The sequence below is a fragment of the Neomegalonema sp. genome, assembly GCF_028688855.1.
In the GTDB taxonomy this organism is placed as follows: domain Bacteria; phylum Pseudomonadota; class Alphaproteobacteria; order Rhodobacterales; family Rhodobacteraceae; genus Neomegalonema.
Genome location: NZ_JAQTXI010000005.1, coordinates 55361 through 112671 on the forward strand (window position 1 = coordinate 55361; position 57311 = coordinate 112671).

The 57311-nt window shown below is 70.4% G+C and carries 46 protein-coding genes (2 of these 46 running past the window's edge); 15 read left to right on the plus strand and 31 right to left on the minus strand.

Annotated elements, in window-relative coordinates; translation table 11 throughout:
• On the minus strand, positions 1-371 hold the 5' end (the start) of the coding sequence (locus PHN62_RS05105; protein WP_300147229.1) for a TIGR01620 family protein. 940 nt of this gene lie to the left of the window's left edge; only the first 371 of its 1311 coding nucleotides appear in the window; its start codon is at positions 369-371; its stop codon lies beyond the left edge, outside the window.
• A gap of 165 nt (positions 372-536) precedes the next feature.
• Between PHN62_RS05105 and PHN62_RS05110 the strand changes: the two genes are divergently transcribed.
• The 3 genes from PHN62_RS05110 to msrA all read left to right on the plus strand — a co-directional run bounded on the left by PHN62_RS05110 (position 537) and on the right by msrA (position 3132).
• Positions 537-1493 carry a sulfite exporter TauE/SafE family protein gene (locus PHN62_RS05110; RefSeq protein WP_300147232.1) on the plus strand — a complete coding sequence of 319 codons (957 nt, stop codon included), beginning with the start codon at positions 537-539 and terminating at the stop codon, positions 1491-1493.
• Positions 1472-2308 carry a TIGR02186 family protein gene (locus tag PHN62_RS05115; RefSeq protein ID WP_300147235.1) on the plus strand — a complete coding sequence of 279 codons (837 nt, stop codon included), beginning with the start codon at positions 1472-1474 and terminating at the stop codon, positions 2306-2308. Before PHN62_RS05110 ends, PHN62_RS05115 begins: the two co-directional genes overlap by 22 nt.
• Before the next feature lie 167 nt (positions 2309-2475).
• Complete coding sequence (gene msrA, locus PHN62_RS05120; protein WP_300147237.1) at positions 2476-3132, plus strand: peptide-methionine (S)-S-oxide reductase MsrA; 657 nt, start codon at positions 2476-2478, stop codon at positions 3130-3132.
• 103 nt (positions 3133-3235) lie between these two features.
• Here msrA and lexA read toward each other — a convergent pair whose 3' ends face one another.
• The 4 genes from lexA to rsmD form a co-directional block, all read right to left on the minus strand.
• On the minus strand, positions 3236-3976 hold the full coding sequence (lexA, locus tag PHN62_RS05125) for a transcriptional repressor LexA (protein WP_300147240.1): 741 nt from the start codon (positions 3974-3976) through the stop codon (positions 3236-3238).
• Between the two features lie 254 nt (positions 3977-4230).
• A complete protein-coding gene (glp, locus tag PHN62_RS05130) occupies positions 4231-5439 on the minus strand; it encodes a gephyrin-like molybdotransferase Glp (RefSeq protein ID WP_300147243.1) in 1209 nt (402 codons plus the stop codon).
• A gap of 7 nt (positions 5440-5446) precedes the next feature.
• Complete coding sequence (locus PHN62_RS05135; protein ID WP_300147246.1) at positions 5447-6202, minus strand: SIMPL domain-containing protein; 756 nt, start codon at positions 6200-6202, stop codon at positions 5447-5449.
• Between the two features lie 15 nt (positions 6203-6217).
• Complete coding sequence (gene rsmD / locus PHN62_RS05140) at positions 6218-6811, minus strand: 16S rRNA (guanine(966)-N(2))-methyltransferase RsmD (protein ID WP_300147249.1); 594 nt, start codon at positions 6809-6811, stop codon at positions 6218-6220.
• 120 nt (positions 6812-6931) lie between these two features.
• Here rsmD and PHN62_RS05145 point away from each other — a divergent pair, with 120 nt between their 5' ends.
• Positions 6932-8224 (plus strand): aminotransferase class I/II-fold pyridoxal phosphate-dependent enzyme, encoded by a 1293-nt coding sequence (locus PHN62_RS05145; protein ID WP_300147254.1) that lies wholly within the window; start codon positions 6932-6934, stop codon positions 8222-8224.
• Between the two features lie 2 nt (positions 8225-8226).
• Positions 8227-9255 carry a CorA family divalent cation transporter gene (locus PHN62_RS05150; RefSeq protein WP_300147257.1) on the plus strand — a complete coding sequence of 343 codons (1029 nt, stop codon included), beginning with the start codon at positions 8227-8229 and terminating at the stop codon, positions 9253-9255.
• Between the two features lie 102 nt (positions 9256-9357).
• Here the strand turns inward: PHN62_RS05150 and PHN62_RS05155 are convergent, their stop codons facing one another.
• Complete coding sequence (locus PHN62_RS05155; RefSeq protein WP_300147260.1) at positions 9358-9804, minus strand: Lrp/AsnC family transcriptional regulator; 447 nt, start codon at positions 9802-9804, stop codon at positions 9358-9360.
• 160 nt (positions 9805-9964) lie between these two features.
• Here PHN62_RS05155 and PHN62_RS05160 point away from each other — a divergent pair, with 160 nt between their 5' ends.
• Positions 9965-11119 (plus strand): type III PLP-dependent enzyme, encoded by a 1155-nt coding sequence (locus tag PHN62_RS05160; protein ID WP_300147262.1) that lies wholly within the window; start codon positions 9965-9967, stop codon positions 11117-11119.
• A gap of 55 nt (positions 11120-11174) precedes the next feature.
• On the opposite strand, the gene PHN62_RS05165 is transcribed toward PHN62_RS05160, so the two are convergent.
• Positions 11175-11612: a hypothetical protein gene (locus PHN62_RS05165; RefSeq protein WP_300147265.1), complete on the minus strand. Its 438-nt coding sequence runs from the start codon at positions 11610-11612 to the stop codon at positions 11175-11177.
• 101 nt (positions 11613-11713) lie between these two features.
• Here PHN62_RS05165 and PHN62_RS05170 point away from each other — a divergent pair, with 101 nt between their 5' ends.
• A complete protein-coding gene (locus PHN62_RS05170) occupies positions 11714-12391 on the plus strand; it encodes a TetR/AcrR family transcriptional regulator (protein WP_300147267.1) in 678 nt (225 codons plus the stop codon).
• Between the two features lie 9 nt (positions 12392-12400).
• Here the strand turns inward: PHN62_RS05170 and PHN62_RS05175 are convergent, their stop codons facing one another.
• From PHN62_RS05175 to serS, 8 genes are all read right to left on the minus strand, one after another.
• Entirely contained in the window at positions 12401-13801 is a 1401-nt protein-coding gene (locus PHN62_RS05175) for a S41 family peptidase (protein WP_300147270.1), read from the minus strand.
• Between the two features lie 103 nt (positions 13802-13904).
• Entirely contained in the window at positions 13905-15281 is a 1377-nt protein-coding gene (locus tag PHN62_RS05180) for a S41 family peptidase (RefSeq protein ID WP_300147272.1), read from the minus strand.
• 8 nt (positions 15282-15289) lie between these two features.
• Positions 15290-16771: a peptidoglycan DD-metalloendopeptidase family protein gene (locus PHN62_RS05185; protein WP_300147274.1), complete on the minus strand. Its 1482-nt coding sequence runs from the start codon at positions 16769-16771 to the stop codon at positions 15290-15292.
• A complete protein-coding gene (gene gpmI, locus PHN62_RS05190; protein WP_300147276.1) occupies positions 16768-18366 on the minus strand; it encodes a 2,3-bisphosphoglycerate-independent phosphoglycerate mutase in 1599 nt (532 codons plus the stop codon). Before gpmI ends, PHN62_RS05185 begins: the two co-directional genes overlap by 4 nt.
• Positions 18367-18541: 175 nt before the next feature.
• Positions 18542-21805, minus strand: coding sequence for an efflux RND transporter permease subunit (locus PHN62_RS05195; RefSeq protein ID WP_300147279.1), 3264 nt, complete (start codon positions 21803-21805; stop codon positions 18542-18544).
• Positions 21802-23397 (minus strand): HlyD family efflux transporter periplasmic adaptor subunit, encoded by a 1596-nt coding sequence (locus PHN62_RS05200; RefSeq protein WP_300147281.1) that lies wholly within the window; start codon positions 23395-23397, stop codon positions 21802-21804. Before PHN62_RS05200 ends, PHN62_RS05195 begins: the two co-directional genes overlap by 4 nt.
• A gap of 114 nt (positions 23398-23511) precedes the next feature.
• Complete coding sequence (locus PHN62_RS05205; protein ID WP_300147284.1) at positions 23512-24246, minus strand: pyrimidine 5'-nucleotidase; 735 nt, start codon at positions 24244-24246, stop codon at positions 23512-23514.
• A gap of 127 nt (positions 24247-24373) precedes the next feature.
• Positions 24374-25663 carry a serine--tRNA ligase gene (gene serS / locus PHN62_RS05210; protein ID WP_300147287.1) on the minus strand — a complete coding sequence of 430 codons (1290 nt, stop codon included), beginning with the start codon at positions 25661-25663 and terminating at the stop codon, positions 24374-24376.
• 250 nt (positions 25664-25913) lie between these two features.
• Here serS and PHN62_RS05215 point away from each other — a divergent pair, with 250 nt between their 5' ends.
• Positions 25914-27014 carry an AI-2E family transporter gene (locus tag PHN62_RS05215; protein WP_300147290.1) on the plus strand — a complete coding sequence of 367 codons (1101 nt, stop codon included), beginning with the start codon at positions 25914-25916 and terminating at the stop codon, positions 27012-27014.
• 72 nt (positions 27015-27086) lie between these two features.
• Here PHN62_RS05215 and PHN62_RS05220 read toward each other — a convergent pair whose 3' ends face one another.
• The 3 genes from PHN62_RS05220 to PHN62_RS05230 form a co-directional block, all read right to left on the minus strand.
• Positions 27087-28085 (minus strand): DUF1521 domain-containing protein, encoded by a 999-nt coding sequence (locus PHN62_RS05220; RefSeq protein ID WP_300147295.1) that lies wholly within the window; start codon positions 28083-28085, stop codon positions 27087-27089.
• A 334-nt stretch (positions 28086-28419) separates the two neighbouring features.
• On the minus strand, positions 28420-29355 hold the full coding sequence (locus PHN62_RS05225) for a DUF4114 domain-containing protein (RefSeq protein WP_300147298.1): 936 nt from the start codon (positions 29353-29355) through the stop codon (positions 28420-28422).
• Between the two features lie 226 nt (positions 29356-29581).
• Complete coding sequence (locus tag PHN62_RS05230; protein WP_300147301.1) at positions 29582-30592, minus strand: MDR family oxidoreductase; 1011 nt, start codon at positions 30590-30592, stop codon at positions 29582-29584.
• Positions 30593-30844: 252 nt separating this feature from the next.
• Here PHN62_RS05230 and PHN62_RS05235 point away from each other — a divergent pair, with 252 nt between their 5' ends.
• The 4 genes from PHN62_RS05235 (at position 30845) to PHN62_RS05250 (ending at position 34995) form a co-directional block, all read left to right on the plus strand.
• Complete coding sequence (locus PHN62_RS05235) at positions 30845-32854, plus strand: acetyl/propionyl/methylcrotonyl-CoA carboxylase subunit alpha (RefSeq protein WP_300147303.1); 2010 nt, start codon at positions 30845-30847, stop codon at positions 32852-32854.
• A 246-nt stretch (positions 32855-33100) separates the two neighbouring features.
• Entirely contained in the window at positions 33101-34060 is a 960-nt protein-coding gene (trxA, locus tag PHN62_RS05240) for a thioredoxin (RefSeq protein WP_300147306.1), read from the plus strand.
• 13 nt (positions 34061-34073) lie between these two features.
• The gene (locus PHN62_RS05245) at positions 34074-34754 is read left to right on the plus strand and encodes an LON peptidase substrate-binding domain-containing protein (protein ID WP_300147309.1); all 681 of its coding nucleotides are present in this window, start codon (positions 34074-34076) and stop codon (positions 34752-34754) included.
• 22 nt (positions 34755-34776) lie between these two features.
• A complete protein-coding gene (locus PHN62_RS05250) occupies positions 34777-34995 on the plus strand; it encodes a Trm112 family protein (protein ID WP_300147312.1) in 219 nt (72 codons plus the stop codon).
• 48 nt (positions 34996-35043) lie between these two features.
• Here PHN62_RS05250 and PHN62_RS05255 read toward each other — a convergent pair whose 3' ends face one another.
• From PHN62_RS05255 to PHN62_RS05265, 3 genes are all read right to left on the minus strand, one after another.
• The gene (locus PHN62_RS05255) at positions 35044-36915 is read right to left on the minus strand and encodes an ABC transporter ATP-binding protein (protein ID WP_300147316.1); all 1872 of its coding nucleotides are present in this window, start codon (positions 36913-36915) and stop codon (positions 35044-35046) included.
• A gap of 73 nt (positions 36916-36988) precedes the next feature.
• Positions 36989-38677 carry a hypothetical protein gene (locus PHN62_RS05260; RefSeq protein ID WP_300147319.1) on the minus strand — a complete coding sequence of 563 codons (1689 nt, stop codon included), beginning with the start codon at positions 38675-38677 and terminating at the stop codon, positions 36989-36991.
• A 75-nt stretch (positions 38678-38752) separates the two neighbouring features.
• Positions 38753-39463 carry a hypothetical protein gene (locus tag PHN62_RS05265; RefSeq protein ID WP_300147322.1) on the minus strand — a complete coding sequence of 237 codons (711 nt, stop codon included), beginning with the start codon at positions 39461-39463 and terminating at the stop codon, positions 38753-38755.
• Between the two features lie 144 nt (positions 39464-39607).
• Between PHN62_RS05265 and mutM the strand changes: the two genes are divergently transcribed.
• Positions 39608-40465, plus strand: a complete 858-nt coding sequence (mutM, locus tag PHN62_RS05270; RefSeq protein ID WP_300147324.1) for a bifunctional DNA-formamidopyrimidine glycosylase/DNA-(apurinic or apyrimidinic site) lyase — start codon at positions 39608-39610, stop codon at positions 40463-40465.
• 7 nt (positions 40466-40472) lie between these two features.
• Here the strand turns inward: mutM and PHN62_RS05275 are convergent, their stop codons facing one another.
• The 5 genes from PHN62_RS05275 to PHN62_RS05295 all read right to left on the minus strand — a co-directional run bounded on the left by PHN62_RS05275 (position 40473) and on the right by PHN62_RS05295 (position 45357).
• Positions 40473-41774 (minus strand): 3-deoxy-D-manno-octulosonic acid transferase, encoded by a 1302-nt coding sequence (locus PHN62_RS05275; RefSeq protein ID WP_300147327.1) that lies wholly within the window; start codon positions 41772-41774, stop codon positions 40473-40475.
• Positions 41771-42487, minus strand: coding sequence for a DUF374 domain-containing protein (locus PHN62_RS05280; RefSeq protein ID WP_300147329.1), 717 nt, complete (start codon positions 42485-42487; stop codon positions 41771-41773). The genes PHN62_RS05275 and PHN62_RS05280 overlap by 4 nt, the downstream gene beginning before the upstream one ends.
• Positions 42488-42559: 72 nt before the next feature.
• Positions 42560-42790, minus strand: a complete 231-nt coding sequence (locus tag PHN62_RS05285) for a DUF4170 domain-containing protein (protein ID WP_300147331.1) — start codon at positions 42788-42790, stop codon at positions 42560-42562.
• Positions 42791-42902: 112 nt separating this feature from the next.
• A complete protein-coding gene (gene der, locus PHN62_RS05290; protein ID WP_300147334.1) occupies positions 42903-44360 on the minus strand; it encodes a ribosome biogenesis GTPase Der in 1458 nt (485 codons plus the stop codon).
• Positions 44361-44454: 94 nt separating this feature from the next.
• Complete coding sequence (locus tag PHN62_RS05295; protein WP_300147337.1) at positions 44455-45357, minus strand: hypothetical protein; 903 nt, start codon at positions 45355-45357, stop codon at positions 44455-44457.
• 177 nt (positions 45358-45534) lie between these two features.
• On the opposite strand from PHN62_RS05295, the gene PHN62_RS05300 reads away from it, so the two are divergent.
• Together PHN62_RS05300 and PHN62_RS05305 are read left to right on the plus strand one after the other, a co-directional pair.
• Positions 45535-46434, plus strand: coding sequence for a LysR family transcriptional regulator (locus tag PHN62_RS05300; protein ID WP_300147340.1), 900 nt, complete (start codon positions 45535-45537; stop codon positions 46432-46434).
• 158 nt (positions 46435-46592) lie between these two features.
• A complete protein-coding gene (locus tag PHN62_RS05305; RefSeq protein ID WP_300147343.1) occupies positions 46593-48725 on the plus strand; it encodes a PEP-CTERM sorting domain-containing protein in 2133 nt (710 codons plus the stop codon).
• A 71-nt stretch (positions 48726-48796) separates the two neighbouring features.
• On the opposite strand, the gene fmt is transcribed toward PHN62_RS05305, so the two are convergent.
• The 5 genes from fmt to PHN62_RS05330 form a co-directional block, all read right to left on the minus strand.
• Complete coding sequence (gene fmt / locus PHN62_RS05310; RefSeq protein ID WP_300147346.1) at positions 48797-49732, minus strand: methionyl-tRNA formyltransferase; 936 nt, start codon at positions 49730-49732, stop codon at positions 48797-48799.
• A gap of 64 nt (positions 49733-49796) precedes the next feature.
• Positions 49797-51464, minus strand: coding sequence for an acyl-CoA dehydrogenase family protein (locus PHN62_RS05315; protein ID WP_300147348.1), 1668 nt, complete (start codon positions 51462-51464; stop codon positions 49797-49799).
• A gap of 166 nt (positions 51465-51630) precedes the next feature.
• Positions 51631-52791, minus strand: coding sequence for a hypothetical protein (locus PHN62_RS05320; protein WP_300147351.1), 1161 nt, complete (start codon positions 52789-52791; stop codon positions 51631-51633).
• Positions 52788-54797, minus strand: a complete 2010-nt coding sequence (locus PHN62_RS05325) for a hypothetical protein (RefSeq protein ID WP_300147354.1) — start codon at positions 54795-54797, stop codon at positions 52788-52790. The genes PHN62_RS05320 and PHN62_RS05325 overlap by 4 nt, the downstream gene beginning before the upstream one ends.
• A 13-nt stretch (positions 54798-54810) precedes the next feature.
• Positions 54811-57311 carry the 3' portion of an acyltransferase domain-containing protein gene (locus tag PHN62_RS05330; protein ID WP_300147357.1) on the minus strand. 2638 nt of this gene lie beyond the right edge of the window, so only the last 2501 of its 5139 coding nucleotides appear in the window; its start codon lies off the right edge, out of view — the gene reads right to left on this strand; the stop codon is at positions 54811-54813.

Sequence of the window (57311 nt, forward strand, 5' to 3'; positions counted from 1 at the left end):
TCGGGCTGGGGGGCGTCCTGCGCCGAGAGGACCGGCGCCGGAGGAACCTCGTCGCCCTTGAGCAGGAAGGGCGCGGGCTTGCCCGCCGCGCCGCCGCGCGGAGAGGCCACGTCGCGGAAGACCTCGGCGGCGGGCTCGAAGCGGGGGCGCGGCTCGACCACCGGAGCCGCAGGCGCGGCGGGCTCGGGCGGCGCGACCCGCGCGGCGGCCCGCTCCATGAGCGGCGGAGGCGGAGGCGCAGGGGGCGGCTCGGGGGGAGGCGGAGGGGGAGGGGGCGCCTCCGTCCGGGGCGGATCGACGGGGAAGATCTCCGGACGCCTGGAGCTGCGGTCGGAAGGGCCGTTCTGGTCGGAAGGGGGGGGAGGAGTCATGAACTTCGGCCTTGCTGCATGTCCGGAATGCGGGATATGCCCCTCGGAGCCGCAGGGCGCAAGACAGGGCGCAAGACGGAGCCGTCGACCCTGCTCCGGCCCGGCTCCCGGCTCCGGAGACCGGGGCGCGCCCCCGGACCGGACGAAGGGCGAGAGGAGGCGTCGGTGGTCTCGATCTATCTGCCCATCGCGGAGACTTCCGTGGATCTGAGCCTGCTGCTGGGGATCGGCGGCGGAGTGGGCTTCATGTCGGGACTTTTCGGCGTGGGCGGCGGATTCCTGCTGACGCCGCTGCTGATCTTCGCCAACGTGCCTCCGACCGTCGCGGTGGCCACGGGCGGCAATCATGTGGCGGGCTCCTCCTTCTCGGCGCTGCTGACCCACTGGCGGCGCGGCGGAGTCGATCCGCGCATGGGGACCGTGCTGCTGATCGCGGGCGTGCTGGGCTCGGCGACGGGAGTGCGCATCTTCCGCTGGCTGGTCGAGACGGGGCAGGTGGATCTCGTGGTGGCGCTCTCCTACGTGACGCTGCTGGGCGTCGTCGGCGCGCTGATGCTGGCGGAATCGGCGCGCGACTGGCTCAGGCGGGGCGCGCCGCCGCCGCCGCCGGGACCGCCCTCGCGGTTCGAGAAATTCATCCGTCGTCTGCCCTTCAAGCGCCATTTCCCGCGCTCCGCCCTGACCATCAGCCTCATTCCGCCGCTCCTGATCGGCTTCGCGGTGGGGGTGCTCTCGGCGGTGATGGGCGTGGGCGGCGGATTCGTCATGGTTCCGGCCATGCTCTACATCCTCAAGATGCCCGCGCGGGTGGTGGTCGGCACCTCGCTGATGCAGATCACGGTCGTCGCCGCCGCCTCGACGCTCATGCACGCTTACGTCAACCAGACGGTGGACGTGGTGCTGGCTCTGGTGCTGCTGGTGGGCGGCGTGGTGGGCGCCCAGATCGGCGCGATCTTCGGCGCGAGGCTGCGGGCCGAACGCTTTCAGTTCCTGCTGGCGGCGCTGGTCCTGGTGACGGCGGGGCGGCTCGCCTATGACCTCGTGGCGCGGCCGGGGCCCGAAGACCTCTACGTCATCCGCCATGAGGAGGGGTCGGGCGCATGGCGCAGGGGCGGAAGATGAACCGCGCGGCGAAGCTGGCCCTCGGGGCGGCGGCGAGCCTGGCGGCGCTCTGGACGCCCGCCGCTCCGGCGCAGGAGGCGGCTCCGGCGCCTCGCCAGAGGCTGGAGGAGCGGCTGATCTCGGCGCTCTCCGACGAGGAGATCACCATCCAGACGCTCTACGCCGGATCCGAGCTTCTGGTCTTCGGCGCCGTCGAGCGCAACCGCTTCATCACCGAACGCGACGGCGAACTGGACATCGCCATCCGCATCCGCGGCCCGACGGAGCCTCTGGTGGTCTGGCGCAAGGAGCGCCGCTTCGGACTCTGGGTCAACGGCGCCCGCGCCCGCTTCCCCGACGCTCCCCGCTATTACGCCGTGGCCAGCACGCGGCCGCTCTCCGAAATGCTCTCGGCGGCCCAGAGGATGGGCGTGCAGCTCACCGATCTGGAGCCCGTCAAGCTGATCGACGCGCGCGGCGAGCCCGAGGATCCCCAGAGCTTCCAGCGCGCCGCCATGCGCCGCATGGAGCGCCAGGGCGTCTATCACGTCGCGCCCGAGGGCGTGAGCCTGCGCGGCGAGACGCTCTTCAGCGCGCGCTTCGCGCTGCCGCCCAACATCGTCAGCGGAGAATATGACGTGCACATCGTCATGGCGCGCAACGGCCGTTATCTGGAGGCCTCGCGCCATCTGATGCCGGTGCGGCTCAGCGGCTTCGAACAGGCTCTGGCGCGGGCGGCCCGCGAAAGGCCCCTGCTCTACGGGATCGGCTGCGTTCTGGCGGCCATCGCCATGGGCTGGACGGCCTCGGAGATCTTCCGCCGCGTCCGGCGCTAGAGCCTCGTCCGGCGTCCGGCGTCGGGAGGGGGGGGGCGCCCCGGCCCTCCGGAGGCCTTATGCGGTTCTCGCAGGCGCCATATTCGGCCTGCGGGCTTTCCTCCGGGGCGCGCATCCCCCATATGGAGGATCCGCGCGCATCAGGGCGCCGGAGTTCGGAGATCTTGATGACTGGCGTCTTTTCGTCCCTCGCCGCCGCTGCGGCCGGGCGCGCGCCGGGCGGCCTGCCGGGTCGCGCCGAGCCGATCCCCACCGCGGAGCGTCATTTCGTGAACGGCGCGCCCCTGAAGGGCCCCCATCCGGAGAACCTGCGCAGCGTTCTCCTCGGCATGGGCTGCTTCTGGGGCGTCGAGCGCAAGCTCTGGAACGCGCCCGGCGTGCAGGTCACGGCGGCGGGCTACGCAGGGGGCGCGACCCCCAATCCGACCTACAAGGAGGTCTGTTCGGGGCTGACCGGCCACGCCGAGGTCGTGCAGGTCGTCTATGATCCCCAGATCCTGACCGACGAAGCCCTGCTCAAGATCTTCTGGGAGAGCCACGACCCCACCCAGGGCATGCGGCAGGGCGCCGACGTGGGCTCGCAATACCGCTCGGCGATCTACGCCGCCGATCCCGCCTTCCTCGAAGCCGCGCAGCGGACGCGTCGGGAGTACGACGCGCGGCTGAGGGCGGCGGGCTACGGGCCGGTCACCACCGAGATCGCCGGAGAGCGCCCCTTCTATTTCGCCGAGGACTACCATCAGCAATATCTGGCGAAGAACCCCGAGGGCTATTGCGGCCTCAAGGGAACGGGCGTGGCCTGCGTCGCGGAGACCGCCGCCTGAAGCAGGCGGAAGGGCGTGAAGAAGCCCCCGGAGGATCCTCCGGGGGTCTGAACGGGCGGAGCCTGCGTCCCGTCGGGGCTCGGCTCCGCCGCGCGGCCTCGCTTCAGTAGGAGCGGAAGATTCCCGCCAGCTTGCCCTGGATGGCCACCTGTTCGGGGCGGTAGATCTGCGTCTCGTAGGCGGAGTTGGCGGGCTCCAGCGCGATGGAGCCGCTGCCCCGGCGCCGGAAGCGCTTGAGCGTCGCCTCCTCCTCGCCGACGAGCGCCACCACCACGTCGCCGGTCTCGGCGGTGTCGGTGGAGGAGATCAGCGCGACGTCGCCGTCGCGGATTCCCATGTCGATCATCGAATCGCCCTTCACCCGCAGCGCGTAATAGGGCCCGCCCTTGCGGACCATCGCCGCCGGGAAGGCCAGATGCGCCTCGATGTTCGATTCGGCGAGAATCGGCACGCCCGCCGCCACCCGTCCGATCAGCGGCGCCTCGATCACGCCCGAGGGCGGAAGGGGCCGTTCGGCGGATTTCTCGGCGGGCTTGCGGCCCTCGACCAGGCTCGGGCGGAAGGAGGGCGCGGGCGTCGCGGGGGAGGCCGCCGCCGAAGCCGGAGCGGCGTATTTGTCGCGCTCCATGCGGTCGGGGCGCTTGAGCACCTCCAGGGCCCGGGCCCGGTGCGGCAGGCGGTGGATGAAGCCCCGCTCCTCCAGGGCCATGATCAGGCGATGAATGCCCGATTTCGATTTCAGCGACAGCGCGACCTTCATTTCATCGAAGGAGGGCGAGATGCCCGTTTCCTGAATGCGCGCGTCGATGAAGACCAACAGCTGATACTGCTTGCGCGTGAGCATCCTCGTCTCCGGTCCGGCTGGGGCGCGCTCCGCACGGGCGGCGGCCGCCGTCCGGAATGCGCGCCATGTGTTGAACGGATCCGGACGTTCCTCCGTCCCCGGAAGGATCGGCGGAGGCGCCGGACCAAGCGGCGTCTTCTTCCCATATTGTTCTAGGAAAGTTCGGAGGCTTCGTCAAGACGTTCCCCGCATGTATCCGGCCTGTATCCCGGACCTTGCGAAAGCCTCTCCCAAAGCGCCTTGAGGAGGGCGCGTCAGGACCAGGGCGCCTCCAGAGGCAGGATCTCCACCCATTCGCCGGCTCCGGCGGCCGGGGCGCGCGCCGCCCGCACGAGCAGCGCCTGCGCCTCCGTGAGCAGCCGCGCGCGGGAGCTGTCCTGATCGGAGAAGGGCCGCACCAGATCGCCTTCCGGGCCGGATTCGAGCGTCGCGCGCATGTAGTGCTCGCGGGGGCCGTTGGCGGGCAGGGCCTCCGCCAGACGCGCCGGACGCCGGGTCCGGGCTCCGCCTTCGCCGCCCATCAGCCGCTCCAGAGCCGGACGCAGGAACAATTCGCCGCAGACCTGCGCCGAAACCGGATTGCCCGGAAGCCCGAGAATCGCGAGGCCCCCCAGCCGCGCCGCCGTCAGGGGCTTGCCCGGACGCAGCGCCAGACGGTGAAGCGCAAGCTCCGCCCCCTCCGCCGCCAGAGCCGGGCGGAGGTGGTCGTGATCTCCCACCGAGGCGCCTCCGATGGTCACGAGAAGATCGAACTCAGCCGCCGCGCCGCGCAGGATCGCGCGCAGGGCGTCGAGGTCGTCGGGAGCGACCGGCAGAAGCCGCGCCTCCGCCCCCGCCTGACGGGCCAGCCCCAGCAGGCCGTATTGCGCCGAAGCGACGATGCGGCCGGGACCGGGCGTCGCGCCGGGAGACACGAGTTCGTCCCCCATGGGCAGGATCCCCACCCGGGGCGCGCGGCCCACCAGAACCTCCGGCAGGTTCATCGAGGCCAGAAGGGCCAGCTCGCGCGGACCGATGCGGCGTCCGGCGGGAATGAGGACCTCGCCCGCGCGGAAGTCGCGTCCGGCGGCCCGGATGTTCGAGGCCGAGAGGTCGAGCCCCTCGAGGAGCCGGATCTCCGCGCCTTCGCGGGCGGCCTCCTCCTGGATCACGACCTGATCCGCGCCTTCGGGAACCGGCGCTCCGGTGAAGATGCGCAGGGCCTCGCCCGGCCCGAGCCGCCCGGACCAGGGGCGACCCGCCGCCGATTCGCCGACCACCCGGAACCGCGCGCCGGGTTCGGCCTCGACGCGGCGCAGGGCGTAGCCGTCCATGGAGGAGGCGTCGAAAGGCGGCTGGGTCAGGCGCGCGGCGGCCTCCTCGGCGAGGAAGCGGCCGAGGGCCGCCTCCAGAGGCAGCCGCTCGGGCGGAAGGGGCGGAACCAGAGCCCGCAGGCGCTCCAGAGCCTCGGAGACGGGAATCATGGGCGGCTCAATCCTCCAGGTAATAGCGCACGCGGGCCACCACGCGGATCTTCTTCTCGGGCTCGGCGCGTTCGGAATATTCGCCGCCGTCGCGGGCGAGGATCTGCACCACGCCTTGCTCCGCGCTGGCGATGGCTCCGAGGCGCGCGCCGGAATCCTCGGCGAACTGCTGCGCCGAGGCGCGGGCGGCGCGGGTGGCTTCGGCGATCATCTCGGGCTTGATGGCGTTGACCTCGGTGAAGGCGTATTCGGGGGCGTCGCCGGAGCTGTAGTCGCTGTCGCCGAGCCAGACGTCCTGATCCAGCAGCTTCCCCGTCTCGCCGGCGGCCTTGCGCAGGGCCGCGATCTGCGGGCTGCGCACCCGCCAGGCCCCGACGGCGAAATAACGCGCGGTTTCGGTCCCGTCCTCCTGAGCCCGGCGCTCGACGCGCAGGGAGGCGGGCTCCAGGGTCAGTTCGGCTTCGGGGAATCCGGCCGCCTTCAGGAAGGCCTCGACCGCCCTCTGCGCCTGGGCGTGCCCCGCCAGAGCCGCGGCGCGGCTTTCGCCCTCGCCGCGGAAGGAGAGCCGCCAGGTTCCCATGGTCGCCTGAACGTCGCGTTCGGAGAGCCCCAGCACATGGACCGTGCGGCCCGCCTGACGCATCTTCACCAGCGAGCTCCCGACGGCCCAGCCCGCGAAGGCCACGCCCGCCCCGATCAGCAATCCGCCCAGAACCGCGCTCCAGCCGCCGAAGCGCCGCGCGCCGATCTTCTCCGACTCCATCGCGTCCTCCCGAAATCAGGAGCCGGAGGGCTCGCCCGGGAACCGGGCGATGACGATTCGGCTCTCTCCATAGGCGCGCTCATCAAGCCGCAGGAATCCGGGCGGGAGCAAGGCCTCTTCGTCGGCGGCGAACTCGACCACCACCAGAGCCCCCGGCGCGAGCCAGCCGCCTTCCGCCGCCGCCTTCAGGGCGGGCGCCGCCAGACCCTTGCGGTAGGGGGGATCGGCGAAGACCAGATCGAAGGGCGTCTCGCGGCAAGGGCCGATGGTGGTGGCGTCGCGGCGATAGATCTTGCTCTCGCCGACGGCCTGAAGCGCCTCGACGTTGTCGCGGATCAGGCTGCGGGCGTAGGCGTCGTCCTCGACGAACAAGGCCCGGATCGCGCCGCGCGACAAAGCCTCAAGCCCCAGAGCCCCCGTTCCGGCGAAGAGGTCCAGCACGCGGCGGCCCTCGGGAAGCGGAGGGCCTTCCTCGGGGCCGTAATCCCCGTGCGCGAGGATGTTGAACAGCGATTCCCGCAGCCGGTCCGAAGTGGGGCGCGGCTGCGCGCGGCCTTCCTCGGGGCCTTTCAGGGCTCTTCCGCGCCAACGTCCCGCCACGATCCGCATCCGCCGTCCTTTCGCGTCTCTCCCGGATAAGGGAATCCGTCCGGCGCGGCTTGCGCCTGCGCCGAGGCCATGGCATGTCCGACGCAGCGCCCCAGATGCGGCGAAAGATCACGGAGACCCATGATGAGCGACGCCACGCCCGGCCTGCATACTCTCGCCGTCCACGCCGGACTCGCGCCCGATCCGGCCACGGGCGCCTTGCAGACGCCCATCTATCAAACCACCTCCTTCGTCTTCAAGGACGCCGATCACGCCGCGCGGCTCTTCAACCTCGAAGAGGTCGGCTACATCTATTCGCGCCTGACCAATCCGACCGTCTCGGCGCTGCAGACGCGCATCGCGGCTCTGGAGGGCGGCGCGGGCGCCGTGGCCACCTCCTCGGGCCACGCCGCGCAGCTTCTGGCGCTCTTTCCGCTGCTGGAGCCGGGCCTGAACTTCGTCGTCTCCAACAAGCTCTACGGCGGTTCGGCGAACCAGTTCTCGCAGGCCTTCAAGCGCTTCGGCTGGGAGGCCCGCTTCGTCGACTTCGAGCAGCCCGGCGCCATCGAGGCCGCCCTCGACGACAGGAGCCGCGCCATCTTCTGCGAGTCGCTGGCCAATCCGGGCGGCGTGGTGACGGATCTCAAGGCCGTGGCGAAGATCGCCGAGGCCCACAGGATTCCGCTCGTGGTGGACAACACCCTCGCGAGCCCGGCGCTCTGCCGCCCCATCGAGCACGGGGCGACCATCGTGGTCCATTCGACCACCAAGTTCATCACCGGCAACGGCACGACCATCGGCGGAATCGTGGTGGATTCGGGCAAGTTCGACTGGGCCGGATCGGGCAAGTTCCCGGCGCTCTCGGAGCCCTCGCCCTCCTATCACGGGCTGACCTTCCATCCGACCCTCGGGAGCATGGCCTACACCTTCTACGGCATCGCCATCGGCCTGCGCGATCTCGGGGTTTCGCTCTCGCCGCAGAACGCCTTCCTGACGCTGCTCGGCTCCGAGACCCTGCCGCTGCGCATCGCGAAACATTCCTCCAACGCCCTGGCCGTCGCCGAATGGCTGGAGAAGCGCCCCGAAGTCGAATGGGTCTCCTACGCCGGGCTCGAATCCTCGCCCTATCGCGCGCGCTCCGAGGAATATCTCAAGGGCTCGGGCGGCTCGGTCTTCACCTTCGGGCTGAAGGGCGGATATGAGGCGGGCAAGGTCTTCGTCAATTCGCTGAAGCTCTTCAGCCTGGTGGCCAATCTGGGCGATTCCCGCTCTCTGGTGGCCCATCCGGCCTCGACCACCCATCGCCAGATGACGCCCGAGGCCCGCGCCGCCGCCGGAGCCGGAGACGAAGTCGTGCGCCTCTCCATCGGTCTGGAGGACGTCGCCGACATCCTCGCCGATCTGGAGCAGGCCCTGAAGGCCGCGACGGCCTGATCATGGCCGGGTCGCCGTTCGACCGGCTGACGGCCGGAGATCCGCCGGTGATCGACCACGGGCTGCTCGGAGCCTGGCGCTTCGACGCCGAAGGCCGGGCGCGGCGTCTGAACTGGGGGCCGGAGCTCAACGAGCTTCCGGCGCCCGGAGACGGCTGGGTCTGGGTGCATCTGCGGCTCCAGTCGCCGAGGGCGCGCGACTGGTTGACCGAAGCCGCGGCGGAGATGCCGGAATCGGCGATGTGGGCCCTGCTGGAGGAGGATGTGGCGCCGCGCGTCTCGCGCTTCGACGACGGCGTGCTGATCGTGCTGCGGGCGGTGAACCTCAATCCCGGCGCCGAGCCCGAGGACATGGTCTCGATCCGGCTGTTCGTGACGCCCACGCGGGTGGTCAGCGTGGCCGCGCGCCGCATCTGGGCGGTGGGGGGCGTCATCAGCGATTGCGAGGGCGGGCGCGGTCCGGCGACGGTCGGCGATTTCGTCGTGCGGCTGGTCGAGGATCTGCGCGCCAACGCCGAGCCCATCCTCGACGATCTCGAAAGCGACATCGAGGCCTTCGAGCTGGACATCCTCGCGGGGCGCGATCCGCGTCCGGCGCAGCATCACGCGACCTTCAACGACGCCCGGCAGGACATGATCATGCTGCGGCGTCATTTCGCGCCTCAGGCCGAGGCCCTGCGCCGGCTGACGCATCAGCCGCCGCCCTGGCTGACCGATCCCGAGGCCATCCGCGAGGAGGCCGTGGGATTCCAGCGCATCGTCGAGGATCTGGACGCCCTGCGCGAAAGGGCCTCCCTCGTCCGCGACGACATGTACATGCGGCTCAACGAGCGCCAGAACCGCACGATCCTGCTGTTGTCGCTGGTGTCGGCGGTGTTCCTGCCGATCACCTTCGTCACGGGGCTTCTGGGCGCCAACGTCGGGGGGATTCCGCTGGCGGGGAGCCACTGGGGCTTCTGGATCGTCTGCGGCATGATCGTCGGGCTGGTCGGGCTGGAGATCTGGCTGATCAAGCGGCTGAAGCTGCTCTAGAGCGTTTTCCGACCCGATCGGGTCGTCCGGACGCTCCAGGTCTTCATGTCGTCGCGCTTTCGCGACGCGAGGCCTTCCGGCTGCGCCGGGCGAGGCTCGGGATCACCGCCGGTCCAGCTTGGTGGACAGCAGGATGACCGATTCGGTGTCCTGCACGCCCTCCACGTCGGCGAGGCGGTCGAGCAGGCGGTCCAGAGCCGCCGCTCCCGGAGCCGCCACCCGCGCCAGAAGATCGTAACGCCCGCTGGCGGCGTAGAGGGCTTCGGTCTCGGGCAGAGCCTTCAGCGCCGCCGCCACCGAGGCGTAGGCGCGGGGCTCGGCGGCCACCAGCACCACCGCCCGCAGGATTCCCCGCTCCGCCGCCTCGCCGAGCCGCACCCCGTAGCCCTGGATCACGCCGGTGTCCTCCAGACGGCTGAGCCGCGTCTGGGCCGTGGTGCGCGCCACCCCCAGACGCCGCGCGATCTCGGCGATGGGCGTGCGGGCGTTCTCGCGCAGGATGGCCAGAAGCTCGCGGTCTCTGGCGCTGATCTCGACTTCTTCCGTCATGAGTTCCTCATTTGCGCGATCCGACGAAAATCGACGTCGGATCTTATGAAGATTCCGTCCAGGCGCGCAATGCGCTGATCGATTCGCACAGAAACCTTCGGCATATTTTGCGGGTCAGGCTCGCAGCGGCCTTCGCCCCTCGGTTTCGGGAACGCCACGGATGTTTCAGGCTCCTTTCGTTTATGACGCCCCCGCGCAATTCGCCGTCTCGGCGCAGCCCGAGGCTCCCGTCTTCTGCCTGTCGCATGGCGTGCTGGCGGCGACCGCCGCGCGGTTCCTCGAAGGCTTCCCCGGCCTGACGACCTACGCCGTCAAGGCCAATCCGGAGCCCGCCGTGGTCCGCGCCCTGATCCATGCGGGCGTGACGGCCTTCGACGTCGCTTCGCCCGAGGAGATCCGTCTCGTGCGCGCCTTCGCGCCCGAAGCCCCGCTGCATTACCACAATCCGGTCAAGAGCCGCGCCGAGATCCGCATGGCGCTGGCCGAGGGCGTGCGCGTCTTCGCCGCCGACTGCGCCCAGGAGCTGGCCAAGATCCTTGAAGAGGCCCGCGGCCTCGTGAACGAGCTGGAGATCTCGGTGCGCTTCCGCCTGCCCATCGCGGGGGCGGCCTATGACTTCGGCTCGAAGTTCGGCGCCGATCCCGAGCAGGCCGTGGAGCTGCTGCGCGCCGTGGCGGCGGCGGGCGCCCTGCCGAGCCTGACCTTCCACCCCGGTTCGCAATGCCTCGTCGCGACGGCCCATGCGGCCTATATCCGCAAGGCCGCCGGGATCGCCCGCGAGGCGGGCGTGAGCCTGCGTCGTCTGAACGTGGGCGGGGGCTTTCCCGTCTCCTACGGCGAGGCCGGAGAGGTTCCGCCGCTGGAGGCCTATTTCGCCTCCATCCGCGCGGCCGCCCTGGAGGCTTTCGGCGAGGCGGTTCCGCCGCTGGTCTGCGAGCCGGGCCGCGCCATGGTCGCCGACGCCTGCGCGCTCGTGACCCGCGTGAAGCTGGTGCGCGGCGAGACGGTCTTCCTCAACGACGGCGTCTATGGCGGGCTCGCCGAGGCGCCGATCCTCAAGATCCTGCCGCGCCGCCGGGTGATCTCGGCGGAGGGCGTCGAGCGCTCCGGCGCGCCGCAGCCCTTCACCGTCTTCGGCCCGACCTGCGACTCGCTCGACCGGATGCCCGGCGCGCCGCTGCTGCCCTCGGACGTCGAAGAGGGCGATTTCGTCATCTTCGAGGGTCTGGGCGCCTATGGCTCGGCGACCACCACCCGCTTCAACGGCTACGAGGCCTCCGGCTACGCGATGGTCTCCACCGCCGCCGCCCGCTGAAGCCCCCCTGCTTCGGCGCGGGAAGCCCGGCCTCCGCAAGGAAGGCCGGGTTTTCTCATTTCACGACGACCGGGACCAGAGCCGTGACCGGGCGGCCCTCCACGAGGACCGGCTGATGATGGTCGTCGGCGAGCAGAACCCCGATCACATGCGGGCCTTTGGGCTCGGCGCAGGCGCCGAGATTGGCTTTGATGAGATCGCCGCCGAAATCGCTGTTCATGCTGTTATAGGACCGCCCCGGCAGATTGCAGGAATCTCCGTCGGGGTCGATCTTCATGTGGACATGGCCGCAGCGGGCGTCCTCGCCGCAGGAGCCCGCAGGCATGAGGCGGAAATTGCTCCGCACGACCACGCCCACGACGCCCAGAGGATCGGAGCCGATTTCGACGGTCGATCCGGCGGGCGGCCAGAGGACTTCGAGAGAGGGCGGCTCCTCGGCCTGGACGGGGGCGGCGGTCAGAGCGAGGAGCAGAAGCGGGAGCAGGCGCGGCATGGGAGTTCCTCCGGGAATCATGTAATCACTGATTACATCAAGCCGCCGCCCGTCACAAGCCGTCTTGCGTCCGGAGGCGCGCGGAGGCGATATGCGGAGCCATGACCCAGGACAAGCATGCGGAGGACGCCCCGCCAAGGCGCTATCATCACGGCGATCTCGCCGAGGCGCTGGTCGCGGCGGCGGTGGAGATCATCGCGGAGAAAGGCGTCGAGCAATTGTCGATGCGCGAGGCCGCGCGGCGGGCGGGAGTCTCGCCGGGGGCGCCTTTCCGGCATTTCCGCTCGAAGACGGCCTTGCTCACCGCTCTGGCGGAGCAGGCGGGGGGGCGGCTGACGGAGGCCGTCGCGGCGGCTCTGGCCGAAGCGGGAGAGGCGGATCCGCTCGCGGCCTTCGAGGCCATCGGCGTGGGCTATCTGCGCTGGGCGCTGAGGAATCCGACGCATTTCCAGATCGTCAGTTCGCGCGCTCTGGTGGATTTCGAAGGCTCCGAGATCCTGCGCGGCCAGAACGCCGCCATTCGTCGGCGCATGGTCGGACTGCTGGAGGCGGCGCGGAGTCAGGGGCGGCTGGCCGAGGATCTGAAGCTCGAAGAGGCGCTGCTCGCCGCCCGCGCGCTGGTCTACGGGCTGGCGCGCATGGCGGCCGACGGGCATCTGCCGGAATGGTCGCCTCCCGCAGAGGGCGCCGCCGCGGGGGCCGCCTCCGGAGAGGATCCGGAGCGGCGGCTGAGGCGGGCCTTGCGGCTGTTCATGGGCGCGCTGGCGCCCGGGAGATGAGCGGAGGGCTCAGCGGCCGCCCTGAGCCTGGAGCTGATGATAGATCGACAGCCCGTGGACGAGATCCACCGCATAGGCGAGCTGATGATCCTCCTCGCGCAGCTTCTGGGCTTCCTCGCGACGCTTGCGCTCCTCCTCGACGCGGGCTTTGGCGGCGTCTTCGTCCTCGCCGTTCTCGTTGCGCAGGGAGCCGCGCAGGCCCGCTTCCGAACGCGCATGGGCGGCGGAGGTCGGGGCGGTCGAGGGCGCGATGGTCTCCTCGCCGATGAGGATGTCCGGCTCGATGCCCAGAGCCTGGATCGAGCGGCCCGAAGGCGTGTAGTAGCGCGCCGTGGTCAGACGCAGCGCGCCATGGCCCGGCAGCGGCATGATCGTCTGGACCGAGCCCTTGCCGTAGGTCTTCTCGCCGACGATCACCGCCCGGCGATGATCCTGAAGCGCCCCCGCCACGATCTCCGAAGCCGAAGCCGAATCGCCGTTCACCAGCACCACCAGAGGCAGGCCGCCGGTGATGTCGCCGGGATGGGCGTTGTAGCGGTCGGCCATGCCGGGGTCGCGTCCGCGGGTGGACACGATCTCGCCCTGTTCGAGGAAGGCGTCCGAGACCTCCACCGCCTGGCTCAGCAGCCCGCCCGGATTGCCGCGCAGATCCAGAACGAAGCCGCGCAGCTTCTCGCCGAGCTGCTCCTGAAGGGCGCTCACGCCGGTCTGGAGGTTGTCGAAGGTCTGGTCCGTGAAGCCGCTCATCTGGAGATAGCCCACGTCGCCCTTGGCGGACCAGCGCACGGCCTTGATGCGGATCACGTCGCGCTCGATCTCCACGTCGAAGATCTTCGCCTCCTTCTCGCCCTCTCCGGAGGCGGGGCGGCGGATCGTCAGGGTGATCTTCGACTTCACCGGGCCGCGCATCCGCGCCACGGCGTCGTCGAGGGAGACGCCTTCGAGGGAATCGCCGTCGATATGCGTGATGAGGTCGCCGCCGAGCAGTCCGGCGCGTTCGGCGGGCGTCTCCTCGATGGGCGAGGTGATGCGCACCACGCCGTTCTCCATGCCGACGTTGAGCCCCAGACCGCCGAATTCGCCGCGGGTCTGGGTCTGCATGTCGCTGAAGTCCTTGGTCCCCATGTAGCTCGAATGCGGATCGAGCGAATAGGCCATCCAGTTGAGCGCGGCCTCCATGGTCTCCTGTTCGTCGATGGGCTCGACGTAGTTGGCGCGCGCCAGGTCGAAGACTTCGCCCACGAGCTGGAGCTGATCGTAGATCGCATCCTGAGCCGTTTCAGGCTTCGGCGGCGCGGAGGGGACGCCCTCCGCCGAGATGGGCGTCGAGAACTGCGCGCTCAGGGCGAAGCCGGCGACGGCCCCGAGAAGGGCGGCCACAAGAGGAGCTTTGGTCTGAGCTTTGGTCACGGGGAGCGCCTTTCAGGGAGCGGTCGGATCTGGCGCGGGGATTCCGCGCGGAAGGGAATCGAGGGCCGCCCCGCCGGGGTCCGGCGGGGCGGGAGAAGGAAGCTTATTCGGCGGCCTGCTTGAAGTCGCGGTAGACCGCGAGCCCATGGAGCAGATCAACCGCATAGGAGAGCTGGTAATCCTCTTCGCGCAGCTTGGCGGCGGCCTCGCGGGATTCGTGCTCGGCCTTGATGCGCGCGCGCTCCTCCTCGGTGAGGTCCTTGTTGGCGAGGGAGTTGCGCAGGCTGGCTTCGGAGCGCGAGGCGGCGGCGGCGGCCTCGGGGGTCTGGATCTTCAGATTGCCGACCACGATGTCCGGCTCGATGCCGAGGCCCTGGATCGAGCGGCCCGAAGGCGTGTAGTAACGCGCCGTGGTCAGGCGGATGGCGCCGCGCGCCGCCAGAGGCATGATCGTCTGGACGGAGCCCTTGCCGAAGGTCTTCTGACCCACGACCACGCCGCGCCGGTGATCCTGCAGCGCGCCCGCCACGATCTCCGCCGCCGAGGCCGAGGAGCCGTTGACCAGAACCACGATGGGCAGGCCGCCGGTCAGATCGCCCGGCTGGGCGTTGTAGCGGTCGGCGTCGCGGGGCTCGCGGCCGCGGGTGGAGACGATCTCGCCGCGCTCCAGGAAGGCGTCGGAGACCGCGACCGCCTGGCTCAGCAGCCCGCCCGGATTGTTGCGCAGATCCAGCACGTAGCCGCGCAGCTTGTCCTCGCCGATCTCCTCCTTCAGCGCCTTGATCCCGGCTTCGAGGTTGTCGTAGGTCTGTTCGCTGAAGCGGGTCATGCGCAGATAGCCGATGTCGCCCTTGGCCTCCCAGCGCACGGCGCGCACCCGGATGACGTCGCGCTCCAGCTCGAGGTCGAAGGTCTCCTTGGCGTCGGCCGAGACGTCGTCCTCGGAGGGCGCGCGGTAGATGCTCAGCGTGACCTTGGACTTGATCGGGCCGCGCATCTTCTCGACGGCCTGGTTGAGCGTCAGCCCGTCCACGGATTCGCCGTCGATGTGGGTGATGACGTCGCGGCCCCGGATGCCCGCCCGCGCCGCCGGAGTCTCGTCGATGGGCGAGACCACGGTCAGGATGCCGTTCTCCATCGTGACCTCCATCCCGAGGCCGCCGAATTCGCCGCGGGTTTCGGTCTGCATGTCCTTGTAGGCCTCGGGCGGCATGTAGCCCGAATGCGGATCCAGAGAGGCGAGCATGCCGTTGATGGCCGCCTCCAGAACCTTCTGGTCGTCGATGGGCTCGACGTAATCCTTGCGCATGCGCTCGAAGACGTCGCCGAAGAGGTTCAGGTAGTCGTAGGTGTCCGAGGCGGGGGCCGCGGGACGGGCGGTGGTCGCGGTCTCCTGAGCGACGCTCGGGGCGATGAAGGGGGCGCCGAAGGCCAGGCCTGCGGCGAGGCCGAAGACGGCGGCCATTGCTGTTCTGTTCATCACGAGAGTCACCTTTCGTTGAGATCGCCGAACCAGGGGGAAGGATCGGCGATGGCGTCGCCGCGGCGAAGTTCGAGGTAGAAGCTGGCCAGAGTGCGGCCTTCGTGGGGCGCGGAGAGCCGGCCGAGGCTTTCGCCCGCCGCCAGCTGCACGCCCTTGCGTTCGAGAATCTTGGGGTCGAGGTCGCCGAGCCCGGCGAGGAGCACATGATGGTCGCGATCCACGCGCATCATCACCACGTTGGCGAGGTTCTTCATCGGGCCCGCGAACTCCACCACGCCCGCGAAGGGCGCGTAGACCAGAGAGCCCGCTTCCGCCTCGTAATGCAGGCCGTCGCTGCGATGGCCGTTGGAGAGCCGGTCGCCGTAACGCGCCATGAGGCGGGCGCCCATCACCGGCGCGCGGGCGCGCTGGCCTCCGAGGTTCTGGGGCGGCGCCTCGTAGATCTGGCGGACCGTCTCGCGCGGAGGCGCGGCGTAGGCCGTTTCGACCGAAGGCCCCGCCAGAGGCCCCGGGCCGGGCGCAGGCGGCGAAAAGCCGAGCCCCAGATCGGCGCCCGCGCCGAAGCTCATGTTCGCGCCCGCTCCGGGGAGGGGCTCGGCGGAGGGCAGGCGGCGGGGATTCTCCGAGGGCTGCGGCGACCGGGCCATGGCCGCCTGAGCCTGAGCCATGGCCGCGCGCTGGGCGGCGGCCTGGGCCTCGGCGAGCGCGGCTGCCTGAAGCCGGGCCTGCTCCTGGGCCGCCTGGACCATGGCCGCCTGAAGATCCGCCGCGCGGCGGTTCAGCTCCTCGGATTCCCGGCGCAGCTTTTCGGCCCGTTCTCCGGCGAGGGCGCCCCGGCCCCGGCTGTCGCGCAGGGCCTCCTTGAGCGCGCGGTCCTCCTGACGCACGGCCTCGATGCGCTCCAGCGCTTCGGCCTGGGCGGCCTGGGTCTCGCGGCGGAGGGCGCCGATCTCGCCGATCTCGTCGCGCATCTGGCGGGCGTCGCGCTCCAGGGATTCCGCGAGGCCCGACAGCGCCGAAGCCGCCCGCGCGGCCTGCGCGGGGCGGTCGCTGTAGGCGGCGAGGGTCGGGGCGGGCGCCTTGGCCAGACTGATCATCGCGCCGAAGGCGGCGGCGTGCTCGCCCTTGCGCCGATGGAGCTGGTCCTCGGCCTCGTACTGGCGGCGGGTGAGGTCGGTCAGGCGTTCGCGGGCGTCCTCGGCGGCCTCCTGCGCGGCGCGGAGCGCGGCCTCCAGGGCGTCGATGCGGACCTGATCGGCGGAGGCCTGTCCGGCGGCGGCCTCGGCCTCGGCGGCGAGCAGGGCCGCCTGCTCGGCCTGAGCCCGAGCCTGGGCCGCCAGATCGGCGGGCGAGGTCTGGGCGCCGGCGAGGCCGGGCCAGAACAGCAGCGGACAGAACAGAAAGGGCAGGGCCAGAGCGCGCGCAAGGCGGGCGGGCGCAAGACGGGCGGTCCCAAGGCGGGCGGACGCAAGGCGGGCGGGCGTCATGACGCCCCCTTCCCCGGGCGGATCAGCAGCGAACGCCCGGTCATGGCGGCGGGCTGATCCAGACCCAGCATGTCGAGCAGGGTCGGGGCCACGTCGCCCAGGCGGCCGCCCGGCGCGAGGCGCGCGGCGCCCGCCTCTCCGCCGATCCGCTCCGCGCCCAGAAGGATCACGGGGACTTCGTTGAGGGTGTGGGCGGTGTGGGGCTCGCCGGTTTCGGGATCGGTCATGACCTCGGCGTTGCCGTGGTCGGCCACGACGAGCATCGCGCCCCCGACCTCTTCAATGGCCGCGACGGCCTCGCCAAGCTCGTGATCCACGGCTTCGCAGGCGGCCATGGCCGCCGCGAGAATCCCCGTATGGCCCACCATGTCGGGATTGGCGAAGTTCACGACGATCAGATCCTGTTCGCCCGAGCGGATGGACGCCGCCAGAGCCGCGCCCACTTCGGGGGCGGACATCTCCGGCTGAAGGTCATAGGTGCGGACCTTGGGGCTGGGCGCCATGAACCGAGTCTCGCCCGGATAGGGGCTTTCCACCCCGCCGTTGAAGAAGAAGGTCACATGGGGGTATTTCTCGGTCTCCGCAAGGCGGAGCTGCTTCAGCCCGAGCTTCGAGATCGTCTCGCCGAGGCCCTCCGCGATGGATTGCGGCGGGAAGATCGCCGACATGAAGGCGTCGTGGGCGGAGGAATAGGAGACCATCCCGCAGAGATCCGCGAAGGCGGGCGCAGGGCGCTCGAAGGCGGCGAACTCCGGATCGGCCAGAGCCGACAGGATCTCCCGCGCGCGGTCGGAGCGGAAATTCGCCATCAGCAGGCCGTCGCCCGCCCTGACGCCGAGATAAGCGCCGATGACCGAAGGCGCGACGAATTCGTCGGTCTCGCTGCGGGCGTAGGCGGTCTCGACGGCCTCGCGGGCCGAGCCGAAGCGCAGGCCCTCGCCGCGGGCGATGGCGGCGTAGGCCAGAGACACGCGCTCCCAACGCTTGTCGCGGTCCATGGCGTAGAAGCGGCCCGAAACCGTGGCGATCTGCGCGCCGGAGCCCTCCAGCTGCGCTTCGAACTCCGCCAGATAGCCGAGGGCGCTCGAAGGCGGCGTGTCGCGCCCGTCGAGGAAGACATGGATCAGGACCGGAATCCCCTCGGCCCGGAGGATCCGCGCCAGAGCCGCCATGTGATCCTGATGGGCGTGGACGCCGCCCGGCGACATCAGCCCCAGAAGATGGCTCGCGCCGCCCGAGGCCTTGAGCTTCTCGATGTGCCGCCGCAGGGCGGGGGCCTGGGCGAGGCTTCCCTCGCGGATGGCCTTGTCGATGCGCGGCAGATCCATCCAGACCACGCGTCCGGCGCCGAGGTTGGTGTGGCCCACCTCGGAATTGCCCATCTGGCCGGGGGGCAGCCCGACGTCCTCGCCGGAGGCCGTGAGGGTCGCATGCGGACAGGCGGCCATGAGGGAATCATAGGCGGGCGTCTCCGCCAGCGCCACGGCGTTGGCTTCGAGCCGGGGGCTGAGGCCCCAGCCGTCGAGGATGCAGAGCACGACCGGCCTGATCTGCGGGCGCGCCTGGGCGGAGAGGGTCGAAGTCATGGAGGCCATTTCGGATGCGAACGCCGGAAACCCGCGCAGAATAAGGCGTTCCCCGCCCGGCGTCCAGCATGGCGGCGTCGCGGTTAACGCCATGTGAACGGGAAGGCGCATGGAGCGTGAAAGACGGAAGGCCGCCTCCCGGAAGGGAAGCGGCGTCCACGTCTCTTCGAGCCTCCGGAGGGGCCTATTCCGCCGCCTGACGCATGGCGTAGGCGTCCAGCTCCTCGGGGGTGGGGGCGGCGGGCAGGGGCTCGGCGAGGGGGAGGAGGGGCTTGCGCCTGCCGAAGCCCTTGCGCTTGCGCGCGCCGCCCCAGAGCACCCGTCCCGAGGCCTTCAGCGAGAGGGTCAGATCCTGCTGGATCGCCAGAACCGCAGGCACCACCACCAGAACCAGCGTCGAGCCCAGCCCCAGGCCGTAGACCAGCGAGATCACCGTCGGCTTGAGGAACTGCGCCTGGACGCTGGTTTCGAGCAGAAGGGGCGCGGTGCCCAGAACCGTGGTGATGGTCGTCAGGAAGACCGCGCGCAGACGGTCGCAGGCGCCCTGGACGATCGAAGGGATCAGTCCGCGTTTCGGAGAATATTCGTCCACCGTGGTCACCAGCACGATGGAGTCGTTGACGATGATCCCCGCCACGCCGATCACGCCGATGATCGAATACATGCTGAGGGCTTCGTTGTGGAGGTAATGCCCCCAGATCACCCCGATCATGCCCAGGGGAATCACGCACATGATGATCAGGGGCCGCGTCCAGGAGCCGAGGATCCAGGCCAGAGTCAGATAGATGCCCACCATGGCCATGGCGAAGCCGTTCAGCGCGTCGCCGAGGAACTGCTGTTCGTTGGCCATGGCGCCGCCCTGCTCGGCGCTGACGCCGTGGCGGGCCGTCACTTCGGGGAGGATCTCCTCCGCGACGATGCGCCGGGCCTCGTTCTGGAGGGCGGGGTCTTCGGCGAGGTCGCCCGTCACCGTGGCCACCCGAAGGCCGCCCTCGCGCCGCACCGAGGCGAAGCCCTGACGCGTCGCCAGATCGGCGATCTCCGACAGCGCCATGTAGGTTCCCGAAGGCGAGCGCAGACGCACGTTCGTCAGGTAGTCGGCGCGGATCTCCTCGTCGGGCGGCTCGACGACCACCTTGACCGTCCGGCCGTCGCGGACGAACTCCGCCGCCTCGATTCCGGTCAGCTTGCGGCGCATCTCGGCGGCGAGGGTCGCCTCGGTGAAGCCCGCCGCGCGCCCCTGGGCGTTCAGGGTCACGACATACTCCACCTTGTCATAGGAGAGCGTGTCCTCCAGCGTGCTGACCCCCGAGACCTGCCCGAGCCGCAGCTTGAGGTCCTCCGCCGCCGCCTTGAGCACTTCGGCGTTCGCGCCGCTCAGGCGGATGTTGATTCCGTCGCCGCCGCCGAAGCTGCGCGCGCCGGTCAGCGACAACTGCTCCATGCGCGGATGAGGCTTGATCTCGGCGGTCCAGGCCCGGATGATCTCCTGTTGCGGATAGGGGCGCAGATCGGCGTCGATCAGCTCCACCTCGAAGGCGCCGAGCAGATCGACGTCCTTGGCCTCGACGTTGCTCAGGCCCCGCCCCGCCGAGCCGACGCGGCCCAGAGCCGTCGCCACCGGCGCCCGACCATATTCCGCCTCGAAGCGGCGGTTCACGGCTTCGAGGGCGCGGTCCATCTCGGCGGACATCGCGATGCTGTCGGCGCGGGTCGAGCCGTCGAGCATGGCGAAATAGGCGGTGATCTCGCCCTGCTCCGGCGAGGAGAAGAAGCGCCAGCGGAGCTTGCCCTCCACGAAGACCGAGGCGCTGATCATCAGCAGCATCACCATCGCCGCCACCACCAGATAGCGGATCTTCAGGATGAAGGCGACGAAGGGCCGGAAGAGGGCCTCCACGAACCAGGCGAAGCCCTTGTCCACGAAGCGGCTCGGGGCGTCGTACCAGGCCTTCGCGTCCGGCGCCCTGGACATGGCGTGGCGCATGTGGGCGGGCAGGATCACGAAGCTCTCGAAGAGGCTCGCGATCAGCACCGCCGCGATGGTCATCGGGATGTCCTTGATCATGTCGCCGAAGCGTCCGCCGATCAGCAGCAGCGCGCCGAAGGCGAGGATGGTCGTCGCCGAGGCCGCGATCACCGGGCCGAGCATCCGGCGCGCCGCGCGTTCGGCGGCGGCTCCGGGGCCGAAGCCGCGACGGCGCATCCAGTCGGCGTAATCGCCGACCACGATGGCGTCGTCCACCGCCACGCCCAGACAGATGATCAGCGCGAAGAGCGACATGGAGTTCAGCGTCATGCCCATGAAATACATGACCGCCAGAGTCGCCGCCGTGGCCGTGGCGATGCCCGCCGCCACCCAGAAGGCCATGCTCGCGCTGAGGAACAGGAACAGCGAGACCAGCACCAGCGCAAGGCCCATGATCCCGTTCGAGATCAGGATCTGAAGCCGCCCGCTGATGCTTTCGGCGCGGTCGCGGATGAGGGTCATCTCCACGCCCGCGGGCAGGGTGGGGGCGATGGAGTCGACGGTCTCGCGCACGGCGGCGCGGAGCTTCAGGGCGTCGCCCGTGGGGCCGCGCGAGACGCTCACCAGAACGGCGGGCTGATCGCCCCGGAAATAGGCCACGCCGGAATCGAGCCCGTCCTCCCGGACCTCCGCCACGTCGCGCACGAGGATGCGCGCGCCGTCGGGACGCACGGTCACGGGGGTCTCGGCGATCTGATAGGCGGTGGTGCGGTCGGCGCCCACGCGGATGCGCGCCTGAGCCGCCTCCAGTTCGCCCGCCGGAGAAGCCTTGTAAGCCCCCGTGATCGCCCCGGCGACGTCGTTGAGGGTCAGGCCCTCGCGTTCGAGGGCGCCGTTGGGGGCCTCGACGCGGATGTTCGGATCGGTCACGCCGGAGATGGTCGCCTGCTGCACCCCCGCCCGGAAGAGCGCCGCCTTGAGCTCGTCGGCGTAGCGGGCGAGCAGCTCCACGCCCACCGGGCCGGAGATCGAGACGTCCACCACCTTGTCGGACCAGCCGCCGCGACGGATCGTCGGGACTTCGGATTCGGCGGGCAGAGAGCGCCGCAGACCATCCACGGCGGCCTGAACGTCCTCGGCGGCCTGCATCATGTTCGTGCCGGGCTCGAACTCCAGCGTGATGCTGGCCGAGCCCTCGCGGGAGTTGGAGCGCACCGAAGCCACGTTCTCGACGGCGATCAGGCTGGGCTCCAGCACCTCGACCACGCCGTGGTCCATGTCCTCGGCGCCCGCCCCGGTCCAGGAGACCGAGACGATCATGGTCTCCTGAACCACGTCGGGGAAGAACTGCGCCCGCAGATTGAAGGCCGACCAGACCCCCGCGACCAGCATCAGCGCCATCAGCAGATTGGCCGCAGTCGGATGGGCGACGAAATACCCGAGGATTCCGCGCGGACGATATTTCTCCTGGGCGCTCATGAGGCGTCTCCGGTGCGGGGGGCTTCGAGGGCCGAGGCGGAAGGCGGAGCCGAGGGACGACCTTCGGGACGAGGACCGCCTTCGCCGCGCGGGGGGCGGCCTTCGCCCGGAGCGCCGCCTTGCGGACGCTCGCCGCTCCAGCCGCCTTCGGGGCGCTGCGGACGGCCTTCGCCGGGCGCGCCCTGGGGGCGTTCTCCCTGGGGATGCTCGCCTTGCGGGCGCTGGCCCTGGGGAGCCCCGGCGGCGCCCTGGCCGCGCTGGCCGCCGAAGCCTGCTCCGAAGCCGCCGGGTCCGGCGGCGGGCGCCTCGGGCGTGGCGGGGTCGCGGAAGCGCACCCCCGGCCCGAGCTGGCGCGTGCGCTGGGTCACGTATTCCGATCCGATGGGGGCGCCCGCCACATAGACCCAGTCTCCCGAGCGGCGGCGGATTTCGAGCGTCATCTCCTCAAGGCGGCCCGCCTGACGATTGAACACCAGCACGCGGCCGTCTTCGGTCAGGGCCGAGGCCGGAACCCGGGCGAGGGCGTCCAGCGCGGGTTCGGCGATCTCGATCCGCACGAAGTCGCCCGGACGCAGGCCGCCGCCCTCGTCGAGCGCCGCGTAGAGCGTGCGGCCGCCCTGGCCCTGAGCCACCGCCGCCCCGATGCGGGTCAGACGGGCGGGCAGGCTCTGGACGCCGTCGCTCATGGTCAGCGAGACGCGGGCCGTCAGGGGCTTGAGCTTTCCGGCGCCGTCGGTCAGGCGGGCGTATTCCGAGCCCGAAACCTGAAACCGGACCTCCAGCACGCCGAGATCCACCAGAGTCCCGAGGGTCTCGCTGGCGGAGACCATGCGGCCCGTCACGGCGGCGGCGCTCACGGCGTTGAGCACGCCCGAGAAAGGCGCCCGCAGCACGGTTTCGGCTCCGGCGCGCTCGGCGTCGGAGAGGGTCAGGCGGGCGCGCTCCACGGCGAGCTGCGCCTGACGGATCTCGTTCTGCAAAGAGGCGAGGGACTGACGGCGCGTCTCGACCTCCTGGCGGGCGGAGTTGGCGGCGATCTGGGCCGTCTCGACGGCGGTGCGCGCCGCGAAGCCCCGAGAGGCCAGCTGCTGCTGACGCGACAGGGCGTCTTCGCGGATGGCCTGCTGCTGGAGGGCGGAGTCGAGTTCGGCCTGACGCAGGCCCTGATTGCCCGAAGTCGTGGCGAGCCGCGCCTGGGCGTCGGCGAGGGCGGCGCGGGCGTCGGCGGAGCGCGTGTCGGTGGCGGCCGGGTCGATGCGGGCGAGGATCTCGCCTTCGCGCACCAGGGCGCCGTCGCGGAAGTCGCCGCCTCCCCCCGCGCCCAGGGCCACGATGCGTCCGGCCGCGCCCGCGCGCAGCTCCAGGCTGCGCGGAGCCTCGATCTGGCCGAAGACCGTCGTGGTCAGGGCCGAGGAATCCGGGGCGAAGGCCTCGATGGGGGCGGTGAAGCTGCGTTCCGGCGCGGGCCGGGGCGCGGGCCTCTGGGCGGCGATCCTCTGCGCCTCGACCATCCGCCAGCCGCCATAGGCGAGCAGGGCGAAGCAAGCCAGCAAGATCGCCGAACCGCGCAGCGCGCGCGCCAGAAAGCGCATGACCGGTCTCCTTCGTCCGAAATCCAACAGGCGCTATACGCGCGACAGGCTGAAGACGGTCGCAGGAAAATCCGTTTTGTGAGAATAAAAAACGCGCGATTCCGTATTGGGTTCCTAATCCGCCTGCGAGGTCAAGGCCTGTAAAAATCTGGTCAAATCCGGGGCGACATGGGCGATTTGTGGGCCGTCCGCGCCTTTCTGCGCCCAGGGAGAGGGCGAAGGCACGTAAACCGTGCGCATGCCCATCTCGTGGGGGATGATCAGATTGCGGGCGGCGTCCTCGAACATGGCGGCGCGGCGCGGATCATAGCCGCCGCGCTCGGCGGCGAGCTCGAAGGCGCGGCGATTGGGCTTGGGCTCATGATCGAGGTCGGCCACGGTGAAGACCTGCGCGAAGAGGCCGTCTATGCCGACGCGCTTCAGCAGGCGTTCGGCGTGGGTGGGATGGGCGTTGGTGTGGACGAAGAGCCGCCCCGGCAGAGCCGCCAGCGCCTTGGCGAGGGCGGGATCCGGCGCGACGGTCTCGATGGGCACATGGTCGTGGGTCTCGGCCATGAAGGCGACGGGATCGACGCCGTGATGGATCGCCAGCCCGCGCGCGGTGAGGCCGTATTCCTCCAGATATGCGTGCTGGAGCTTGCGGGCCTCTTCGAGATCGAGGCCGAGGAGATCGCCGATCCAGGCGGTCATGTTGGCTTCGGCCTCGGTCCAGAGGCCGGGGGTGTAGGGATAGAGCGTGTTGTCGAGATCGAAGACCCAGGCCTCGACCTGAGCGAAATCCTCGCGGAGCGCGCGGCGGACGGCGGGATCCGAGAGGTCGGGCGGGGGGATCCGGGTCGGGGGGAGCATGGCGGGTTCTCCTGCAAGGGGCCTTGCGGGAGCCTTGCCCCAACTCGCCGGGGAAGGCGAGGGATTTTCAGGAGGGGGCCGCCTCCGCAAACCTGCGGAGACGACTTGCTCAGGTTTCAGGAGCGGATCAGCCCAAAGTCCCCTCAGCCGTGAGGAGCGTCGCGCCGCCGAGATAAGGCGACAAGGTCGCGGGCAGCTTCACCGAGCCGTCCGCCTGCTGGCCGTTCTCCAGCACGGCGATGAGCGTCCGGCCCACCGCCAGTCCCGAGCCGTTCAGCGTATGCACGAATTCCGGACGACCCTCCACCTCGCGACGGAAACGCGCGTTCATCCGCCGCGCCTGAAAGGCTCCGCAGACCGAAACGCTCGAAATCTCGCGGAACATGTCCTGACCCGGAAGCCAGACCTCCAGATCATAGGTCCGCTGGGCCCCGAAGCCCGTGTCGCCCGCGCTCAGCTCCATCACGCGATAGGGAAGCTCAAGCTTCTTCAGGATGTTCTCGGCGCAATCGGTCATGCGCGCCTGCTCCGCGAGCGAATCCTCGGGCGTGGTGACCGACACCATCTCCACCTTCTCGAACTGATGCTGGCGCAGGATGCCCCGCACGTCGCGACCCGCCGAACCCGCCTCCGAACGGAAACATTGCGTCAGGGCGCAAAAGCGCAGAGGCAGGACCCCCGGCTCCAGAATCTGGCCCGCCACGAGGTTCGTCAAGGTCACCTCGGCCGTCGGCACCAGCCAGTGGCCGGTCGTGGTCTCGAAGGAATCCTCGGCGAATTTCGGAAGCTGGCCCGTGCCGTAGAGCGTTTCGGGCTTCACCAGAACCGGCGACCAGATCTCCTGAAGGCCATGCTCGTTCAGATGCGTGTCCAGCATGAATTGCCCGAGCGCCCGCTGAACCCGCGCGATCCCGCCCCGCAGGATCGTGAAGCGCGCCCCGCTCAGACGGCCCGCCGCCTCGAAATCGAGCCCGCGCGCGGCGGGGATCTCGAAATGCTCCAGCGGCTTGAAGTCGAAGGCGCGCGGAGCCCCCCAGCGGCGGGCCTCGCGGTTGGCGGTCTCGTCGGGGCCGTCGGGCACGCTGTCGAGCAGGGTGTTGGGCAGCGTCTCCAGACGCGCCTTGAGCCTGGCCTCCGCATCCCTGGCGGCGGCCTCCAGAGCGGCGATCTCGTCCTTCTTGGCGTTGACCAGATCCCGCAGGCGTGTGAATTCGGCTTCGTCGCCTTTGCCCTTGGCCGCGCCCGCCGCCTTCGAGGCCGCGTTGCGTTCGGCGAGGGCCGTCTCCGCCGCCGCGATGGCCGTCCGCCGCCCGGAATCCAGAGCCAGCAGCTCCGAGGACTGCGCCGAGGCTCCGCGCCGCAGAAGAGCGCGGTCGAAGGCTTCGGGGTCGTCGCGGAGGGCTTTCAGATCCTGCATGGCGGGCTCCTGAAAAGATTTATGGTTTTTTGCGCAGGCGAGCGCCACGCAAATTCCTAAACCCTCATGGGGTGCCGGGACTGATAGTTTCCGCATGGGCGGAGATCGCCGTTTTCTCCGGCGAAACGGCGCGGGCGTCAAGCGCACAAAGGAGACGCTCCGCAGGATCTTTGCGGCGCCTGCGAGATGGACGTTGGACTTCATCCGGTTTTCGGCGATTCTCATGCGTCCCGAGCCCCAGGAGACTCCGATGACCCAAACGGCCGACAGCGCGCGTCTGCGCGACCTCACCTATGCGGTGGCTCTGGCCATCATGGTGGGCTGGCTGCTCTACATCGGGCGCGGGATCCTCATGCCGGTGGCCATGGGGGTGATCTCGGCCTATCTGCTGACCGGCGCCTCCGACCTGATCGGGCGGCTGCCGCTGCTGAACCGGACGCCCCCCTGGCTGAGGCAGATGCTGGCGCTCTGCTTCTTCGCCTTCGCGCTCTGGGTTCTGGCCAAGCTGATCATCGCCGGAGCCTCGACGGCGGCGGCCTCGCTGCCGACCTACGAGAAGAACCTCGCGGCGGCCTTCGCCGCTCTGGCCGACCGCTTCGGCGTCGACGGATTCAACGACTGGGCCGCCCTGCGCGAGATGACCCTCGCGCGGGTGAACCTGCAGCAGACGCTCACCAGCGTCCTCGCCTCGACGGCGGGATTCGGCTCGCAGCTCTTCCTCGTGATCATGTACGCCGCCTTCATCCTGCTCGAGCGCGGCGGATTCGCCGCCAAGATGGCCCGCGTCATGGGCGGCACGGCCCAGGCTCAGGCGCCTCTGGGCATGCTCGCCGAGATCAACGCCCAGGTCGGGCGCTATCTGGCGGTCAAGACCATCATCAACGTGATCCTCGCCCTGATCTCCTGGGGCGTGATGATCGGCATGGGCGTGGAGCTGGCCTCCTTCTGGGCGGTGCTGATCGGGGTGGTGAACTACATCCCCTATTTCGGCGCTCTGGCGGCGGTGGCCTGTCCGGCGCTGCTGCACCTCGCCCAGACGGGGTCGCCCGAATACGCCCTGCTGCTGCTGATCCTGCTCAGCGTGCCGCATGTGCTCTTCGGCTACGTCTTCGAGCCGCGCATGATCGGGCGTTCGGTGAATCTCAGTCCGCTGGTGGTGGTGCTGGCTCTGGCGGTCTGGGGGGCGCTCTGGGGCGTGGCGGGGGCGGTGCTGGCCATTCCGCTCACGTCGGTGCTGATGATCCTGCTCTCGGTCTTCGTGGGGGGGCGGCGTCTGGCGGCGCTCATGACCGCCGACGGGCGCGTCAGCGGCGTCGGCGGCGCCGGAGAGCGCAGGCGCGAGGACTTCTGAAGACGGACGAAGGGCGGACGTCCCCGCGACGCCCGCCCTCCTTCGGTCCGGTCCTGCGCGGAGGCCAGGGCCTCAGCGATGGCCTTCCTTGTGGTTCACCAGCTGCTGGCTGACGGGCTTGCCGTCGATGGTCCAGCCGCGGCCCGCCTGCTGCGCCGTGAAGGCGCCGTCCGGCGTGACGCTGTCCAGCCAGCGGCCCGCGGTGCGCGACTGCTGGATCTGGAGGTTGTTGGCGCCGTCGTACTTGTCGCCGAGCCCGGTCACCGCGATGGCGTTGCGGCCGCGGGTGATCGCCAGGGTGGAGGACATGGTCTGGTCGCCGTTCCCGAAGGGCACCGTGCCCACCGAGATCTTCGTGCCGTCCTCGAGGCGGAAGGTGGAATCCTTCTTGAAGTCGAAGTCGGTCTTGCCGTCGTTGCCGACGTCGACGTGCGGGTCGCCCCAGACGCGGGTCTGCGCGTCGTACTTGTTGTCGGTGAGGGTCCAGACCGAATTCTGCTCGTTCAGCGCGATGGAGTAGCGGTCGCCCAGATTGATGGTGCCCTTGCCGTCCTTGACGTCGGAGACCGACCAGTTCGAGGCCTGCGGACGTCCGCCGTGGCCATGGGAGGAGGGGCCGCCGTAGCCGCCATGGCCGTAACCCTGGCCGCCGCCGAAGCCGAAGCCGCCGCGTCCGCCGCCGAAGCCGTATCCGGAGCCGTAGCCGCCGACGTTGACGCCGACGTTGACGTTCTGGCCATGGCCGCCGTAGCCGCGCCCGCCGCCGAATCCGGAGCCGTAGCCGCCGCCGAAGCCGCCGACGTTGACGCCGACGTTGACGTTCTGGCCGGCGCCGCCGAAGCCGTAGCCGCCGCGTCCGCCGCCGACGTTCACGCCGACGCTGACGTTCTGGCCATGGCCGCCGTAGCCGCGTCCGGCGCCGGAGCCGCCGAGGTTCCGGCCGTGGCCGCCGCCGAAGCCGCCCTTCGAGGCGGAGCCGTAGCCGTAGCTGAAGGAGCCGAAGGAGGCGCCCGACTGGCCTCCGAAGCCGAAGCCGCGGCCGAAGCCGGAGCTGAGAGCGTTCACGCCCATGATGATCTTTCCCCTTGACGCCAGGACGCCCAAGCGCGACGGCGCGCCCTGATGAGTTCGAAGCTTCGGGGGATCAGGGCGGAGAAGCTCCTCGAAATCCTGACCGCGCTCCGAAGCGCCGCGCATTCCACAGATGATATGTATCGAAAGAAAACAGTGCAACGTAAGTAATTGGGGTTTTAGCCCCAAAATGGGGCGATTTACAAAATAGGGAAATTGACATACGGAATATATCTCGATTCGTTTCGAGACGAGCCTCCGCGCGCAAGGGCGCGAAGGCTCCCGCATCAGGTCGACGCGGCGGATCCTCCGGGGGATCCGTCAGGCCGGGAGGTCAGCCCCAGGGCCCGCGAGAGCTCCTGTTCCTGTCCACATGCAGGATCACGTCGTTGAAGTCGCGGTCGCCGCCGTTGGTCAGATCCTCGAAGGCGATGGTCCCGGACTGGCCGTTCCAGGCCTGCCGGGCGTGGTTGATCCCGTCGGCGTTCAGATTCGAGCCCCAGTTATGGAACACCGTCTGTCCGGCGGGCTTGCCGTTCACGGTCAGGGCGAGGCCCTGGGCGCCCACGTTCGCGCGGCCGCCCTGCGCGCCCACGAAGCCGAGCTGCGCGCCCGAGCCGAGGCCCTTGGCCCAGTCGGAGCCGTTCTGCACGAGGAAGAAGCCCAGCTGGCTCCCCGGACGCACGCCCTGGATCCGGGTCGAGCCGCCGAGCGAATCATGTGCGCTGTCCGAGATCAGCCGCGGATTGGAGATGTTCCCCCGGCGGTCGACTTCATAGACGCCCACCGCGTTGTCGTAGCCCGCCGAGGCGCGGGGGTCGAAGGCGACGTTGTAGCTCTGGCCGGGCCGGGGGCGCGGCTGGCCCGGATGGGGCTCGCCGACCGCGATCCCGCGTCCGCCGCCCCAGCTCCCGAAGCCGCCCCCGAAGCCGCCTTGTCCGCGTCCGCCGCCGTAGCCGCCGATTCCGATGTTGATGTTCGTGTTCCGGCCATGACCGCCGTAGCCGCCGCTGAATCCGCCGTAACCGCCCTGGCCGCCGATTCCGATTCCGATGTTGACGTTCGTGTTCTGACCGTAGCCGCCGCCGTAGCCGTGGCCCGGCGCCTGACGTCCGCCGGCGCCGCCGACGTTGACCGACAGATTCACGCCGGAGTTCGCGCCCTGGCCGTATCCGCCCCTGGGGGCGGCGCCATGGCCGAAGGAGGCGCCCGGCCGACCGCCGGAGCCGAAACCGCGGCCGAAGCCGGAATGAAGAGCGTTCACGCCCATGATGATCTTCCCCTGTCACATGCGGACGGAGCTGCGCGAAGGCCCGTCCGGACGATTTCGACCCTCCGGGAGATCGGGGCGGAGAAGCTCCGTTCCGATTGAACCTCCCGGGCGTCGCGCATCTTGCAGGGGATGATATGTCTTGAAATGGAACAGTTCAACTGGGCGTATCCAGTAAATCGCCCCAAAAGAGGGCGTTTCGCGGGAATCTTCGCCCGACGCGCCCTCAGGCCCGCAGATCCACCACCACGCGTCCGCGCACCCCGCCCTTGAGGATCTCGGCGCCGAGCCGCGGCAGATCCTCCAGCGCGGCGGGCTGGATCATGGCTTCGAGCTTCTCCATGGGCAGATCCCGCGCCAGACGCGCCCAGTAGACCTCGCGTTCGGCCCGCGAGCGCATCACGGATTCGATCCCCAGCAGATTCACGCCCCGCAACAGGAAGGGCGTCACGCTGGCGCCGGTCATCTCGGAGCCCGCCGCCAGGCCCACCGCCGCCACCGAGGCGTCATAGCGCATCTGCTTGAGGATCCGCCCGAGCATGGCCCCGCCCACGGCGTCGACGCAGCCCGCCCAGCGCTCGGATTCCAGCGGCTTGTCGTTGGGCTCGGAAAGCTCGCCGCGCGGAATCAGCGTCTGGGCGCCGAGGTCGCGCAGATAGGCCTCCGTCTCGGGCCGCCCCGAGACCGCCGCCACCCGGTAGCCGAGATTCGCCAGAACCGCCACCGCCACCGAGCCCACGCCGCCCGCCGCGCCGGTCACCAGCACTTCGCCTTCCTTGTCGGGGGTGAGGCCATGGGCCTCCAGCGCCAGCACCGACTGCATGGCGCTCGTGCCCGCCGAGCCCACCGCCATGGCCTGCCGCGTCGAGATGGCTTCCGGCAGCTTCACCAGCCATTCGCCCGGCAGACGCGCCTTTTCGGCGTAGCCGCCCCAACGGATCTCGCCCACGCGCCAGCCGGTCGAGACCACGCGGTCTCCGGGCCTGAGGCGGGGGTCGGCGGTCTCCAGCACCGTTCCCGCGAGGTCCACGCCGGGGATATGCGGATATTCCCGCACGATGCGTCCGCGCCCGCAGAGCGCGAGCCCGTCCTTGTAGTTCAGCGTCGAGAACTCGACCGCCACCACGGTGTCTCCGTCGGGCAGGAGGGCTTCGTCCACCTGCTCGACGGCCGCGACGGGCGGAGCCTTGGGGTTCGCGGGATCGGTCTGGCGCAGCATGAGGGCGCGGAAGGCCATGAGCTTCATCTCTCTTGCAAAAGGGCGCGACGGGCGGGAAGGGCGAATCCTGAAGGGCTCCGCCGGAGGCGGCGAGCGTCCGGGAAAATCCCGAGGCAACTTTCTTTACAATCTCCTGTCGGTTTTTTGCAAATCTGTTGACAAGCCACAGGCGCCATGCGAGCGAAACGGGGTTTCGCTGCGCTGCACATGACGGGAATCGAGCCGGTTCCCGTGTCTCATTCATCGAATGCCATGGGGGACGGACCGGGGATGTTCGGAAAGATTCTGATCGCCAATCGCGGCGAAATCGCCTGCCGCGTGATCCGCTCGGCGCGGAAGATGGGCATCAAGACCGTGGCGGTCTATTCCAGCGCCGACGCCGGAGCGCAGCATGTGCGCATGGCCGACGAAGCGGTGTTCCTCGGGCCGCCGCCCGCCGCCGAGTCCTATCTGCGGGTCGACAAGATCCTGGAGGCGATCAGGGCCACCGGCGCCGAGGCCGTGCATCCGGGCTACGGCTTCCTTTCCGAGCGCGCCAGCTTCGCCAGGGCCCTCGCGGATGAGGGCGTGGCCTTCATCGGGCCGCCCGTCCGCGCCATCGAGGCCATGGGCGACAAGATCGAATCGAAGAAGCTCGCCGCCGAGGCGGGCGTCAGCACCGTGCCGGGCATGTTCGACCTCATCGAAGGCCCCGACCACGCCGCGCAGATCGCCGCGCAGATCGGCTATCCGGTGATGATCAAGGCCAGCGCCGGCGGCGGCGGCAAGGGCATGCGCATCGCCTGGAACGACGCCGAGGCCCGCGAAGGCTTCGAGCTCAGCCGCAACGAGGCGAAGGCCAGCTTCGGCGACGACCGCATCTTCATCGAGAAGTTCGTCCAGCGCCCCCGCCACATCGAGATCCAGCTTCTCGGCGACCAGCACGGCAACATCGTCTATCTGAACGAGCGCGAATGCTCGATCCAGCGCCGCAACCAGAAGGTCGTCGAGGAGGCGCCTTCGCCCTTCCTCGATCCCGAGACCCGCAAGGCCATGGGCGAACAGGCCGTGGCTCTGGCGCGGGCGGTGGGCTATTACTCGGCGGGCACGGTCGAGTGCATCGTGGACCCCGACAAGAACTTCTACTTCCTCGAAATGAACACCCGTCTTCAGGTGGAGCATCCGGTCACGGAGCTGATCACCGGGGTCGATCTCGTCGAGGAGATGATCCGCGTGGCGGCGGGCGAGAAGCTCCGCTTCACCCAGGACGAGGTGAAGCTCAACGGCTGGGCCGTCGAGAGCCGCCTCTACGCCGAAGATCCCTACCGCAACTTCCTGCCTTCGGTGGGACGTCTGCGCCGCTATCGCCCCCCGCAGGAGGGCAAGAGCGTCGACGGCTCCATCGTGCGCAACGACACGGGCGTCGAAGAGGGCGGCGAGGTCTCGATCTATTATGATCCGATGATCGCCAAGCTCTGCACCTGGGCGCCGACCCGCACCAAGGCCATCGACGCCATGCAGACCGCCCTCGACAGCTTCGAGCTGGAGGGCCTCGGGCACAACATCCCCTTCCTTCAGGCGGTGATGCTCAACGGGAAGTTCCGCAGCGGCGACCTCTCCACGGCCTTCATCGCCGAGGAGTTCCCCGAGGGCTTCCACGGCGTGACCCCCGCGCCCGAGGAGCTGCGCGCCCTCGCCGAGGCGGCGGCGGCCATGCATCTCATCCGCGAGCGCCGCGCCACCCGCATCGAGGGCGCCATGCGCGGCCATGAACGCCATCTGCCGGAAGACTGGGTGGTGGCCGTCGGCGGCCAGCGCTTTCCGCTCCGGCTGACCGAGAACGCGGAAGGGCATTTCCGCGTCCGCCATGGCGACGGCAGGGAGAACGGCTTCGCCCTCGACTGGCTGCCGGGCCGGAGTCTGGCGCATCTGCGCCCCGATTCGGGCGCCGAGGCCACCATCAAGGTCGAGCCGAAGGGCGAAGGCTTCCGTCTGCGCCGTCGGGGCGCCGATCTCCTCGCGGCGACGCGCAGCCTGCGGGCGGACCAGCTCGCGGGGCTGATGATCGAGAAGCCCGCGCCGGATTTCTCGCGCTTCCTGCTCTGCCCCATGCCGGGTCTGCTGACCTCGCTGCGGGTGGTCGAGGGCGAGGAGGTCCAGGAAGGCCAGCCGCTGGCCAGCGTCGAGGCCATGAAGATGGAGAACGTCCTGCGCGCCGAAAAGAAGGCCGTGGTCAAGTCCGTCAAGGCGAAGGTCGGCGAGTCGCTGGCGGTGGATCAGATCATCCTCGAATTCGAGTGAGCCGCCGAGACTGCTTCCCGGGCGCCCTCCGGAGCGGGGGCGCGCCCTGACCGACGCAGACTCCGGACGCGATTCGCCCGGACAAGGCCCCGCGCCCCTTTCGCAGGCGCGGGGCTTCGCCTATCTGTGACGCAGGGAGCGCAAGGGGCGCGCGGCGCTTTTCGTCTCCCGCGTCTTGCGTCGGGGGCGGGGCTCCCGCTATGCAGGATGCGCCCGCCACCCGTCTCCCGTCTTCAGAGGATCGTCATGCTCAGCAATTCCGGCGCTTCCGCCGAGGCTCTCGTCAAGGACGGGACCGAAGCCAGCTTCATGCAGGATGTGGTGGAGGCCTCGCGCCGCACGCCGGTGATCGTCGATTTCTGGGCGGAGTGGTGCGGCCCCTGCAAGACCCTCGGCCCCGCCCTTGAGAAAGCGGTCAAGGCCTATGGCGGCAAGGTCCGCATGGTCAAGATCGACGTGGACAAGAACCGCGCCATCGCCGCGCAGATGCGCATCCAGTCGATTCCGGCGGTCTTCGCCTTCGCGGGCGGACGTCCCGTGGACGGATTCGTCGGCGCCCTGCCGCCCAGCGAGCTCAAGACCTTCCTTGACGGCGTGATCGCCAAATCCGCGCCCCTGCTCGGCGGAGAGGCCGGAGCCGCCGGAGGCCTCGAAGAGGACGAAGGCCCCAGCCCCGAAGAGATCGCCGAGGTGCTCGCCGCCGCCGACGAGGCTCTGGCTCACGGCGCCATCGGCCAGGCCGCGCAGGTCTACGCGCAGGTGCTCCAGATCGCTCCCGACAACCTGACGGCTCTGGTGGGGCTCTCGCGCGCCTATTCCCGGAGCGGCGACATCGCCCGCGCCCGCGAGATCCTCGCCCAGGCTCCCGAGGGCAAGGCCGACGACGCCTCGATCCTCCAGGCCCTGGCGGCTCTGGACCTCGCCGAGGAGGCCCAGGCCCTCGCGCGGCGCATGAGCGAATTCGAGACGAGGCTCGCGAAGGATCCCGACGACCACGAAGCCCGCTTCGACCGCGCCATGGCCTTCCTCGGTCAGGAGAAGCGTCAGGAGGCCGTGGACGAACTGCTCGAACTCTTCCGCCGCGACCGCGAATGGAACGAACAGGCCGCCCGCACCCAGCTTCTGAAGCTCTTCGACGCCTTCGGCGCGAAGGACCCCATCACGCTGGCGGGTCGTCGTCGTCTGTCCTCGCTGGTCTTCTCCTGAGGGACGCCGCCTCATGACCTTCCGTTTCTCGCTGCGCGACGCTCCGGAGGTGCTGCCGGTCTTCCCCTTGCCGGGAGCGATCCTGCTGCCGCGGGCGCGTCTGCCGCTGAACGTCTTCGAGCCGCGCTATCTGGCGATGTTCGACGACGTGCTGCGTTCGCCGCACCGGATGATCGGCATGATCCAGCCCAAGGAGAACGCCGATTCCGAAGACCGGATTCCCGATCTCTACGAGGTGGGCTGCGCGGGGCGTCTGACGCAGTTCAACGAATTGCCGGACGGACGCTATGTGGTGGCGCTCACGGGGATCTCGCGGTTCCGGGCGCTCCGCGAGGAGACGAGCTTCACGCCCTATCGACGGCTGCGGGTGGTCTGGGACGAGTTCCGGCCCGATTCCCAGCCCACGCCTCCCAGCACCGAGAACGATCAGGATCGGCGCGAGCTGCTCAAGCTGGTGCGGAGCTATTTCGACGCGCGGGGGCTCGAAGGCGACTGGGACGTCTTCGAGGCCGCCGACGAGGAGACGCTCGTGACGGCGCTCTGCATGCTCTGCCCCTTCGAGCCGAGCGAGAAGCAGGCCCTGCTGGAGGCCGCGAACGGACTCCAGCGCCGCAAGGCTCTGGCGGCGCTGCTGGAGATGGGCGCGGCCGGAGATCCGGCGGGCGGCGGCGAAGCCGGAGGACGCCTGCAATGATCCGCAAGCAAGGAGCCGCAGCATGAGCCGCGAGGAAACCGCCCCTCTCCGCGCCGTCCCCGGGCCGCGGGAGATCTCGCCCAGGCTGCTGGAGGCGCTGGTCTGTCCGCTGACCAAGGGGCCGCTCGAATATCGCCCCGAGACCCAGGAGCTGGTCAGCCGCAACGCGAGGCTCGCCTATCCCATCCGCGACGGCCTGCCGATCATGCTGCCTTCCGAAGCGCGCAAGCTCGACGTCTGAAACGAAAGGGCGGCCCGCAAGGCCGCCCTTTCTCCTTCGGCGGCGTTCTCAGCGATAGCCCGCCGCCTGAAGCTCGAAGAGCTCGGCGTAGCGGCCCTTGCGGCCGAGCAGCTCCTCATGGGTGCCGAGATCCTCCACGCGCCCGCCGCCGAGGACCATGATCCGGTCGGCCATGCGCACCGAGGAGAAGCGATGCGAGATCAGCACCGAAGTCTTGCCCGCGCTCAATTCCTTGAACCGCTTGAAGACCTCGTATTCCGAACGGGCGTCGAGCGCCGCCGTCGGCTCGTCGAGGATCAGCACCTCGGCCTCGCGCATGTAGGCGCGGGAGATGGCGATCTTCTGCCATTCGCCGCCTGAAAGCTCGACGCCGTTGCGGAAGCGCTTGCCGACCATCTGGCCATAGCCCTTGGGCAGACGCCGGATCACCTCATCCGCGCCGCTGCGGGCGGCGGCTTGCTCGATGCGGGCTTGATCTCCGCGCGCCTCGATGCGGCCCACGGCGATGTTTTCGCCGGCGGTCAGGTTGTAGCGGACGAAATCCTGAAAGATCACGCCCATGGAGCCGCGCAGCGCGTCGAGGTCGTAGTCGCGCAAATCCCGCCCGTCGAGCAGGATGCGGCCTTCGTCCGGGTCGTAGAGCCGCGCGAGGAGCTTCACGAGCGTGGTCTTGCCCGCGCCGTTCTCGCCGACGAGGGCCATGGTCTCGCCCGCCTTCAGCGTGAAGTCGAGGCCGCGCACGGCCCAGCGCTCGGAGCCGGGGTAATGAAAGCCCACGTTCTCGAAGACGAAGCCTTCGCGGATGGGTCTGGGCGGCGCGACGGCCTGAGCGGGCGAGTCGATCTCCGGCTGGATGCGGAAGAAGCTGAAGAGATCCTCCAGATACATCGCCTGGGAAGCGGTGGCCGAGAAGCTGGTCAGCATGGTTTCGAGCTGGCTCTTCATGCGCTGGAAGGCGCCGGAGAGAAAGGTCAGATCGCCGAGGGTCAGGGTTCCGGTCAGGGCGCCGAAGATGATCCAGGCGTAGGCCAGATAATAGCCCATGGCGCCGAAGCTCTCGAAGAGCGCGCCCCATGCGGCCCTCTGGCGGGCGATGCGGCGGTTGGCGGCGTAGAACTTCAGCGCGAGCGTCCGGTAGCGGTCGATCAGGAAGTCGTTGAGGCCGAAGATCTTGACTTCCTTGGCCGTCTCCGCGCTGGAGCCGGTCTGCCGCACGTAATTCATCTCGCGGCGCTCCTGGGTGCGCTGATAGTCGAGATCATATTTGCGGGCGTTGAACCAGGCCTCGCCGAGGAAGGCCGGGACGAGCGAAAGCCCCATCAGCGCCATCAGCCAGGGATTGTAGGCGATCAGGGCGCCTGAAAAAGCCGTGATGCTCAGGAGATTCTGAAGCTGGCCGAAGACCTGCCAGATGAGGCCTGTGCTTCCGGCCTGTTGTCGGGCGCGTTCGAGCTTGTCCTGGAAGGCGGCGTCCTCGAAATCCTCGAGGTCGAGCCTGGCTGCGTGCTCCATCAGCCGCAGCGAGGTGGCCATGCTCATGCGTTCGGAGAGGAGGCTCTCGACCAGTCCGCCGAGCCTGCCGAGGAGATCGGCCAGCACCCCGAGTCCGAACTCGGCGAGCACCAGCCAGAAGAGCCAGTCGGCTTCTCCGGAGTCGCGCCAGGCGGCGAAATCGGCGGGATGAGGCTGAAGGCCGATCAGCCGGAGGATCTCGTCGATGATGAGCTTGCCGATCCAGAGCATGGCCACGGGGATCAGGGCGCGCATCAGCCTCAGGGCGAGGGAGGCGGACATGAGTCCGGGACTGGCGTCCCAGGCCATCTTGAGGAAGGGCGGGATGTTGCGCATCGCGATCCAGCGGTCGCGGAAGGTCCTGGGGGGCTCCTTGTCGAGCCGGGCGGGCATGGGGCGTTCGGTCAAGGCGGGATTCGGTCTCCGTTATCGTTGCGGAGATCTATACGCGGGAACGGGGGAGCTCGGTCGAGGGAATTGGTCAGGAAGTTGATGGTTTCTGCTTGAGAGAGGCTTTCAAGGCGGTGTCGAGCGCGCCGATCAGAGCGCTCGTCAAGGAATCTCCCTTCGTCAGGAGCGCGGCTACCCCGGCGATCAGAGGATTATGTTCTATGATCAGAAGAGCGATCTTGCGCGCCGCGGGCTTTCCAGCCCCAATCGCCTGAAGGGTGGCGGCGCCTGCGCTGGCGATGGCGTTCAGGAGATTGCCGGCGACCTGGCGCCCGTATTCCGCGCCAATTCCAAAAGCGTTGCGGATGATCTCGACAACCCTTTGCGAGAAGACTTTCCTTTCGAAACCGGTTTTCAGCAATTCTTTCACGGCTTCAGGGACGGGCGCAGGCGCGCGCCCGCTTCTGGCGATGTCGTCCGCCGCCTTCAGGCGGGCGTCACGGGCGGTCAGAAGGCGGTAGGCGATCAATGGATCTTCAAGCTTGGCGCGGTGCTCGGGCGGAAGATGCTCTGCATCTCCTTCCTGGAGGTTTGTGATCTTGTGGCGTCGATCGTCGGCCTCAAGTTCAAGCTCAAGCAGGTTGAAATACATCGCCGTCAGGGGAGCGTTGGTCTCTTGAAGCGTCACGCCAAGGGCGATTTCGGCTCCCTCCGCCAGCATGGCGATGGTCCGCATATGGGGGGCGTTGCTTGGGGAGAATTGGCGGCGCATCCTTTGCAAACCCTGCAAGGCGATGCCGTGAACGGCCTTCGCCTCAGAATCGACGGGGACAGGAGAGGGGTGCAGGAGGCGATCATCCACATCGATCCCGCCGTCGCGATCCTTGAAGCTTGGGAGGCATGTATCCTGTGGGAAATCCTCTGGTTTGGGCTGTCGAGGCTCAAGGCTTTCCTGATGCTCCGCGATGATCTCTTTGAGCCGGGCATTAACCACGGCTGGGCCTTGATCCCAGAGCCTTTCCTCATGGGGGATCATCACGCGCTTGCGCTGCAAATCCCAATCGATGGAGCGACCTTGCAGGCGACTTTCATACCAATCCGTCCAGACGCTCCAATGTTCTCCGGGGAGCGGATCAAGCTCTGTTCTCAAAGCGCGCCACGCCTCTGACGCCCACGCAGGGGCGACTGTCGGCCACAGGGGGGAAGCCAGCAAGGCTTGCGGCGTTGCGCCCTCCCGTAAAACGGAAAGATCGTGGGTGATCGCGGCCTCCAGGGGGGGGACGGCGACCGTCGCAGCGCGAGCGGCGGCGGCGGCGGCGGCGCGGGCGGCTGCGTCGGCGGCGGCGCGGTCTGCACGGGCGCTGGCGACGTCAGTTGTGCAGGTGGCGATGTGAGCCGTGTAGGTGGCGGCGTCGATGGCGTAGGTGCAGACGTAGGCGTAGTGGAGGCGGGAAGAAATGGCGCTGATGGCGTCGGCGGCGGCTTTGGCGGAAACGGTGCAGGCGGCTCGAGCGGCGGCGGAGGCGTGGGCGGCGGCTTTCGAGCGATCTGTGCGGATGCTGCGCCTGGCGACCGCCTCGGCTTCGACATAAAATATTGCGGCGTCAAGCGTGCGCCATGTGCTTTGCAACATGTGGGAACGAAAATTCTGGATATCGATCGCCCGCGCGAGAATTGGGTTCACACGCAAGGCATTGCGCGCAGCTATGGAGACGGATTCTCCCCGGTTGAGTCCGCTAAACCTGATCTCCAGATTTCTTCTGACCAGAATCCTCGCCACGCCGCATTCTCCGCCCGATCCGGGGGCGGAGTTTAACCATCATCCCGATGCGCGCAATCCCTTGCGGCCTCGCCTTTACGGAATCCGGTTGTTCTTCGGCCGATAGCCGCGCAGGAAATTCGGGTCATCCGGCGAAAGTCCCGCAGAGGGCATCTTCGAATGTCGCGCATGATGCGAAGCCTGACGCGCCTTCGTCCGGGCGTCGGCCTCGGCGCGACGCTGAGCCGCCCGCTCGTCGCGCGTCTGGTGAGAAGCCGTCTGGGCGCGGCCGGCGCTCCGCGTGGAGGGCACGCCCGCAGAATCCGTCTCGGGCCGAGTCCGCGAAGCCTGCTCCAGAGCCTCCTTCAGCTCCTTCTCCTTGCCCGCCAGACGCGCCATGCCTCCGAGCACCCCCCCCAGAGCCGCTTCAGGCCCCGAGCCGGATTTCTGCGCGCGCTCCCGTTCGCGCAGGCCCTGAAGCAGAGCCTGAATCTTCTGACGCTCGGTCTGCTCGCGCCCCTGGCCCTGAGGCGCCCGCGTCGCGCCAGGGGTCTGGCCGCGAGTCTGGGGCGTCGCGCGGGTCACGGCGTCGGATCTCCCGGGCGCGGAGCTCCCCCCGCCCAGCATCTTGCTGAAGATGAAGCCGCCGATCAGAAGCCCGAAGGCGAGGGGGCCGAAAATCATCCCCAGAATGAAGAACAGGATCCGGCTCAGTCCCAGAAATCCCGCCGCCACGGCGCAGATGACCGCCGGTCCGATGTTCCCCGCGGCCATGGGAATCACCGACGCAGGGTTGATGAACTCCATGACCCGCCTCCTGAAATCTGAAACGCTTCGCTCCGGACGCGCAGTCTGCCCGCGAGTTCTGAATAAGCCTTCACGAAGGCGACGTCAAAAATCCATGCGCGCCGCGCGGGATGCGCCTATCCTGCCCTCCCGAAGGAGACCTCCATGCCCGAAGCCCCCGAAATCGAGACCATCCGGCTGGGACTCGCCCCCGAACTCACGGGTAGACGTCTCGAAAAGGCCCTGACCCGCAGGCCGGATCTGCGCAAGCCCTTCCCCAGGGATTTCGCCGAAAGGCTCCAGGGGCGGCGCGTCGAGGAGATCGGACGGCGCTCGAAATATCTGCTGCTCGGGCTTTCCGGCGCAGAGACCCTGCTGATCCATCTGGGCATGTCGGGGCGGCTGATCCTCAAGAGGACCAATGGTCCCGAGGCGCTCGGCGACTTCCACCACGCGGCGGGCGGCGTCCAGGCGCATGACCATGTCGTCTTCTGGTTCGAGGGCGGACTCGAACTGACCTACAACGACGCCCGGCGCTTCGGCATGATGGATCTCCATCCCACCGCCGCGCTCGCGGAGCATCCCGCCCTGAAGGCCCTCGGGCCCGAACCCATGACCCCCGGATTCTCCGGCGTCGAGCTGCTGCGCCGGATCGGCGGCGCGCGCGGGCCGGTCAAGACGCTGATCCTCGATCAGGGCCGCCTCGCGGGCGTGGGCAACATCTACGCCTGCGAAGCCCTCTGGCGGGCGGGGATCTCTCCGACGCGGCGCGGCGTCGATCTCACGCCTGCGGAGGCGGAGGCTCTGGCGCGGGATCTCGGCGAGGTCATGCGGGAGTCGGTGCGGGCGGGCGGCTCCACCCTGCGCGACTATCGCCGCGCCGACGGAGAGATCGGCGGATTCCAGGACCGCTTCGCCGTCTACGACCGCGAAGGCCAGGCCTGTCCGCGGTGCGGCGGGCGCGTCGAAAGGCTGGTTCAGGCCGGGCGCTCGACCTTCTGGTGTCCGGGCTGCCAGAGGTGACGGCGCCTCAGCCTTCCTTCAGGATCTCCGGCGCGAGGCTCTCCACCGCCCGCAGCGTCGCCGCCAGAGCGCCGCGCGACTCCATGGCGGCCTCCTTCGCGGCGGCGCCCATGCGCTTCGCCTCGGCGGCCCCGTCCGCCAGAAGCAGCGAGACCGCGAAGGTCAGCTTCTCGGCGCTGGCGATCTGCATCGCGCCCCCCGCCGCCGTCAGACGCGCGTAATCGGCCTCGGCGTTATGGGTCAGAGGGCCGGTCACCACCGCCGTCCCCAGAGACGCGGGCTCCATGGGGTTATGTCCGCCGCCGGGCAGCGTGAAGCTGCCGCCCATCACCGCCACCGGCGCCAGACGCATCCAGAGCCCCATCTCGCCGAGCGTGTCGGCGAGATAGATCCCCGGTTGGTCGGGAGAATCCCCCTGGCTGCGGCGGCCGTAGGCCTCCACCTCCCGGGCGACGGCCTCGCCGCGCTCCGGATGGCGCGGCGCGAGGATCAGCGTGAGGTCGGGCGTCGCCTCCGCGAGGCGCTTGTGCGCCTGGGCCATCACGATCTCTTCGCCCGCATGGGTGCTCGCCGCCAGCCAGACGGGGCGACCCGCGAGGGCCTTGCGCATCTTTTTCAGCTCGGCGGGGTCATGCGGGGGAGGCCCCGCCTCGGATTTCAGATTCCCCGCCGTCGAGACCGCCCGGGGCGGCGCGCCCAGGCCCACGAAACGCGCCGAGACCTCCGGAGTCTGGGCGAGGATCGCGCCGAAGCGCCCCAGCAGGCTTTCCGCCGCGCCGGGCGCGAAGCGTCGCCAGCGCGAGGCCGAACGCGCCGAGATCCGGGCGTTGGCGAGGATCAGCGGAATCCCGCGTCCGGCGGCGTCGAGGATCAGCGTCGGCCAGAGCTCGGATTCGATCCAGACGCCCAGATCCGGGCGCCAGTGGTCGAGGAAGCGCCGCGCCCCTCCCGGCAGATCCAGAGGCGCATATTGATGCAGGACTCCCGGAACCGCCCGCGACTCCAGCATGGAGGCCGCCGTGACGGTGACCGTGGTGATCAGCACATGCAGATCGGGGTTCCGCTCGCGCAGGGCCTCGGCGAGGATCAGCCCGGTCAGGCTCTCGCCCACGCTGGCGGCGTGGATCCAGACCAGAGGCCCTTTCGGGCGCGGGAGGCTCGCCTCTCCGAAGCGCTCTCCGACGCGGGCGGGATCCTCCTTGCCCCGCCGGATCCGCCGCTTCAGCCAGAGCCGCGCCGCCGGGCCCCCGAGATGGCCCAGGCCGCGCCAGAACTTCAGGCCGAAGGAGGCGGCGGGAGGCGGAGTCATGGCCGGGGCCTCCGGGCGGGAGCGGGCGGAAAGGGCTCGGCGCGCCCCGCGAGCAGGTCGGCGCGGGCGGTGGCCTCGCGCAGGAGCCCCTCGATGCGCAGCCGATGGGCCTCCAGAGCGGCCCGGTCGGAGGCCTCGGGCGCCGCCAGAGGCGGAGCCGCCACCAGAGCCGCCCGCGCGAAGGGCAGAGGCAGCAGAAGACCGTCCCAGCTCTTCAGCCGGATCGCCGGACGACAGGACCAGGCCGCCGCCGTCACGGGGGTTCCGCTCAGGGCGCTGAGCGTCGCCGCGCCGCCTTGCGCCTCTTCGGTCGGGCCGCGCGGGCCGTCGGGGGTGATGGCGATGGAGGCGCCTTTCTCCAGCACCTCCAGCAGGCTGCGCGTCGCCGCCGAGCCGCCCTTGTCCTCGCCCGTGACGCGGTTGCGGCTGGAGCCGTGCACCACGCCCAGTCCGAACCGCGCGGCCACCGCGGCGATGGCCGCGCCGTCGCGGCTGCGCGAGATCAGCACGAAGGTCCGGCGCTCCAGAGCGGCGGCGGCGGGCGCCATCATCATCAGGCGGCCATGCCAGAAGGCGAAGATGGTCGGGCCCTCGGGCAGGGTCTCCAGACCCTCGCGCCGCCAGCGCATGAGCCGGAAGGCGAGACGCAGATAACCCGCCGTCGCGGCGGCGGCCAGAGACCGGACCCAGGGGGCGCGCGTCAATCGCCGCATCCGCTTCTCCTCATTGCGGCGCCGCGGCGGCTGTCCGGCCGGGCGCCCTGTTGCGGCTCCGGTCGGGTCCGGTCACCGGTCGTCGGCGGTGGGCTTCTCGCGCAGACGGCTCAGATCGGCGATGAAATAGCGGGTCTGGGCGTGATCCACGGTTCTCTGAGCCGCGGATTTCCAAGCGTCGTAGGCGCTGGCGTAGTCCGGGAAGACCCCCACCACGTCGATCTTCGCGGGATCCTTGAAGTCGTGGGAGGTGGTGGAGACCAGTTCTCCGCCGAAGACGAGATGCAGGCGCGTGTCGGACATCGGAATTCTCCCGGGCGAATGCTGCGGGCGCAGAGGAGCGCCCTGCGGCTTTCTCGCCAGAATTTCGCTGCGGCGCAAGATGACCTTGCGCCGCCGCAGGGTCGACGCGGGATCAGCCGCGCTTCTCCCTGTGCTTCTCCTCGGGCCTGCCCTTGTCGACATAGGGATTGTCGCCGCCGCGCATCTGCATGCGGATGGGCGTTCCGGGCATGTCGAAATCCGCGCGCAGGTTGTTGACCAGATAGCGGATGTAGGATTCCGGGATCTCGTCGGGGCGCGAGGAGAAGAGCACGAAGGTCGGCGGACGGCTGCGCACCTGCGTCGCGTAACGGATCTTCAGGCGGCGCCCCGAAACGGCGGGCGGCGGATGATGCTCGACCATCGCGCCCAGCCAGCGGTTGAGCTTGCCGGTGGAGATGCGGGTGGCCCAGACGTCGCGGGCGCGGAAGATCGCCTCGCGCAGACGCCCGATCCCCTGGCCCGTCTCGGCGGAGAGCGTGATGAGCGGCACGCCGCGAATCTGCGGCAGCAGCCGGTCGAGCTCCTCCTTCAGGGAGCGGAGGGTCTCCTGGCGGTCCTCGACGAGATCCCACTTGTTGACCGCCACCACCACGGCGCGGCCCTCGCGGGCGGCGAGGTCGATCAGGCGAAGATCCTGCTGCTCGAAGGGCGCGCCCGCGTCGAGCAGCGCCACGATGACTTCGGCGAAGCGCACCGCCCGCAGGCCGTCGGCGACGGACATCTTCTCCACGCGGTCGTCGATGCGGGCCTTCTTGCGCATGCCCGCCGTGTCGAAGATCTTGACCTTGCGCCCGCCCCAGTCGAGCGTATAGCCGATGGCGTCGCGGGTGACGCCCGCCTCGGGCCCGGTGAGCTGGCGCTCCTCGCCGAGGATCGCGTTGACCAGCGTCGATTTCCCCGCGTTGGGCCGCCCGATCACCGCGATCTGAAGCGGACGGAGGGTGGCCTCCGGAGGTTCGGGCTGGTCGGGGTCGAAGTTTTCCTCTTCGAGGTCAGGCAGGAACTCGGGCTCCATGGCGGCGGCCTCGGCTTCGGCCTCCGCCTGCTCTTCCTCATAGGCGTGGATCCAGGGCGCCAGGGCGTCGCGCAATTCGCGCATCCCGAGCGCATGTTCGCCCGAGATCGGAATGGGCTCGCCCAGACCCAGGGCGTAGGCCTCCGAGGCTCCGAGCTCCGCCGCGACGCTCTCGGCCTTGTTGGCGGCGAGAATCACCTTGCGCGCCCGCTTGCGGAGGATCTCGGCGAAGATGTGGTCCGCCGGAGCCAGACCCGAACGCGCGTCCACCACGAACAGGCAGGCGTCGGCCATGTCCACGGCCTTTTCCGTCTGACGGCGCATGCGGCCCTGAATCGAGGCGTCGTCGGCCTCTTCGAGGCCGGGCGTGTCCATGGCGACGAAGCGCAGATCCAGCAGGCGCGCTTCGCCTTCGCGCAGATCGCGCGTGACTCCGGGCTGGTCGTCCACCAGCGCGAGGCGCTTGCCGACGAGCCGGTTGAACAGGGTGGATTTGCCGACATTGGGCCGGCCGACGATCGCGAGCGTGAACATGCCGCCCTTCTAGAGGCTTTTCATCCGCCGCGCATGGGGAAAATGCGCGAAGGGAGGGGGCGCTCCGGAGTTTCGGCGCCCCCTCCGGCGAGGATCAGGGATCCAGGGCCTGCAAGGCGCCGGCCACGCTCTGGAGCGAGAGGACGATCTCCTGGGTCCGGCGCGCGGCGGCCGAGCATTCCGCGTCGCGATGCATGCCATGTCCGCATTCGACGGCCTTGAGCGCATCGGCGCGCTGGGCGGCGGTCTGGGCCTTGAAGGCGGCGAAACGGCCGCTGGCCTGTCCGGCCTCCATGGCCTCCGAGATCCGGGCGCAGGTGACGCTCTGGCCGCGCAGGGCCTCGGGGAGCCCTTCGCCGCCCTCAGGGGCGCCGCACATCTTCCAGAGCACGTCCGTCTGGACCAGCGGATAGAGCCGGAGCAGATCGCGGTCCACGTCGCTCAGGCCTTCATATCCGGCCTCGACGGCGGAGGGCTCCCAGAATTCATAGCCCCCGAGAAAGGCCGCAGGCGAGATCTTGTCGCCGCGCCTCGGCGGCGCCTGACGCGGCGCGCCCGGAAGCTCCACGCCGCGCCGCACGAAGGCGAAGCTCTGGGTCGCGGCGCGGTCGGGCTCTCCCTGAGCGTTCAGCGGCGCCCAGGTCATGATGACGCCCGGCCCCCGCGCCGTCACGCGCATCACGCCCGCGCCGCCGCGCCAGTCCACGGCGCCCTCGACCGCGCCCGCGGCCACGCGCTCGGCCTCGATGTTGTAGACCACGCCGCCCGGCGTCGCGCGGAAGACGAGCGCATAGCCTCCGCCCTCACGCGGATGCGCCGCAAGAACCATGGACTGCGCCCCGTCCAGCCCGACATAATCGCCGGGAATCGGGTCAGGGGCGCTCTGGAGGGCGGTGGGGGAGGTCTGTTGCTGCGCTCCGGCCATGGGCGGGGCGAGGGGCTGCGCGGCGGCCGCGATCACCCCGATCCAGACAAGCCTGCGCCATAGTTCGACCATAAGCTCTTGCTCCTTCGCGGCTCCCGCCTTGCGAAAAGGCGGTAGCGGGCTCTTATCTCCGGTTCGTGTCATGAATATGGTGGCGCGGCGTTTCAGGCAAGCGAAGGGGGCCGGGAGCCTCGTTTCGGGACAGTGGAAGAGGCGACTCCGGAGAAGCCGGAGCGGGAAGGGGCAGGGATGGACTGGGACAAGCTGCGCGTCTTTCACGCCGTGGCTGCGGCGGGCAGCCTGACGCAGGCGGGCGAAAAGCTGCATCTGAGCCAATCGGCGGTGAGCCGTCAGATCCGCGATCTCGAGGATTCGCTCGGCGCGACGCTGTTTCATCGCCATGCGCGGGGCCTTCTGCTGACTCAGGAAGGCGAGGCGCTCTACGAATCCACGCAGAACATCTCGGCGGATCTGGCGCGGGCGCGGGCGCGCATCCGGGCCGCGCGCGAGGAATCCGGCGGAGAGCTGGCGGTCTCGACCACGGTGGGCTTCGGCTCGCTCTGGCTGGCGCCGCGCCTCGGCAGGCTGCGCGAGGCCGCCCCCGCCCTGACGCTGGATCTGCGCCTCTCGGACGAGGTGGTCGATCTCGCCATGCGCGAAGCCGACGTGGGCGTGCGCATGAGGCCCTCGCCGCAAAGCGACCTGATCCAGAAGCCCTTGCTCAGCGTGCGGCTGCGGCTCTACGCGACCGAAGGCTATCTGAACGGGCGTCCGGCGCCGCGCACGCTGGACGACCTCGCCGACCACGACGTCCTGACCTACAGCCGCAACGCCGCCCAGCCTCTGGAGAACCTCGACTGGATCTTCCGGGGGCGGCGGAGGATCCGGCCGGTGCTGACGGTGAACAATCACCTCGGGCTGCTCCAGGCGGCGCGCGAGGGCGTGGGCGTGGCCGCGCTGCCCGATTATCTGGCGGCGCTCGCGCCCGAGCTGATTCCGGTCGGCGAGGAGGCCCCGGGCCCGAAATACGAGATCTATCTGGCCTGGCCTCAGGAGCTGCGGGGCTCGCATCGGGTGGCGCTCTTCCGGGATTTCCTGCTTGAGGAGCTGGCCGCGCATCGCAAGACCTATCCGCCTGATCCATTCTGAGACGGATTCCTGAAAGGATCAGCGAATTTCGCGCGGAGTCCCGAAAATCGCGCGAGGATGCGTCCTGAATCGATCCGGATTCGCCGGCTTCCGGGCCTGGCTCGGCTTTTGCAGCCCTTCGGCGCAAAGGCTCGACATCACGTTCGGAGAGGCCATCCATGACCCATCTCAAAACCCCCACCCGCGCCGCCCTCGGGGCCGCCGTCGCGGCGGCGGCTCTGGCGACGGCCTTTCCGGTCTTCGCCGGACCGATCCGGCCTGAAGACGACGGCGCGCTCTTCCGGCTGCGTCACGGCGTGCAGATGAACGCGGCGCTCGACGCCCGCACCAGCGCCGTGGTCTTCCGCCCCGCTTCGGCGGAGAACGAATTCACTCTGGACGACGACGCTTACGTCGAGGATCTGGCGGCGCTGCGCCGCGCGGATCTGGCGGTGGCCCTGCCGCCTCCGGCGCCTCTGCCGGAGCCGCCGCGTCGTCTGCCGCCGCAGACGCTCTACGCCCAGGCCGCGCCGATGCTGGCCTACGCCGCGCCGAGCGCCCCTGTGACCGCGCCCGCCTGGCTGGAGACCTCCTCCACCACGACGGAGACCCTTGCGCCCGCCCCGATCTATGCGGCTGCGGAGAGCTATGGCGAGATCGTCCCTGTGGCGGCCTCCGCCCCGGCGATCTACGACGCTCCGGCTGCGGCGGCCTATGCTCCGGCGCCTGTGGCGGCCTCGCCCTGCGCGGGCGGAGTTCCGGGCGGTCTGACGGCCGCCTCCCTGGCGCCGGGCGGCGCCTTCGGGCCGCAGACGAGCGGCGCGTCGGGCGTCTCGCAGACCTTCGTGAACGGCGAGCTCGTGGCGGCTTCGGGCGCGGCCTCGGTTGCGGGAGCGGGCTTCGGCGGCTGCGCCGAGGGCGTCGGCGGGCCGGTGGTGATCGTGCATGAGGTGACGACCTCGCCGGTGGCCTATGCGGCTTCGGCGATGGAGTCGGCGGCGCTGGGGCTGAGCTACGGCGCGGCGGGCGGCTACGGCATGAGCTCCGGAGCGGCGGGCTGGGGCGGCGGCGGCATCGCCGTCGGCGGCGGCGCGGCCTCGGCGGGCGGCGGCGGCGGAAGCTTCGCGATCTCGGCGCCTTCGGTGATCGTCGGCGGGGGTGGAGGCGGCGGAGGCCGCACCGTGATCGTCGAGGGTTCGACCACCCATATCGACAAGTCGACCACGAACATCGACCGCTCGACCACCCAGATCGACAAGTCCACGACCAACATCGACCGCCGCAGCTACGACAACCGCAGCTATGACAATCGCCGCATCGGAGACAAATACGTCTCGATCAGCAATTCGCACAGCGGCGGCGCCTCTTCGAGCAGTTCTTCGGGCGGCTGGGGCTCCTCTTCGTCGTCGTCCAGCGGCGGTTCTTCGGGCGGACATGGCTCGTCTTCGGGCGGCGGCTCCTCCTCGTCGAGCAGCAGCTCTTCGTCCTCCAGCTCCTCCTCGTCCTCGTCGGGCGGCGGAAGCAGCGGCGGACACGGCTCCTCCTCGGGTGGTCATGGCTCTTCGAGCGGCGGTCACGGCTCGTCTTCGGGCGGCGGCTCCTCCTCCTCGTCGATCAGCAGCTCTTCGTCCTCCAGCTCCTCTTCGTCCTCGTCGGGCGGCGGAAGCAGCGGTGGCCATGGCTCGTCTTCGGGCGGACACGGCTCCTCCTCGGGTGGTCATGGCTCTTCGAGCGGTGGTCACGGCTCCTCCTCGGGCGGACACGGCTCCTCCTCGGGCGGACACGGCTCTTCGAGCGGTGGTCACGGCTCGTCTTCGGGCGGGCATGGTTCTTCGAGCGGCGGACATGGGTCGTCCTCGGGCGGTCACAGCTCGTCCTCGGGCGGCGGCTCCTCGTCGAGCAGCAGCTCTTCGTCCTCCAGCTCCTCCTCGTCCTCCTCGGGCGGCGGACATGCGAGCGGCTCCTCGTCCTCCTCGTCGAGCAGCAGCTCGTCTTCCTCCTCCTCGTCTTCGGGCGGCTGGCAGGTGGCTTCCTCTTCGGGCGGCCACGGCTCGTCGAGCGGCGGACATGGGTCGTCCTCGGGCGGACACGGCTCCACTTCGGGCGGCGGCTCCTCGTCGAGCAGCAGCTCTTCGTCCTCCAGCTCCTCGTCGTCCTCTTCGGGCGGGGGTTCTTCTTCGGGCGGCTGCTGCAAGCCTCCCTCGTCGTCTTCGGGCGGCTCTTCGGGCGGACAGGTGCCCGAGCCCGGACCTCTCGGTCTGCTGGCCATGGCGGGGATCGCGGCCTTCCTGCGTCGCCGCTTCGGCCGCTGAATTCCGAATTCCACAGGGGAAAGACAAGGGCGCGTCCGGGAGACCGGGCGCGCCTTCCCCGATTCAGGGCTTCAGCCCAGGGCCGTCCCGGCGGAAAGCGGAAAACCGCGGAGGAGATCCTCCGCCGCCATGGGGCTCTTGCCGGGGCGTTGCAGGATCAGCGCGCGCAGAGCCTTCTGACTCCCCGCCGCGCAGGAGATCAGGAGCCGGTCGTCGAGGAGCATCCCCGGCGCTGCCTCGGGCTCGGGCGAATCCTCCAGGCGGGCGCGCAAGATCTTCACCCGCTCGCCTGCGAGTTCGGTCCAGGCGCCGGGCGCGGGGGAAAGTCCGTGGAGATGGGCGAGAACCGCCTCCGGGGCGCGGTCCCAGGAGATGCGGGCTTCCTCCTTGAGGATCTTGGCGGCGTAGACCACGCCTTCCTCCGGCTGAGGGACGGCCTCCGCCGCGCGGCCCGCCTCCAGATCGGCGAGGGCTTCGAGCATCAGCTCCGCGCCGAGCCGCGCCAGACGGTCGTGCAGATCGCCGGAGGTCTCCAGAGGGGACAGCGGCGTCTCGACGCGTTTCAGCACCGGGCCTTCGTCCAGCCCCTCGCTCATGCGCATGACGCAGACCCCCGTGACCGGATCCCCCGCCATCACGGCGCGTTGGAGCGGCGCGGCGCCGCGCCAGCGCGGCAGAAGCGAAGGATGGATGTTGAGGCAGCCGAACTCCGGCGCCTCCAGAACGGGGATCGGCAGGATCAGCCCGTAGGCCGCCACCACCGCGACTTGCGCGCCATGGCCCGCGAAACGCGCCTGAGCCTCGGGATCGCGGAGGGTGCGGGGAGTCTCGACCGTCAGGCCGAGTTCGCGCGCCCGGACCTCGACGGGGGTGGGGCGCAGGGCGCCTCCGCGTCCGGCGGGCTTGGGAGCGCGGCAATAAACGGCGAGGATCTCATGCCCGGCGGCGGCCAGAGCGTCGAGGGCGGGCAGGGCGAAGCCGGGGCTGCCCATGAAGATCAGGCGCATGAGGCCTCCAGAAGCGGGATCGGGAGGCCAAGCTCTAGACCAGCAGGCGGCGGCCGGGAAGCCTTTACGCAACCGCCCGCGCGGCTTCTGCCTCGGCGCGCCAGATGGCCCAGACCCCTTCGCGCAGCTTGCGCCTCTGGGGCGCCGGAGCCCCCGACAGCTGCGCGGCCGCCAGAGCCAGAGCCTCGCCGCTCTGGAAGAAGGGACGCGGATCCTGTCCGCGCGCCAGCCACCAGGCCGCCGCTCCCGTCAGGGCCAGATGCCGCGCGAAGGCCGCGCCCGCGTCGTGGAACTCGGGGCTGAGGGCGTAGGCCGAGCCATGGGCCTTGCTCAGGGCGGCGTGGGCCTGATTCAGCGCGGCGAAGTCTCCCATGCTCTTGCGCAGGGCGCCGATCAGCGTCGCGCGAGGCTCGGCGCCGAGGCGCGGGTCCTCCTGAGCGGCGGCGATCAGCGCAGAGGCGGATTCGCTCAGGGCGTCGCCCGCGACGGGCCGCAGCGCCAGCGAAGACCAGCGGCCCTCGGCGGGGCCCGCGCCTCCGAAGCTCTCGCGCAGCTTCGTCCAGCAGGCTTGCGGATCCATGGCCCCCGAAGCCGCCCCCAGAGGAGTCAGATGGGCCGCCAGCCCCGCCAGAGCCTGCGGGCCTTCGGGATCGAGGAAGCGCGCGGCCTCGGCGTCGCGGCGGAGCTTGCCGAAGAGCGCCCCCGCCGGATCGTCCGCCAGAGCCCCCCGCGCCCCCAGAGACGCCGCCGCCGCCGAGAAGATCGGCCCGACGGCCTCGAAGGCGCGGGCCTGGAGCGCGTCGGCCCAGAGCCCGGCCTGAACCGGCCAGGCGCCGAAGGCGCGCAATCCGGCTTCGGCGAAGGCCTCCAGAGCCCAGAAGGCCGCCAGAGCCTCCGAAAGCAGGGCGCGTTCGGGGGCGCGGCCTGCGGCGTTCTGGGCGTTCTCCAGACGCGCCGCCAGACCGAGCGCCGTCTCCATGGGGCCGAAGAGCGTCGCGAGGTTGAAGCTCTTGGCCAGAGCCAGAACCCGCCGGGCCAGATCCAGCCCTTCGCCCGCCGCGCCGATGCGCTCGGGAGCTTCGGCGGCGTCGAAGCGGATCTCGGCGAAATCCATCCCCGAAAGCCCGAGCAGCCGACGCCTCGGCCCGATCTTCACGCGGGCGCTCTGGCCTTCGCGGGGGGCGAGGAAGATCGAGACTCCCGCCGTCTCCGGACCCGGCTCGCGGGCCAGAGCCGCCACGCCCAGGGCTCCGGCGGCGCCCGGCGCGAGCCCCTTGCGGCCCGAGAGCCGCCAGAAGCTCGCCTCCTCCGAGGCGGCGGCGCGGATCTCCGCGAGCGGGCGTCCGGGCTCGGCGAAGGCCAGAGCCAGCCCTCCGCCGCGCGCCACCCCCGAGAGGATCGCCTTCTGACGCGGCGTTCCGGCCAGCTCGCCGAGCGCCAGAGTCCCCAGCTTGACCGCCAGAGGCGGCGTCAGGGCGGCGTCGCGTCCGGCGAGCCCTCGCGCCAGAGCGAAGGGCCGGGCCAGATCGGTCAGGCGTCCGCCGGTGGGCCAGTGGGCGGGAATCAGCTCCTCGTCGAATCCCGAGGACGCCAGCCGCTCGCGCGCCTCTTCGGGGGGCTCGCCCGCGGATTCGCGCCGCAGGGCCTGCGGCCAGCCGAAGGGATTCACGGGATCCGCCGGATCGCCCAGCAGCGAGGCGAGGAAGGCGGAGGCGGGCGGCGGGGCGGACATGCAAGCTTCTCCTGAGGAAAAAACCGCGCGGACGGCGTGAGTCTACCGGCCGCAGGTTTCGGGCGGGTTTCGGCGCGGGCGGATTCAGCCCGCCCGTACCGGAACCCCCAGACCTGAACGCTCGCGCGCGAGCCCGCCCGGATCAGGCCCCATCAGGCCCCGATCATCAGGCGGGAGGCCGCCAGGAGGGGCGCGGCGGATGCAGCGGCGGCATGGGCGCGCCGCTCAGCGCCAGCCAGGAGAGCCGGGCCTCGAAGGCGGCGGCGCGGAGCAGGCGTCCCAGAATCTCCTGAGGCGGGCCCCCGAGGTCGAGGTCCAGATGATCGCTCCAGGCGCGGAACTCCTCGGCGGTTTCGTCCAGCCCGTGGAGGAAGGCTCCGCCGCCGAGCCTCTGGGTCTTCTCCAGCACGAGGGCGGCCTCATCGAGCGCGAGGTGGTCGGCGCCCATCGCGAAGAGCGCCGCCAGAGCCTGAGGCGAGCCAGCCCCGCCCGCCGCTCCGACCAGAGGCCAGACCTGAGGCCCGCAGAGCGTCTCGCGCAGACGGAGCGTCCGCGCGAGCAGCGGCAGGGTGGGCCAGGCTCCGGCGCCTCCGGCGGCGACCACCGCGTCGGCCATGGGCGAGCCGAGGGCGAGGTCGCGCCTTTCGGCGTCGATCAGGCCGCGCGCCAGAAGCTGGTCGAGCAGATGGGCGGGCGCAGGCCGCAGGAAGGCTTCCGCGGAGGCCGGATCGGAGACCCGCGCGATCAGCCGACGCGGCGAGACCGCCGCGCCTTCGGCGTCGCGCGAGAGGGTTTCGCTCCGCCAGAGGGCCAGCGCGAGGCTGGGCGCGGCGAAGCCTTCGACCTCCAGCACGCGGCCGCCGCGCCGGGCCCAGAGTTCGGCCATGGCCTCGGCGGCTTCGGGGCGGGCGGAATCGCGCCGGACCCGCAGCGCGAAGAGGCGTCCGCCGAAGGCCCTCTGGGCGCGGGCGACGGCCATTTCCGCCTCTTGCGGGCGGGCCGGAGGAATCAGCGAGGCCAGGGCGCCGAAATCGCCGAAGGCCTGGGCCAGGCCCAGGTCGGCGGCGGGCGCCATGACCGCGAAGCGCGAACCGAACTCGCGCCGGAAGGCCGGAGAGCCCAGGCGCTCGGGCGGAAGAGGCGGATAATAGCAGAGCACGCGCTGACCCTCCGGCGGGGCGAGGGGGTTGGGCGCCAGACCCAGACGGCCTTGCGCGTCGGCCACCAGAGCCCCCGCCGAATCGAGATCGCGCAGACGGTCGGCGATGGCCTCCGATCCGCGCAGGGCCTGGCCTCCGGGCCGCAGGAATGCGATTTCACCGCTCACGTCAGATCCTCCGCCGCCCATTTGCGCATCCAGCCTTCCGCCTGGGGGCCGAAGCGCGGCCCTTCCTCCGGGGCCCCGAGCCCGAGGCTCAGGGCCTGACGCGTCCTCTCGAAGATCCGGTCCGCCTCCTGCGCCTCGGCCAGAGCCGGAGCCCACAGCCGACGCGCCGTCCGGCGGGCGGCGGCGCGGCGCGGCTCGGGGAAGGCGCGGCGGGGCTCGGGCCTTCCGGCCAGAGCGGGCAGGCCCGGCCCGTAGGCGCGGGGCGTCGCCTGGGGGCCCTCGGCGAGGGCCGCCGGATCGAGCCGGACCCCCTCGGCCATGAGCCGCGCCAGGGCGCTCCAGAAGGCGCGTTCCGGCGCGACGCCGGGCGTCTGGAGCGTCACGGCGGCGTGAGGCAGGCCCTCCAGGGTTTCGCAGATCCAGCCCGCCGCCCCGATCCCCGGCCCGCATTCCACGAAGATCCGCGCGCCCGCCTCATGGGCGGCCTTCGTCAGACGGCGGAAGTCGGCCGGAGCGCAGAGGATCTCCGCCAGCGCCCAGGAGAGCCCCGCCGGACTCCAGTCGCGGATCGGGCGGAAGTCGCGCGCCGAAAGCCGGATCACGCCGTCGGCGGGCGCCCGCGAGGCCTGGCGGAACAGCGCCGCCGCCTCCGAGAACCCCATGCGGGCGAGGTCGCAATGCAGGATGCGCCGGGCCGCCTCCGGTTCGGGACGCGCCTCCGCGCCGAGATCCGCCGCGAAACGCTCCAGAGCCTCCGGCGCTCCCGCCGCCACCGCCGAACGCGGCGAATCCAGCGAGAGCATGAACACGTCGTCGCGTCTGGCGGCGGCCTCCAGCGCGGCCCCGGCCTCGACGTCCAGGCGCACGGCGGCCCAGATCCCGGAATCGGGCGTCTCCTCGCCGAGGCCGAAATAGCGTCGGGCGAGAAGCTTCGGTCCCGAGAGCCCCCGCGCCACCAGATCCGAGCCGCGCAGCGCCGCGCCCGGATCGGCCTGAGGCCCCCAGACTCCCGCCGCCGCGAGCATTCCGATCTCGCCCAGACCATGGCCGAAGGCGAAGCGCGGCGCGATCCCGAGGCCCTCGGCCAGCAGCCGCGCCAGACGTCCCGAGATCTTCAGGCCGTCGAGCATCTCCTCCCGCGCGCGGCGGGCGGGGGGCAGGGGCTCGGAGAGGCGGGCGCCGTGGAGGACCTCCTCCTCCAGCCCTCCCGCATGGACGAAGGCGACGGGCGCGGCGGGACCCAGAGGCCGCGCGACATAGGCGCTTCCGCCTTCGCCGCTCCAGAAGGCCGGAGCCTCCGCGAGGGCGCGGCGCAGGGCGCGGGCCTCGGCGACGACCTCGGCGCGCCTGCGCCCCAGCAGGGCCGCCGTGGGCAGACGCGCGGTCGGCCGCCAGACGGCGAGCCGGGCGCGATGGGCGCGCTCCAGATCGGCGCCGCTGTCGAGCTCGCGTTCGAGATTCTCCAGAGCCTCGACCATTCCGGCGCGGTCGGGCGCCTGAACCGGCCAGAGCCGCAGGACGCCGAGATCGTCGAGGCGGCGCGGCGGACGGCGCGGCGGACGGGCCTGGTCGGGCTCCAGCAGGCCGAGGACGCGGTCTCCGTCGCGCAGGACGCGGTCGAGCCGCTTGAACAGCGCGATTCCGGCGGCGTCCTCTCCGGCGGCGGGGCCGCCCGCCAGCATGGCCAGCGCCTGACCCGCGCGCAGGCAGGCCGCCGCGAGGCCGCAGATTTCGGCGTCCGTCGCGTCGGGCAGGCAGATCGTCGGGCCGCCGAGCCCCAGGGCGCGGCGGATCTGGGCGGCGGCGGCCTCGGGATCCTTGTCGGGGGCGATCTTGAGGATCAGCCCCGTCCGGGCGAGGGCTTCGCGGCGCAGACCCGCCTGACGCAGGATCTCGCGCAGGGCGGGCGATCCATGGTCGAAGGCGGCGGCCTCGGGCGTGAAGTCGAAGACGCCGAGGATGGCGACCGGAGCTTCAGGGCCGACGGCGGAGGGAAGGGAGGTCATGCGCGCGGCTCCTTCAGGCGCTCTGCTGGGCGGCGGCTTCGGCTTTCGCCTCGGCTCTCGCGTCCTGGGGCGCGAGCCGGATGGCCGGAGGCGGGCCGAGGATCACCGCGGCGTCGCAGGCCATGAGCGCCGCGCCCGCCGGGGTGCGGACCGTCAGGCGCCAGACCGCCGCCCGCGTCGAATCGCGCCTCAGCCGGGCTTCGACGAGCAGGGGCCCTTCGGCGTGGGATCCCTCGCGGACGAAGAGGTTCTCCAGCCGCATGAGGGCTCCGGTCTGTCCGGCGCGCCGCCGCGTGGCCGCAAGGGCGCTCTGGACCATGCCCTCGGCGAGGAGCGGATCCAGCAGGGCGGCCCGCTCGGCGCCGGGGATTCCGGCTTCGTCGCGCAGCGCGAAGAGCCCTTCCTCGGCGCCTTCCTCCATGTGGAAGGCCTCCAGAAGCCGCAGCTCCGGGCCATGGGTCAGCACGCCCTCCGCGTAGAAGCCCAGAGCGGAGCCCTCCGGCGGCGCGACGGGCGGACGGGATTCCGCCGCAGGCGCGCGCGCCGAGAAGCGCGCTCCCTCGATCTTCAGCCGCGCCGAGCCCGAATCGTCGAAGAGTTCGAGATCGGCCTTCAGATCGCCGTCCAGGGTCCATTCCGCCGAGCGCAGACCCAGGGTGGTCCAGCCCGTTCCGGCGGCGCCGCCCAGAGCCGCCCCGTTGGCCAGCGACAAGCCCGCGCAGCCCTGAGCCCGCCAGCCGGGCGCGAAGCGCTCGACCGCCGCGAAGGCCGCCGCCAGAGCGAAGGAGGCCGAAAGGGCGGCGTCCTCCGCGGCGGCGCCGGGCGTCATGGCCGCCGAGCCGAAGAGGGCGCTCCAGTCGGCCTTGAGCGCGGCGCCTCCCGCGGTGAGGGCGCCCGGGTCGATGCGGCGCAGGGAGAGGGCGGTTCCGGCGCCGCCGATCAGCGTCAGCCCGAGCCCGGAGGCCGGACGGCGCAGCTCCTCGGCGAGGGCCGCGACCACGCCGGGCTCCACCTCGTCGGCGAGCGCCCAGAGCAGCGCCCTCACGTCGATCCCCATGGCGCGCGCGCCCATGGCGAAGCGCCGGACGGCCTCGTCGGCCATGGCGTCGGAGAGGCTTTCGCTGGAGTCCAGAGCCGTGGGCAGGAACCAGATCCGCCGCAGATCGGCGCCCGAGAAGGCGTCCATCAGGGTCTCGACGCGGCGCATGCGGCGGCGATAGGCGGCGGAGAAATCGGCGTCCGGCCCGGAGGTCGGGGCGTAGAAGACGCTGACGGGGCCGTCTCCGGCCTCCTCCAGATGGGCGGCGATCTGGTCGGCGGCGTCGGGGGCGTCGAAATCGACGGTGGCGTAGGCCGCCTCGGAGCCGAGCCGGCGCAGTTCGGAGAGGCAGGCCCGCGTCTCGCGGTCGGCGACCACGGCCTCGCTGAGCGCCACCGCGCCCACGGCGGCGCGATCCTCGTCGGCGCCTTCGGCCTCCAGAGCCTGGAAGGCGGCCCAGCGCAAGGATTCCTCGCTCTTGATTCCGATGGCCCATGCGGGTTCGTCGAAGAGCAGCCGATGCGTCCCGAGCAGCAGGCAGCGACGGGGCGCGCGGGCGGCGGCCTCCTCCAGCCAGAGCGTGGCCACGCCCCGGGCGTCGCCGATCAGGACGAAGATCTCGTCCTCTTCGAGGTCGCGGGCGGGGGGATCGGGTTCGAGGAAGGGCAGGCTCTCGAAGCGGCCCGCTGCGGAGACGGCGACCTCCACGCGGCCGCGGTCGGCGTCGCAGAGCTCGGCGACGAGCAGCGCGGCGGCCTCGGCGCGGGGCAGATCCGCCGCGAGATCCACGGCGCGGCAGAAGAAATTCGGCTCGGCGGCGGCCAGAGCCTTCGCCAGCCCGAAGGCCGAGGAGCCGAGGCCCTCCACGGCGCGGGGTCCGTAGCCGAGCGCGCCGTCGAGGCGGGCCACGGTCGCGAAGACGCGGCGTTCTCCGCGGGCGGCGGCCTCATGGAAGGCCTCCTGGGCGGCTTCGGCCAGAACGCGGGCGATCTCCAGACGCGCCAGAGACGTGCGCTCGTCCTCGCCCGGCGGATGGAGATAGACGACGCCGGTCCAGGGTCCGCTGTCGCGGAAGAGCTCCAGAGCCCCGACGTCGGCGGCGGCGGCCACCGCCGCGCAGGAGGCTTCTCCGGCTTCGCGCCGGAGCCCCTGGGCGAGGTCGGCGGCGAGATCGGCGTCGCCGACGATCAGCCAGCGGGCGTCTCCCGGATGGGCCTGACGCAGCGGCGGCGCCGCGATGGGCGCGAGGTGGAAGGCCAGACGCGTGAGGGCGGGTTCGAAGCCGGCCTCCTCGATCTGGAGGGCCTCCGCCGTTTCGGGCGCTTCGGGACCGGGGATCACCGCCAGCTCCTGAGGCGCGCGCAGCGCCGGGAGATTGTCGGAAGGATTCTCGGGGAGCCTCTCGGGCAGATTCGTCGACGTCGTCGCCGGGAGGTTTCCGGTCGGCGGTTCGGGGGCGGCTTCGGGGGCGGGCT

Coding starts and splice junctions, on each gene's coding strand:
- PHN62_RS05115 (WP_300147235.1), top strand. CDS start 1,472: ATGGCGCAGGGGCGGAAGATGAACCGCGCGGCGAAGCTGGCCCTCGGG.
- msrA (WP_300147237.1), top strand. CDS start 2,476: ATGACTGGCGTCTTTTCGTCCCTCGCCGCCGCTGCGGCCGGGCGCGCG.
- lexA (WP_300147240.1), bottom strand. CDS start 3,976: ATGCTCACGCGCAAGCAGTATCAGCTGTTGGTCTTCATCGACGCGCGC.
- glp (WP_300147243.1), bottom strand. CDS start 5,439: ATGATTCCCGTCTCCGAGGCTCTGGAGCGCCTGCGGGCTCTGGTTCCG.
- PHN62_RS05135 (WP_300147246.1), bottom strand. CDS start 6,202: ATGGAGTCGGAGAAGATCGGCGCGCGGCGCTTCGGCGGCTGGAGCGCG.
- rsmD (WP_300147249.1), bottom strand. CDS start 6,811: ATGCGGATCGTGGCGGGACGTTGGCGCGGAAGAGCCCTGAAAGGCCCC.
- PHN62_RS05145 (WP_300147254.1), top strand. CDS start 6,932: ATGATGAGCGACGCCACGCCCGGCCTGCATACTCTCGCCGTCCACGCC.
- PHN62_RS05150 (WP_300147257.1), top strand. CDS start 8,227: ATGGCCGGGTCGCCGTTCGACCGGCTGACGGCCGGAGATCCGCCGGTG.
- PHN62_RS05155 (WP_300147260.1), bottom strand. CDS start 9,804: ATGACGGAAGAAGTCGAGATCAGCGCCAGAGACCGCGAGCTTCTGGCC.
- PHN62_RS05160 (WP_300147262.1), top strand. CDS start 9,965: ATGTTTCAGGCTCCTTTCGTTTATGACGCCCCCGCGCAATTCGCCGTC.
- PHN62_RS05165 (WP_300147265.1), bottom strand. CDS start 11,612: ATGCCGCGCCTGCTCCCGCTTCTGCTCCTCGCTCTGACCGCCGCCCCC.
- PHN62_RS05170 (WP_300147267.1), top strand. CDS start 11,714: ATGACCCAGGACAAGCATGCGGAGGACGCCCCGCCAAGGCGCTATCAT.
- PHN62_RS05180 (WP_300147272.1), bottom strand. CDS start 15,281: ATGAACAGAACAGCAATGGCCGCCGTCTTCGGCCTCGCCGCAGGCCTG.
- PHN62_RS05185 (WP_300147274.1), bottom strand. CDS start 16,771: ATGACGCCCGCCCGCCTTGCGTCCGCCCGCCTTGGGACCGCCCGTCTT.
- gpmI (WP_300147276.1), bottom strand. CDS start 18,366: ATGGCCTCCATGACTTCGACCCTCTCCGCCCAGGCGCGCCCGCAGATC.
- PHN62_RS05195 (WP_300147279.1), bottom strand. CDS start 21,805: ATGAGCGCCCAGGAGAAATATCGTCCGCGCGGAATCCTCGGGTATTTC.
- PHN62_RS05200 (WP_300147281.1), bottom strand. CDS start 23,397: ATGCGCTTTCTGGCGCGCGCGCTGCGCGGTTCGGCGATCTTGCTGGCT.
- PHN62_RS05205 (WP_300147284.1), bottom strand. CDS start 24,246: ATGCTCCCCCCGACCCGGATCCCCCCGCCCGACCTCTCGGATCCCGCC.
- serS (WP_300147287.1), bottom strand. CDS start 25,663: ATGCAGGATCTGAAAGCCCTCCGCGACGACCCCGAAGCCTTCGACCGC.
- PHN62_RS05215 (WP_300147290.1), top strand. CDS start 25,914: ATGACCCAAACGGCCGACAGCGCGCGTCTGCGCGACCTCACCTATGCG.
- PHN62_RS05220 (WP_300147295.1), bottom strand. CDS start 28,085: ATGGGCGTGAACGCTCTCAGCTCCGGCTTCGGCCGCGGCTTCGGCTTC.
- PHN62_RS05225 (WP_300147298.1), bottom strand. CDS start 29,355: ATGGGCGTGAACGCTCTTCATTCCGGCTTCGGCCGCGGTTTCGGCTCC.
- PHN62_RS05230 (WP_300147301.1), bottom strand. CDS start 30,592: ATGGCCTTCCGCGCCCTCATGCTGCGCCAGACCGATCCCGCGAACCCC.
- PHN62_RS05235 (WP_300147303.1), top strand. CDS start 30,845: ATGTTCGGAAAGATTCTGATCGCCAATCGCGGCGAAATCGCCTGCCGC.
- trxA (WP_300147306.1), top strand. CDS start 33,101: ATGCTCAGCAATTCCGGCGCTTCCGCCGAGGCTCTCGTCAAGGACGGG.
- PHN62_RS05245 (WP_300147309.1), top strand. CDS start 34,074: ATGACCTTCCGTTTCTCGCTGCGCGACGCTCCGGAGGTGCTGCCGGTC.
- PHN62_RS05250 (WP_300147312.1), top strand. CDS start 34,777: ATGAGCCGCGAGGAAACCGCCCCTCTCCGCGCCGTCCCCGGGCCGCGG.
- PHN62_RS05265 (WP_300147322.1), bottom strand. CDS start 39,463: ATGGAGTTCATCAACCCTGCGTCGGTGATTCCCATGGCCGCGGGGAAC.
- mutM (WP_300147324.1), top strand. CDS start 39,608: ATGCCCGAAGCCCCCGAAATCGAGACCATCCGGCTGGGACTCGCCCCC.
- PHN62_RS05275 (WP_300147327.1), bottom strand. CDS start 41,774: ATGACTCCGCCTCCCGCCGCCTCCTTCGGCCTGAAGTTCTGGCGCGGC.
- PHN62_RS05280 (WP_300147329.1), bottom strand. CDS start 42,487: ATGCGGCGATTGACGCGCGCCCCCTGGGTCCGGTCTCTGGCCGCCGCC.
- PHN62_RS05285 (WP_300147331.1), bottom strand. CDS start 42,790: ATGTCCGACACGCGCCTGCATCTCGTCTTCGGCGGAGAACTGGTCTCC.
- der (WP_300147334.1), bottom strand. CDS start 44,360: ATGTTCACGCTCGCGATCGTCGGCCGGCCCAATGTCGGCAAATCCACC.
- PHN62_RS05295 (WP_300147337.1), bottom strand. CDS start 45,357: ATGGTCGAACTATGGCGCAGGCTTGTCTGGATCGGGGTGATCGCGGCC.
- PHN62_RS05300 (WP_300147340.1), top strand. CDS start 45,535: ATGGACTGGGACAAGCTGCGCGTCTTTCACGCCGTGGCTGCGGCGGGC.
- PHN62_RS05305 (WP_300147343.1), top strand. CDS start 46,593: ATGACCCATCTCAAAACCCCCACCCGCGCCGCCCTCGGGGCCGCCGTC.
- fmt (WP_300147346.1), bottom strand. CDS start 49,732: ATGCGCCTGATCTTCATGGGCAGCCCCGGCTTCGCCCTGCCCGCCCTC.
- PHN62_RS05315 (WP_300147348.1), bottom strand. CDS start 51,464: ATGTCCGCCCCGCCGCCCGCCTCCGCCTTCCTCGCCTCGCTGCTGGGC.
- PHN62_RS05325 (WP_300147354.1), bottom strand. CDS start 54,797: ATGACCTCCCTTCCCTCCGCCGTCGGCCCTGAAGCTCCGGTCGCCATC.